We start from the raw sequence: 55,473 nt of genomic DNA, 5'->3' as shown, positions 1-55,473 counted from the left end.
ACGATCTGGATGAACTGCTGGGGCGTGATCTCTGAGCATTTTGAGGAGAGCGGCTTCAAGCAGAGCGGCGTCGGCGTGCTGTGTGGCCCTCGCGCCATCGAGCAGTTCCAGGAGATCAAGGTGTACGCGTCTGTTGATGCGCCACTGGCTTGATCCCGGTCGGATCGCCTCAAAGGTCTGGGGCGGCAGGCTGAGCCACCCGCATTGAACGACCTCCGCTGCCCTGTCGGCGGAGGTCGCCGACCGTTCGGACACGGAGGTTGGCAGATTGATGCGCTGCTGTTTCTGGGACAGGTGTCAATGAGTTCGAAACATCGACCAAGGGAATGGCCCATCATGGCCCGATCCTTAGCTGAGAATGCCGACCAGGGAATCACGATCCACCGCCAATCACGAGGACCTTTTCAACGAAATCTGCCAGAAGCCGACCCTCGTGAGGATCCGCTCGATTGAAAGCACGTGTCATGCATCGGATCGGAGGTAGGTTTTCTTGCTTCGTTGTCCCTAATGAAGATCCTCGTGGCTAGGCGCGTCGGAGCGCGCATAGTGCGAGGGCGGCAGTCCGACATGGCGGGTGAAGGCGACGCTAAACGTGCTGGCAGACCCGTACCCAACACGCTCGGCGACCTGTGCGATGCCGCCTTCACCCCGGCGCAGCATATTCTTGGCCAGTGCCATGCGCCAACCAAGCAAATACTCCATGGGAGCGACACCCACTGCGCGACCGAACCGATCGAAGAACACGGAGCGGGACAGACCTGCCTCCTTGGCTAACCGACCGACCGTCCACGGCAGGGTTGGATGGGCGTGCATCTGCCTGAGAGCCTTGGCCAGGCACTCATCGCTGAGCCCTCGCACTAGACCCGGTGATATCGCACCACCCGTCGTCGATCGGAGCGCCTCGATCAGCATGACCTCCAAAAGACGGGCCAGAATGACGTCACGTCCCGGTCGGTGCTCACGTGCTTCGTCGCCGACGAGTTGCACGAGCGAAGTCAGCCTTTCCTCCCCACGAACATGAAGCAGTTGAGGCAGGAGCGAGACCAGCAAGGTCTTATCACCCGATCCGAAGGTGCAATACCCGATGAGCATCCTAAGATCGGAAGGCCCATCCTGGCGGCCGACCCTGAACTCTCCGGGTCGCAGTTGAACGGGCTCGTCGACCATGCCGCCAGGAGGCGGCTCAAGGCTGGAAGTGGCAAAATCAAAAGCCGAAGGGATGAGAACGAAATCGTCCTTCTCCAGGATCATGGGCTCATGGCCCCGAGCCTCCAGAAGGCAGGATCCCTCCAGGATCGCGCAGTAGAAGGGACGCCCGGCTTCAGCGCGCCGGACCCGCCAAGACCCTGCCGCCGAAACCACCTTCGAGTAAGAGGCACGAGGTTGAAGAAGGCTGACGACCTCAGCTAAAGGATCCCCCAAATTCGGACTCCTGCAAATGAACAACGGACTCCGGACTGTAGCGCGTCCTACTTTGCTCGGCTAGTTGTGACCGTCCTACAACAGGAGGCTTCATGAAAACTGTCCTGATCACTGGATGCTCGTCGGGGTTTGGCTTGGAGACGGCGCGAATTTTTCTCGACCGCGGCTGGTCCGTCATCGCAACGATGCGAACGCCTCGAGAGGATGTCCTGCCTGCGTCTGACCACCTGCGGATTCTCCCGCTTGATGTAACCAACCAATCTAGCATCGAGCGAGTGGTCGATGCAGCCGGGCCGATTGATGTCTTGGTGAACAATGCCGGGATCGGTTGGCTGAATGCCCTTGAGGGCACACCGATGGATGTCATCCGCGAGACGTTCGAGACGAACACCTTTGGCACGATGGCTATGACCCAAGCGATATTGCCACATCTCCGAGAGCAAGGGTCAGGAACCATCGTGAACGTCACATCGAGTGTGACTTTGAAGCCGTTGCACCTTCTCTCGGCCTACACTGCCAGCAAGGCTGCCGTAAACGCCTTCACAGAAGTGTTGGCCCTGGAACTTGAGCCGTTCAACGTGCATGTGCGTATCGTCCTCCCGGGACGGGCGCCGGATACATCCTTCGGACAAAATGCAAGGGCTCGGCTCCAGAGCGGCATCCCTGATGCCTATGCGGAGCTGGCGCAACGCGTCTTCACGTCGTGGCAGCAGGATGCAGGAGCGGTCACTCACGCGAGGGATGTTGCCGAAGCGGTTTGGCGGGCCGCGACGGATCCGACCTGCCCGATGCGTCTGCCTGCTGGCGCGGACGCTGTAGCGCTCATGACAAACCGGTAGGCTCACATTGGCGCGGGCGCAGGGCTCAAACCGGGAAAAGACCGATAACAGCGCCCGCGCTATGAGAATGTGTCCCCGTCGGAAGGGCTACTTTCAGACAGCCGAGAACAGCGAACACCCGAGGTCTGAGCAGTCGCGGGCGATCACCGGAGGCGCTAGGGTCGGCTTCGGATCAGGACCCGGGGTTCCCTGCGCTTTCGGAACGCCCGGTTCGATGAGGCCTGCAGCCTTGGAGCTAAGGTCTCAGGCGTGCCAGGAAGCGACCTCCCAATGGTGCTGCCGGTGCCCCAATCGGCACCGGCAGCACCAATCCAGGACGTTTAGGCGATTGGTAGGTTCGTCAGCACGTTGTTGAGCGAACGTACGCGTGCCACACGCGGTAAGATCTTCTCGACCGAGAAGCGGTGCATATCGTCAGCAAGGCTCGAGCAAAGGTCTTCGACCACGATGGTGCTGTAGTTGTGCTGCCAGGCATCTCGCGCTGTCGACTCGACTCCAAAGTTCGTCATCACACCCCCGATCAGCACCGTCGCGATGTTGCGCCGTCTCAGCTGCAGGTCCAGTTCGGTGCCATAAAAGGCGCTCCATTGGCGCTTGGTAATCGCCACATCGTAGCCAGCTGTCTCGATCTCATCATCGAACGCGAGCGATGCTGCCGGGATTCCACCTTCAGGCACTCTCAGCTCGACATCCACGGGCGTGCGGAGCATATCCGCATAGCCGCCTGAGAACGCAGCCCGCGTCAGGATGACAGTGCCGCCGGCACTTCGTAGAGCCTCTATTAGCGCAGCTGCCCGCTGAACGAGCTCGTGACGCGGGTGCGGCTGGATCGGCATGCCAAGGGTCCAGTTTTGCGGATCAATCAGCAGGAGAGCAGTGGCTTGGGGATCGAGGCCAAGTGTCATCGGATCAGCCCTTTCGAGGCTTGCGGTTGGCGATGAAGCTAATGAATATGAGGAAACATTCACATTATGAATATGAGGATACCCTCACATATGTCAACAGGACCGAAAGCCGATGAGGGGCGCACACCCCGCTTCGCCCGTGGCAAGGCCCGTGCTGCTGCCCTGCGAGCAGCGGCTGGACAGGTGATTGCTGAGCGCGGCTATGAGGCTGCTACGATGACGGAGATAGCTACACGGGCCGGTGCCTCGATCGGCTCGCTGTACCAGTACTATCCAACCAAGGAATTGATCGCGGCCGAGGTTCATGCCGAGTACCTGGAGGAACTGGATCAAGCCTTGGCTGGCCTGGGTACGGAATCTCTCACTCCGGCTGCCATGTCGGATGCTCTGTTTGACACGCTGACGGCTTTTCTCGCCCGTTACCCTGCGTTTCCCACGCTTGCCGCCAGACGTGACATTGAGACATCTCGCAAGCTCGCTTCACGTGCCAGGCTGGAGGAGAGCCTTGAGCAGTCGCTTGCATCGACGAGGCCGCGGTTGCCGCCAGCAGTGATGCCTGGGCTGGCTGTGATGGTGCTGCAACAGATCAAGATGGTGGTTGCACTCGAAGCGAGTGGGCGCGAGGAGGACCGACACGCAATTGATCATATCCGCACGATGGTGCGACGATACTTGGTGCCGGATTAGCACAATGCGGGATCATGAAGTGCTTCGGTACCGCAGAGAGCCAGTTGCTATCGCGCACCGGCTCTCCCATGCTGGCCTTTAAGCTGCCAAACTATCGTACCTCATCGCATCAAGATCAGCGATCAGTCCCGGACCTGTCGGGTTCCACCCGAGGGCTCGGCGTGTCTTTGCGCTGGACGCGGGAAAATCCAGCCCTGCGAACCTCGCCATACAACCAAAATGCTCAGCAGCCTCCTCTGGCGCGATCGACTTGACTGGCAGCTTCAGGCCTCGGCCAAGCGCTTCTGCGATCTCGCGGGTCTCGATGCCTTCCTCGCCAACAGCGTGATAGCGCGCGCCGGGTTTGGCTCTTTCGACCGCAAGCCGGTAGAGCAGCGCCACATCCCGCAAATGACCCGCAGGAAACCGGTTTCGCCCCTCGCCCACATACGCGCAGACGCCCTTTTCCCGGGCAATCGCAATCAGAGGTGAGATGAGACCCTGCTTGATCGCGTTATGAACCTGGGGAAGTCGTACAACGGAGATGTTGACACCGACTTCGAGCAGCGCGTTCCCGGCTATTTCGGACGCGACGCGCGGATTGGGATGCCCGGTATTGCAGACGTCCTCCGTGGCCAGCATTCCGAGTTCAGCGTTGCCCAGTCCGGTGCCCGAGGTAATCACCAGCGGGCGGTTCGATCCCTTGAGGGCTTCGCCAAGGGCTTGGATCACGCGGCTGTCCTTTTGGCAGTTCTCGACAAAGCGAGAGAAGTCATGGTCGAAAGCCGTGTGGATGACCGCGTCCGAATTTGCCGCGCCCAGACGCAGGCTCTCTGGCTCTTCCAGCGCTCCCCGATAAACTTCAACGCCCGTCGCTTCAAGCGCCTGTGCGCCAGCATCAGAGCGGGTCAGACCAATGACATGGTGACCAGCCTTCAGGAGCTCCGGCACAATGGCCGATCCGATGAAGCCGGTCGCGCCGGTCAGAAAGATACGCATCTTGAGGTCTCCGTGTTGCTCGGGACCTGACTATTGCGCTACCCTCTATGCGGTTAAAGTAGTGAGCTTATCCTATTATAATGGCCAACAGGGAAGCCATGACCACACCGACCAATGCTTTGGGCCATTTCCTCCGCGCCCGCCGCACACGCCTTGATCCGGCGGCGTTCGGCTTTTACGGGCGCAGACGTACTCCGGCCTGCGGCGCGAAGAGGTGGCCCAGCGCGCCAACATCAGCCCCACTTGGTACACTTGGCTGGAACAGGGACGCGGCGGGGCACCGTCAGCGGACGTTCTGAACCGGATCGCCCATGGCCTGATGCTCACTGAGCCCGAGCGCGAACATCTCTTTATACTCGGTCTCGGCCGGCCGCCCGAGGTCCGCTTCCGCTCCGTGGAAGGGGTCAGTCCGCGCCTGCAACGTCTCATAGATACTCTTGACGCGAGCCCCGCTCTGGTGCGCACGGCCACTTGGGACATTGTCGCCTGGAACCGAGCTGCCTTGGTAGTCATGACCAACTACGGCAATCTTGCCCCGGGTGATCGGAACATTCTGCGCCTTTTGTTCTGCAATCCAGCGATCCGGACCGTCCAGCATGACTGGGACACCATTGCCCGATTTGTCGTCGGTGCATTCCGTGCGGACGCGGCGCGCGCCGGAGCAACGTCGGAGGTTGCGGCACTGGTTGACGAACTCTGTCGGGCAAGCCCGGAATTCGATGCGCTTTGGCGGGAGAACGAAGTGATTTCTCATAGCGAGGGAACCAAGCGACTGAAGCATCCAATTTTGGGTGATATCGAGCTCGAATACTCTGGATTTGCGGTCGACGGCCGACCGGACCTGAACCTGGTTGTCTATAACCCAATCGATCCAGCCGTGGCCGAACGCATTCGGATGTCGGTTGCAAAGAGTGGCGAGAGCGATCTTCCATAGATTTCACTCGACGTAACCACGCCCTGGGACCCTCACGAGCAGACCTGAACAGGGCCTGCAATTTCCGATCTGGGTCAAACCGAGCCGTTGAGCGCGGCCCTTTGAAGGTCAGCTTACTCTATGACTGCGGAAATGCAGCCAAGGTCAGCCTCGTGCCAGGAGCTGACCATTCCGAGTCCCGCTTGATCCAGCATTCGCTGGCAAAGGCCACCCACAGTCGCTTTACCTCCCTCACGTCGTGCAATCGAGTTCCTCGACCACAGCCGAGAAACCGCGAGGACTCTCCTGCGGCCAAAGATGGCCGACACCCGGTACTTCCACGTGCCGGGCATGACGGATGCACCGTGCGGCAGCGAGGGAGGGGATGGCGAAGACGGGTCTCGTCAGACCACCGTGGGCAATCGAGACCGGCATCCGCAATGTCGCGAGATCCTCACAGGTGATCTTCGGTGGCGGCTGCTGAGCCATCAGACGCGGCAGTGAGTGAAGGTTGTCGCGGATGATGGTTCGGTATTCGGGACATTGACGGTCCAAATAGCCATCTCCACCGGAGCCGTCGATCATCAGGCGAGCGGCTTCTTCCAGATCGCCAGTGTTTACGGCAGTAGCAATCGGTCCGTAGATGGCTTGGGCATCCCGCCCGAAGGCGGCCAGTTCCTCTGGATCGGTGACATAGCTCGGCACGCCCGGCTCGTAGACCATCACACGTCGGAACAGGTCCGGGCGCCGCAGCGCCGCGTGAAAGGCGACATGACCGGAGTAGGACCAAGCAACGAGGTACACAGGGGCAAGCCCAAGAGCCTCCACGAGTGCAATGAGGTCCTCGGCATGCGTGGCGATACCGAACGGGGGACCGTCATCGCGCCAAGAGGCGCGACCGAAGTACCGCTGGGTATAGCCGACGCAGCGGTAGCGGTCTGACAATGTCTCGCGATGTCCTTGCCAGGTCCTGAGGTCACCGAGCGCTCCGTGCAGGAGCAGAAGGGGCATACCATCGCCGACATCGGAGTATTCGAAGACATCGCCGTTCAGGGTAGCGCGACGGAGTTCACTCATGGCCGTTCCCTATGGGTTCCTGTCTGACTGCTCCAGCTTCACTCGCGAGGTCCGAGGGATGGCACTCTAAGACCTCATAGCACGATGCCAAGCTATCCGAATTTCGTTCGTGAAGGGAAATATACAACCTACCCCTACAAGGCCGAGATGAATTGGTGACCTTTGCTTCCGTGTGCCGGGGTGACCCCGCAAAGGGATGCTCTCAGCAGCCGTGTCGTCTAAAGCAGTGCCTCGCCCCGGAACATCGGCGTGCAACTCCCGCCGACGCGCGACCGATAGCCGTCCTCCGCGCGCCAGGACGTCACCTTGAGCACGCTCGGCCGACCCATCTCGACGCCCTGAGTGATGGTGAAGGCGGCCTTGTCGCCGCCATCAAGTGAGAGCAGCAGTGCGCCCAGCGTGGCACTGGCACTGCCTGTCGCCGGGTCCTCCCAGGTGCCCGCGAGCGGTGCGAACATCCGTGCTCGGATCGTGTTGCCGTCACGCGCATAGAGGAACAGCGACAAGCGTCCGGCCAAATCGCCATGCAGCCGCACGAGCTTGCGAAAAGCGGTGAGATCGGGTGTCGCTCCGGCAAGAGCTTCCGGCGCGACCTGCGTCAGCACGAACTTGACGCCGACCGAGGCCTGCACTGGTTTGTGGGCGGCTATAGCGATATCGTCACTTGAAAGCCCGACGCAGGTGGCGATCTCGTCAATCGGCAACTCCATGCCGAGGGACAGGGCCTGCGGCGCGGCAATAACCGCTCCTGTCACCACTCCAGCCGCATCGCGCTCCACGGCGATCTCGACGAGGCCAGCCTTCTGCTCGAACCGCAGCACGCCGTCGCGGTCCTGGCCATGGCGCGCCAGCACATAAGCCGTGCCGACATTGGGATGGCCGGCAAAGGGCATCTCAGCCGTGCGATGGAAGATGCGCACACGGGCATCATTGGCCGGATCGTCGGCTGGCAGGACGAACGTTGTCTCGCTGTAGTTCATCTCCGCCGCGAGCGCCTGCATCTGTGCGTCGGAGAGTCCGCGCGCATCGGTAAAGACAGCAAGCGGATTTCCGCCGAAGGGGCGATCGGTGAAGACGTCTACAGTCTCATACGGAATGCGGGGCATGGCAGGCTCCAAAGACCGAGCGGATTCAACCATGTCCTACCAGCCAAGCCGGCTGAAAACCAATTCAGCGACGGAATGGGACTGATCACCTTTCCTGATTGTCGGAGCTGGCCTGAACGGCTTTCTGTCTTTGACATTGCGACGCCGAGAGCCACCGGACGTTCGCCCCGAGAGTCTGCGCTGGGTCAAACTAAGCCGTTGAGCGTAGCCGTGTGAAGGTCCGCCTACCCTGTGACTGCGGAAGTTGGGCTTTCGTCTGTCTCATGCCAGAAGCGGCAGCTGCCAGTGCGAATGACGAATTGCTAGCCTTGCAGGCTGATGTCTTGAATGCTCATCGGGACACAGCCACGGGAGCGCGAATGGTGCAGCGGTCACGCACATGAAAAGAAACGAGCCACAACCCGACAGGCTCAGTCGTCGAATCGGGTCGTCAGCGTTCCCGACCAGGAGCCTTACGGTTTAACGAGCGTCATACGTGCGGGCGCAGTCTCGACCCGATTCCGTCCCTCCTGCTTGGCCTTGTAGAGAGCAGCATCCGCCATCGTTAAGAGATCTGCAGGACTAGCCGAGGTCTGCGGGATCGACGCCACACCAAGGGATGCGCTCACCGCGACTCCTTCGACCGGCGAGACGTCCGCGATGCGGTTGCGGATTTCCTCCGCCTTTGTGCGCGCAGTGACAAGATCACTGTCCGGCAACAGGACGATCAACTCCTCGCCGCCGTAGCGGCATGCAATGTCGCTCTTGCGCAACTCGGACATTATGGCAGCGGCGACATCACGCAGCACAGCATCGCCCACGGCATGACCATGCTGATCATTCAGCTTCTTAAAATGGTCGAGGTCGATCATGATCGCCGACATCGGCGCGTTCCGCCTCTCAGCCTGGAGCACGAAGCTCTCGAGCACCTCCTCCATGAAGCGGCGGTTGTAGAGCCCGGTGAGAGGATCGCGCAGAGCCTGATTGCGGAGACGCTCCCGCAGCGCAATGCTCGACAAAGCCAACGACATGCTGTCGGCCAGGGCAATCGCCAGCGGCTTGATGGTTTCCAAATCCGCCCCGGTCGGGTCATCACTGAAGATCTGCAGGAGGCCATAAACCTCGCCGCGCGCTAGCATCGGGATTTCAAGCGCGCTCTGCCCATCGAGTGTATGGCTGCAGCGGAGCGCTCCGTAGATTGCACAATTGGTGTGGGGTTTGCCCCGCTTCAGCGCCCAACACTGCGATGGCGAGATGACCTGAGGGTGGGACATCTCGGCACCATCGACATTCCACGCTGTGGAGAGGTCGAGCCGGTCACGCGAGTTGTTGAAGATGTAGAGTGCACCGCCAAAACCGGACAGCAGGCGTCCGGCGGTCGCCCGCAACACTGCATTGGCGTCCTCGTACCCCATGGCGCTCTGTAACATGTCGGCCATCGAGAGCAGATGCCCGATCTGATCCCGGTTCTGGACCGCTTCGCCCATGGCAGCCGCCCGCGCTCGCGATTGGCTGACCACGCCGCGGAAGGCTAGGAACAGCGCCGTTAGGATCGCAACTCCGCTGATGATTTGAAGCGCCAGAAGGAGCCTCTGCAGCACAGCGACATTGTCTTCCGCCCTGGTGGCCTCGCCTGCCCTGGCAGCCAGGAACTGGCCGATGATCTGGCGCAGCGTGTCCATGGTCGCTTTGGTACGGTCGAGGTGGGCGAGCTGCTCGGTGCCACTGGCGCTTCCACGTTGCGCCGCACTAATCAATTTAGACAGCTCGGACCGGAGATGGGCGATGAGAGAAGACACGGTCTGGGTGCCCAGGGCACTGCCGGACAGCTCGGCCGTGAACCGATCAAGCTTGCCCAGCGTCGCCCGGTTGTCATCGAGAGCCTGCGATCCAACGCTATAGGGCTGAAGATAATCGGGCCGCGAGGACAGGGTATAGCCTCGTGCACCACTCTCGATGTCGAGCAGGGCCAACTGGACGCTTCGGACGTCACGGCTTTCCGTCCGGAGAGCCAGAAGATCCTGCTGAGCCCGATATGTGTAGACGAATGCGCCGAGAGTGGCGCTGACCGTGAGAACAACGACACAGGCCACAAGCAGCGACAGGATCATGGCTGCGGGGACGCGTTCGTTCTCCGGCAGGCCAAGGCTTCGCAAGAGCCACGTCCTGATGCCGGTGGCGAGGAATTTCGGTCGCTTGCGTATCATTGATCGGAGTATCCAAGGAAAACTGCTCGGTCGGTCGGCTGAGCCGTTGCATGATGAGCGAAAGCCTGTGACAGATTTATAAGTCTGAGCCAGCTTAAACCGTGACTGCTCAGACCAACTGCATCATAAAGTGAAACTTAGCTGCGCCATGATCAACCGGCGTGACTTCCCGCTGCCGCTGTATCAGTGCTAAGCCGCCTCGGCCAAGCCTCGAAGGCCCCAGTTAGCAAAACTGCTGTGATTAGCACTATGGGCAGCCAAGGTCGGCACCGGGTCAAACTGAGCCGTTTGGCATGGCCTTACGATGGTCAGCTTGCCCGATGTCTGCGGAAGTTCGGCTTTCGTCAGCCTCGTGCCAGGAGCGGTCGTTCGCCTTAGCTCGCCAGTGGAGCATTGACTGAGCATACGACCCCCGTCTCAGAAAACTCGATCCGCACCTCACCCGCGAGTTCTTGAGCCAGGCTGCGCTCGATGAGGCGCGTGCCGAAGCCCCGGCGAACGGGCCTCTGGACAGGTGGCCCCTCCATCTCCCGCCACATCAGATGCAGGCGCGGGGGAGTGGTCATGCCATTCAGCGTCCAGTGCACCCGGATCTGCCCCGTTCCGTTGGACAAGGCACCGTATTTCACGGCATTCGTCACCAGTTCCTGGAGCGCCATCGCAAGCGGTAGCGCCATGCGCGGCGGGACCTGTACATTCGTACCCTGTACGTGGATCCGGTTCTCCCCGAGGCTGCGGTACGGCTCGACGGCCTGCGCGACAATGTCGTGAAGAGCCACATGCGCCCAGCTCCGGTCGGTCAGCACATTGTGAACCTGCGACAGCGCGATGAGACGGCTCTCGATGGCGTTCGACGCGTGGTCAAGCGAGGGCGCGTTCCGCAGTGTCTGCGAGGCGATGGACTGCACCGTCGTCAGAGTGTTCTTCACCCGGTGATTGAGCTCCCCGATCAGAAGATCCTTCTCCCTCACGGCCGCCCGCAGCTCGTCCACGACCCGCAGGCGCTCGATGGCGGCGCCAAGAAGATTGGCGTAGCTGCGGAGGAACTCGATGTCCGATTGCGTGAAGTCCCGGGGTTCGCGGCTGTCCACCTGAAGGACGCCAAAGGGTGGACGCCCGCTGCTGCTCAGCACGAGCACGTTCACGAACGCCTTGACCCCGTGCTCCTTCATGAAGTCGTGGTACTCGAAGCGATCCTCCTCATCTGAGTTCTTTGAGATGACCGCCCCCTCCTTGAGGGTCAGCCCCTCCGGTGAGTTCTTGGCCGCCGTGACAGTGACCTCTCCGATGACCCTTGGTCTCCACCCGACGCCCGCACGGACCAAGAAGGTCCGACCGTCAGGCAGGAGTTCCATGAGCTTGGCCAGATCGGTTTCGAGGGCGCGGCTGATGAGTTCACAGGCCCTGTTCAGGATGTCATCGATGGTCTCGGTCTTGAGCGCGAAGTCCCCGAACTCTGCCAAGGCCCGCTGCTGCTCCAGCAACTCCTCTTGGTCGGTATCGTCTTGGTTGGCCATCTAATCGAGCTTCGCCGTGGTAAGAGGGTGTTCAATTCTCCAAACGTTCCAGAGTTCCGGATGCCTAACGTGGTCCACGGAAGCACTACATCGCCGTTACCGAGAGGAAGGCTCCCTGGGACTGCAGACGGTTCTCAGCAAATTGCCTTTATGGAGCCCAACACGCTTGTTGAGGAGATTTGGTAGTCCATGGAGGCCCTCTATGCGCCAGGAGGACCATGAAAATGCGGGGGGAGGATCATGAAGATTCCAGTCGTAGAAGATGATGTCTTCGTCCGCGAGGTAGCCGTGGCGGGGCTCAAAGAGGTCGGTGTGAGGTCACAGAAGCGGCTAGCGGAGGGCGGGTCCTTAGCTTCCTGCAAGCCGGGATTGCTGTCGATGCACTATGGACCGACGTTCGCAGTCGGAGGCTCCGACCGAGGAGGTGGCGAGGGCTTATCACGAGCGTTGGCCTGCCCATAGTTATGTGAAAGGTCCTGCGGAGCTGATGCAGCCTTGCCCTGGAGGGACATTCTCACGAAACCCTCTAAGCTCTCTCAGGTGATCGGCTTCGTGAACGCATTATCGGCCAGAGGTGGGTGCCAGCTGAACGCGGCGTAACGATACTAAGTAATGAATCTATTCAGTCACCTTCAGCGAAGCAGCAAGGGCACAGGTCCTGCTGCGAGCAAGCCCGCGGCGGTGGCTTGCCTGTTGAAGCATGTCAGAGACTCGGGTCAGCTCTGCCGACCCCGCTCCTCAGCCACCATAGCCAAATGAGAAGCTGTCTGCGTCCTGGTCCAGAATGGCCTCTACCTCCCTGACCAAGCCAATGTGCGGTGTTTGCTAGCGTGTTCGTCCTTGGGCTACCCTCCGGCATGCTACAAAAAGGAAGACGCCTTTGCGACGGCTCGTTGTGATCTCCAATCGCGTGGCTATTCCGGACGCTACTGGGAAAACCGCTGCAGGAGGCTTAGCCGTGGCCCTGCACGAGGCCTTTCAGGCTTACAAGGGCTTGTGGTTCGGCTGGAGCGGCAAGGTCTCAGCCCATCCGGCGGCCCAGCCCAAAATCATCGATAAGGGACAGGTGCAGTATGCCGTCATGGACCTGACGTCGCTCGACCGGCAGGAATACTATAACGGCTTCGCCAACCGGGCGCTCTGGCCCATCATGCACTATCGGATTGGTTTGTCCGAGTTCTCACGGGCTGATTACGCAGGGTACCTGCGGGTCAATCGGAGCTTCGCCAGTGCACTGGCTCATCTGATCCAGCCTGACGACCTTGTCTGGGTTCACGACTATCACCTCATCCCTCTTGCAAGCGAACTGCGGGCGGTCGGGATCACCAACCCCATCGGGTACTTTCATCATATTCCCTGGCCCGCTCCCGAAGTGCTTGGAGCTCTTCCAGGCAGCACAGAGCTCCTGCGCGTCATCCCGGACTATGATCTTGTGGGTGTGCAGACAGAGCGGGATGCCGACAACCTCAGACGCAGCCTCGTCCAGGAGGTTGGCGCTGTCCACCGCGGGGCGGATCTTCTCGACGTCGGAAGCCGCCATGTCCGCATCAAGAGCGCTCCAATCGGCATTGACGTCCATGGGTTCCAGCAAGCCGCCCAACGCTCTGGCTCAAGCCGGCTTCTGAAGCAGACGATTGCCGGTCTGGGGTCGCGCAAGCTGATCATCGGGGTTGATCGGCTGGATTACTCAAAGGGCATTCCTGAGCGCATGGAGGCTTTCGAGCGCTTCCTCGTCAGCCATCCGGATCAGCGGGGACGGGTGACCTATCTGCAGATCGCCCCAACCAGCCGCAGCGAAGTGCCCGAGTACGCGACCCTCAGCCGAGTTGTGAATGAGACGCTGGGGCGGATCAACGGCTCCTTGGGTGAGCCAGGCTGGGTGCCGATCCACTATGTAACCAGCACCTATTCTCGTGCAGTCCTTGCACGCCTCTATCGACTGTCTCGGGTCGGCCTCGTTACCCCTATTCGGGACGGGATGAACCTGGTGGCTAAAGAATACGTGGCCGCGCAGGACCCGCAGGATCCCGGTGTGCTCATCCTGTCGAAATTTGCCGGAGCTGCTGAGGAGCTCACCAATGCCCTCATTGTCAACCCGAACGACAAGGTCGAAGTAGCCGAGGCGATTCAGCAAGCGCTGCACATGAGCCGTGAGGAGCGGGTCGCACGCTGGCAGGCGATGTTGAACGTTCTATGGGCTTCCGATGTTTCACAGTGGGCGGCGTCATTCATCAAGGATCTGGCCGGCCACAAGACAAGCCGAGCCCGCAGCAAGATTGCTCTAGCCAAGAAAGAGAATGAACATCGCTAGTGGATGGAAACGACACTTGGTTCCGCAAGAAGCTGAACGTTACCGCGTCGTGGGACGTTGGTGCGGTGCCATGAACCCCATTGTCGTGATTGCCGCCTCTGCTGGTGGTCTTGAGCCGCTCAAGCAAATCGTTGCGGCCCTGCCAGACCCGTGCGCGGCATCCGTCTTCATTGTTTGGCACACCGGCCCTCTTCCCAGTCTGCTCCCGCAAATCCTGAGCACGGTTGGCAGGCTTCCCGTCTCGCATCCTGACGACGGCACCCTGATCCAGACCGGCCATGTCTATGTCGCGCCGCCTGACCATCACATGACATTGGAGTTGGGCCGCATCCGTTTGGATCAGGGACCGAAGGTCAATCATGTCCGCCCCGCCGCCGACCCTTTGTTCCTCTCGGCGGCTGAAATCTACCGCGAGCATGTCATCGGGATTGTTCTCAGTGGCGGAGACGGGGATGGAGCGGCCGGACTACGCGCAATCAAAGGGCATGGTGGCATCGCTTTTGTCCAGAAGCCGGAGGAGGCTGAGAATCCCAGCATGCCATATGCAGCGATAATGGCGGACCATCCTGATGCCTGCCTGCCAGTCGCGGGAATTGCCGAGCGCATCGCTGCCCTCTGCCCCGATAGTTTGCCGCCCGGACGACCATCGGACGAGCCCAAGTGACGGATTGTACTCAAATGTTAGATTTGCACCACTAGGAGCCGCGTAAGGAGCACCGTGGGATCCGTTGCGACTCTGTCTTTCCCACCCCGGGACTACGGCCTGTGCATGCGGATCCATCGTTGAACGGGTTGTGATGGTGGACGTCCCCAACAGCCTCGCATGAGAGGGTTTGGGTCAATAGTTCATGCCTAGCCCTTCCCGGCGAACTCTTCTGCGGTTTCGGTAGAAACCTGATTGTGTCCTTGGATCCGCGGCTCAAGCCGATTTACATCACGTGCCTCCGTTGCTTCATCGCTCAATACGACTGCACCACAATCCCTCCTGCACGAGGGTACGGGGCTTCGGAAGAGTGGAACCATCCCTTGGAATGGCGGCATGTTTCAGCTCTGGCCATTGGCGGTCCGCTCGCCCCGGATCCCACGATGCTGATTGGTCAAAGGGAGGAGATGGCGCAACGGTCACTAAGACGGGATCAGGACAACCAGCTTTGCGACAGGTGCCGTGAGCACGTGGTTGTGTATTGGACCCGATCTGCGAACTCCCGTCCGGGGCCCGGCAAACTGGTCGATGGGAAGCGCGACATTTTGAAGATTTCGACCCTCCCTGGGGAGGGTCGGTGCCACGGAGATTACCTTTGCGCAGCGTCGCTCGGACTGACTTTACCGTCGGTCCCGGCCGCCGAAGAACAGGCGTTCAAGCTCGGCTTGCCCTTTCTCGCGGGCTTGAGGCTCGGATGGATGCAGCCGGTCGGATCGTTGGATCAGCCTGCCCCGCTCTCGAATAGCCCACTGAAAGTGTCCTGCCGGTTTCTCGCAGGGAAAGACCTCTAGTGAATAAGGGTACATGGGTTCGGTGTTCATGGAGAACTTATGGCACGCGCGGGCTTCTCTGGCCAGTGCAGTGATGGCTCGATGATTACCTAGCCATAAAGGACGTGTCGTACGCTGAGACCTTGAGCGGATCGGGTACGTTGTTCCGCCTGCCACCTCGCACGTCGGTTGGTTGCGTCGCGAGCTTAGAGTACCGGCGAATATGCCGGAAAATCCGCAATGCGTGGCATTTTCCCAACGCGCGGGCCCTTTGTTTGGGTTTAACGGGGGCATCGCTGGTCGCGGAAAACTGGGTCTAATTTGTCCGCAAGATGCGCTAGTTCTCTCTTCAGATTTCATCTTCTGCTAGCGGGATCGGCCCATATTCAAAGTAAAAACAGGCAACACTTGCAATTCTCATAGAAAAGACCCATATAGTGATTATCGGATTTTGGCCGGACAATCGGGTCGTTTCGCTTTTGACACTGTCAGGCGCACGTTCGGACTTTCTTACCATTACATCGACGAACCGGGTTGAGGCCGCGCTTTGGCGTGCCTTCGCCCACGTGCATCTGCGACAATCGCGAAAGGCTACCCCTATGATTACGGGCACAGTAAAATTCTACAACGAGATGAAGGGCTTCGGTTTCATCCAGCCGAACGACGGCAGCAAGGACGTGTTCGTCCACGCCACCGCTCTTGAGCGTGCCGGCATGCGCAACCTCGTCGAAGGCCAGAAGGTGGCCTTCGACACCGCGGAAGACCGCCGCTCCGGCAAAGTCGCCGTCAATAACATCGAGAACGCATAAAACCAGTCACTTCGGTGTAGGCTTACCTGCACTGAGCCATCGAGGCCGCTCCCCCGTGGGAGCGGCTTTTTGTTTGCAGTCGTGGCACTGTCACAATGCACTTCCACACTGGAGAACGAACATGCTTCATAAATTCAAGATCCGACAGATGGTGCGCCTCGTGCGTGCGCCGATTTCGGACAGCCGCACCAGTGGCAGCGGCATCTACGAGGTTGTACGGCTCATGCCGGCCGATGAGACCGGCGAAGTCTCGTACCGGATCAAATCGGGCATCACAGAGCGTGCTGTCCGAGAGAGCGAGATCAGAGCATGAGTGGTTTCCGGGACAAGGGCTTTGGAGACCGGCTGAGCACCGCTGCGAACGCTCGCAAGGCCATGCTGGAGCGCGTCCGGGCAAAGCCGGGACCCGACGATCCGGCTGTGGCCGAGCGCAGAGCAGCTCGCCAAGCCGTCAGCGCCGCCCGTGAGGCGCGGCTTGCCGAACGCGAGGCCGCCAAGATCGCCGAGCAGGCCCGCGAGACCGCGAAGCAGGAGGCTCGCCAAGCGGCCGAACATGAGCAGCGCATTGCTCAGGAGGCAAACGAGGCTTTAGAGAGAGTGGAGGCGGCTCAGCGTCAGCTTGCTCTGGAAGCAGAGAAAAAGGCAGCCCGCGATGCCCGGTACGCCGCCCGAAAGGCACGCAAGTGAGTTGAACCGGGTTATCGAGCAAACACCCAAGACTCTGTCATCGGCCCCACGGCACACCGGATTAGCCATGAACAAGTCCTAGGAGGACAAGGCAGGCGCCGCTGAATGGCTTCTTTGAACGCCACTCCTCGTTATTCGCCGAGCTGACATCCTCGCCGATGACCGAACGATTTATGCAGCAAAAGCTTGTCGATATCGGTCTCCAAGCCTGTTGTTGATCGGCTGAAGCAGCAAAGTCTTACAAAATTTGTCTCATCACCGTTTTACTTCCGACGGCGTTTTGCCTGGTGCGAGTGAAATGCCCTGGCTGACTAACGTTAGTGACAAAGGAAGCAATCCCCTTATGGCGACAATAAAAAAGGCCGATCTCGCATTCAAGGCCGACGAGACAGTTGTGTACGCATCTCACGGTGTGGGCCGGATTACTGCAATTGAGGAGCAGGAGGTTGCCGGCTTCAAGCTTCAGGTATTCGTCATCTTCTTCGAGAAGGACAAAATGACGGTGCGCGTTCCCATTGCCAAGGCAGCGGGCAGTGGCCTGCGCAAGATCGTGGAACCGGCCGTCGTCGAGAAGGTGCTTGAGGTCCTTAGCGAACATGCACGGGCCAAGCGTGGCTTGTGGGCCCGGAGAGGCCAGGAGTACGAGGCCAAGATTAATTCGGGTGACCTGATGATGCTCGCAGAAGTCTTGCGCGATCTCTACCGCTCTCCTGAGCAGACGGAGCCATCGTACAGCGAGCGTCAGCTCTATGAGTCAGCTCTTGAGACACTCGCTCGCGAAATCTCCGTTGTTTATGGCATTTCACAAACTGAGGCGCAGATGTTGATTGGCCAGAGCCTGGCCAAGTCGCCGCGCGCGTCGAAGGGTGACCCGTCCCCAGCCGCGACGGACGGTCAAGACAATGAGGATGAAGCGGCTTGAGACTGGGATCCGAGATTTCCGATAGATCCGCCATGTGCGCGGCCTGAACTAAGCTCGACATCGTGACGATCCAGGTTTTCTCCCCGCGAGATGCCGTGAAACCGCACTACCTGGAGGGGCTGCGCACCCTCGGGGTGGTTGGATGGTGACACCCTCGTCGGCATCGTTTATATGTTCTCCATGGCTGCGAAATACTCTCACCATGTCGCCTTGACGGCCCCGCTTGCGCAGTACGTGGCAAGCCAAGTTGCCAAGGGTGACTATGCCTCGGTGAGTGAGGTCGTCCGAGCGGGCTTGCGCCTGCTGATCGAGCAGGACGAGGACAGGGCCAGAGCTAGGGCTGAGCGCGGGACGCTATCGGTGACCCCCGCTGTGCCGGATCATGAACGTGACTCATGAACGTGCCTGAAACCGCTTCAACCTTCGGACGCCGCGATGGTGCGGACCGAGCGAGGATGCTGATCGAGCGCGAGCGGTACGTTCTCGGCCAGATCGCCGCCGGGGTCCCGCTCACTCAAGTTCTCGAAGATCTACTCCGCGCGGTCGAGGCTCAGGCCTCCGGACAGATGCTGACCTCGATTCTATTCCTGAGCGAGGATGGTCGGCACCTGCGCCATGGCGCTGCCCCGAGTCTGCCGGTCGCGTACAACGAGGCCATCGACGGCATCACGATCGGTGAGGGGGTTGGCTCCTGCGGCACCGCCGCCACTCGCGGCTCCGCCGTCTACGTGAGCGACATCAACACTGATCCGTTGTGGAAGGATTTTCGCGACCTCGCGCTGGACCATGGCCTGCGGGCCTGCTGGTCGACGCCGATCAAGGCTGCTGATGGCAGTGTGTTGGGCACTTTTGCCATCTACTACAGCGAGCCTCGCACCCCAACCACCGCCGACCTCGATGCCATCGCCTTTGTCACCCAGACGGCCGCCCTCGCCATCGAGCGGCACCGCTCGGACCTCAAACTCCGGCGCAGCCAAGACGAACTGCGGGCGCTGAATGCTGAACTGGAAGAACAGGTTGCGAAGCGCACGGCCGAGCGCAACGTGCTCGCCACGATGATCGAGAGCACTGACATCATGGTGATGGCGGTCGGCCTCGACTACACCATCCTGGCGATCAACAATGCCAACGCTGACGAGTTCGAGCGGATCTATGGCGTGCGGCCGAGGGCCGGCGACAACATGCTCGAGCTCCTCGCCGGACAACCAGACCAGCAGGCTCAAGTGCGGGCCGCATGGGGTCGCGGGCTTGCGGGCGAAGAGGTCACGGTCATCGAGGAGTACGGCGATCCTGATCGAGTTCAGCCTTACTACGAGATCAAGTTCCGCACGCTGCGCAACGAATGCGGCGAACGCATTGGTTGCTACCATTTCGTGACCGATGTGACCGAGCGGCTGCGTGAGCAGGCTGCATTGGCCCAGGCGCAAGAGGCTCTGCGCCAGTCCCAGAAGATGGAGGCGGTGGGCCAGCTCACGGGGGGCGTGGCGCACGACTTCAACAACCTGCTCACGGTCATCAAATCGTCGACCGACCTCCTTAAGCGACCGAACCTGCCGGAGGAGCGGCGGGCCCGCTATGTCGCTGCGATCTCCGATACCGTGGACCGAGCCGCCAAGCTCACGAGCCAGCTGCTCGCCTTTGCCCGCCGCCAGGCCCTCAAACCTGAGACGTTCGACGCTGGGCAGGCAGTTCATGTGCTCAGCGATATGGTCCGTACGCTGACTGGGACACGGATCGAGATCATCACATACCTGCCCGATGAGCCGTGTTTCATCAGCGCCGATCCGAGCCAATTCGACACGGCGCTGATTAACATTGTGGTCAACGCGCGTGACGCGATGGACGGTGAGGGCCAGATCACGATCACCGTAGAGCCGACCGAGACAATGCCCGCTGTCCGCAGACACGCGGCGATCAAGGCCCCTTACGTGGCCATTTCGATCGCCGATACTGGCTCAGGCATCCCTTCGGATCAGATAGATCAGATCTTCGAGCCGTTTTTCACCACGAAGGGCGTCGGCCACGGCACCGGCCTCGGATTGTCCCAGGTGTTCGGGTTCGTCAAGCAGTCCGGCGGACAGGTGATTGTCGAGAGCGAGGTTGGCCAGGGTACTACATTCACGCTGTACCTGCCCCGGGTCATAGCCGCTCCTGGAGTGGCCGCTCCAGAGGAGGAGACCACCGAAGACGGGTACGGGACCTGCGTGCTCGTGGTCGAGGACAACCGCGACGTCGGCACCTTCGTGACGCAGACGCTGGAAGAGTTGGGCTATCGCACGACGTGGGTCGAGAATGCGCAAGCGGCGCTCGACAAGTTGGCGGCGTCTCCGGGTGCCCATGACATCGTGTTCTCGGACGTGGTGATGCCGGGCATGAACGGTGTGGAGTTGGCGCGCCACGTGCAACGGCTCTACCCTGATCTGCCGCTGATACTGACGAGCGGCTACAGCCACGTGCTAGCTGAGGGAGGGCACGGGTTCGAGCTGTTGCAGAAGCCCTATTCCGTTGAGGCCCTGTCTCGCGTGCTTCGCAAGGCATCCCGCAAGCTGCGCAAGCGGGCACAGGCCAAATAGCAAAGGATACGTGGCACTGCCTCTCCAGGTTTGGGCCTGCGACGCAGGTTAGCCAGCCGGTTTGGTCGCAATCCAGATCGTGTGTCTTGCGCCCCTACGTGTTCCGTGGGCGCGAGCGTTGACCTCATCCACACCAAATCCCGCCCTACGGAGGCGCTGGGTGAAGGCTCTATTCGGCGCCGATGACCAGACGGCAAAGACGCCACCGGGAGTCAGTGCTGTCCGAGCGGAGCTTAGCCCCAACAAGTCGTAGAGGCTGTCATTGGCCGTGCGTGTCAGTCCCTCGGGCCCGTTGTCGACATCCAGCACAATTGCATCGTAAGTGGACCGGCTCGATCTGATCAGGCCGCCGACATCCCCTTCGACGATGCTGACGCGGGGATCGGAAAGGCTATCGCCGAATACTTCGGCCATGGGACCGCGGGCCCAGGCCACGACGGCGGGCACCAGTTCGGCCACAGTGACCTGAGCATCTGGGCCGAGTTCAGCGAGCGCAGCACGAAGCGTAAAGCCCATCCCCAACCCACCGATCAGGATTTTTGGACGCTCGCGGCCCCGAAGTTTCAGGCAGGCCAGTCTGGCGAGCGCCTCCTCGGAACCACTGAGGCGGCTGTTCATCAGCTCGTTGCTGCCCAGCATGATGGAGAACTCGGCCCCACGCCTCTTTAGGCGCAAGTCGCCCCGGTCGCCCGGAATGTTTGCCGTTTCGAGTAAGACCCAAGGAATCATGAAACGCGTTTGTCAGTCAGTTCGCGGGTGAAATTGTCTCACTCGCGTGTCGGGTTGTCGAGCAAATGGTCGAAGTCGGCCAGCACGCGGTCGATCAGCTTGCGGCGGCGCTGATCGCTTGCATCCAAGCTCTGTGCGAAGAGGCCCAGCAGATAGCGCGCCTTCTCGACCGCCTCGTGCCAATCGGTGGCGGGTGCGGCTGCCAGCAGATCCTCAAGGGCAGCTTGTCTGGTACGCAGCGCTTCCTGATCGGCTTCGACTTCTGCCCGGAGGCGTCGAAGGTCGGTTGCCTTCTGGGCCGCCATGCCGCGATGAGCATCGAGATTGGTCGGTTGATCAGCCATCGTCTGGTTCCTCCGTCCTGTTACCTGTTCATCCACTGGTAGCTCAATCACCTAAGCACGTTCAATCAGCAGGCGGGCCAGCGTCTTGGCTAACCGCTCATTCTGTCCAACGGATCCAGGCACCACGTCGTGCCATTCATGGGCTCGAAGCGCCCAGGCGATGTCTGAGAGGCTGCCGAGGGGCTCATGCGGCCATGCGGGTTCCCCCGTGGGTGTGAGGATCATAAACTGTCGTGAAGCCTTCATGCCAACACGAGCAATGTACAAGACCTCATCGTCTCGTCGAAGCAGCGCGACAGGATCGTAGATCTGGGATCCGTGGAAGAAGGCCTCGCCGCTGTTCAAATCTCGGAGGCCCTTGCAGTGATCTCGCTCTCGCGCACGGCGCGCTCGCCGAAGCCGGCCGATTTGATGCGGTAAGAAACTTCACCAGTCTGATCGGCCGGCATGAGGCGGGTCACCTCGTAGATGCCACTTGAGCTGGCACGCTTATCTGAGAAGTTCGGATGGGTGATGCGGACCAACTGATGAACTTTATACTTGTGAGACATTCTTTTCTCCTGAAGATGGGCCGTGACGCGTATGCGAGCGCGACGGGTGTCGGGTGGCACAAACGAAAAAGCCGCCCCACGCGGGAGCGGCTTCAAGGCTTAGCGGCACAGACAATGTTCTGAGCCTATCATCGAGGATCACGCATTCTCGATGTTATTGACGGCGACTTTGCCGGAGCGGCGGTCCTCGGCGGTGTCGAAGGAGACCTTCTGGCCTTCGACGAGATTGCGCATGCCAGCACGCTCAAGAGCGGTCGCATGGACGAACACGTCCTTGCTGCCGTCGTTCGGCTGGATGAAACCGAAGCCCTTCATCTCGTTGTAGAATTTTACTGTGCCCGTAATCATGGGGGTAGCCTTTCGCGATTGTCGCAGATGCACGTGGGCGAAGGCCCGCCAAAGCGCGGCCTCAACCCGGTTCGTCGATGTAATGGTAAGAAAGTCCGAACGTGCGCCTGACAGTGTCAAAAGCGAAACGACCCGATTGTCCGGCCAAAATCCGATGAGTTGAATATAGAGCTTCTATGCCGGATTGCAAGGTTGGATGGGAACGGTACCGCCAGGGAGATAAAATCGATCAGTGCGGTGAGACGGCTCATGCAACTGGCTCCGATGGCGAAGTACAGGAGCCGTCTCTTCGGCAAATGGTTAGGCTTGGCCGTCAGGTAGGCCTTCTGCAGGCGCCTGTTCCGGCTTCGAAGCCGGAACAGGCCTTATCAGGAGTGGGTCTCGAGGAGGAGTCGGTGGAAGTCGTGCGGGGGATGCTGCCGCCCGTCCGCATCAGTGATGAGGACGTCGAGCGCTCCGTCAGTAATAAAAGCACGGGCCTTCTCGACCGCTGCGGCAGCCGTCTCGCAGGTCACCGCGAGAGGCCCATTCAGCCCTTGTCCCGTCACAACGAAGAACATGCACACTCCCCTTGGTTGATCATGGCGGCATGAGATACGATTTATGATCCGATGGCCAACCCTTTCTGATGAGCCGGCCCACATCAAATCAGAGCCCACGGTCCTCGTTGTAGCCTAATGGGCTCCCTGTGTTTCGCGGGAAGCTATCTGTTTGCATGCCGTTCTGTCTGAGGGGCGCGAGGCCGTCGAACGCGACCGGCGGGAGTAATGTCAGTGCCTCCTTGCCCTGGCCTCACACCTTCTGCCATTGTGCTTTGCACAAATTTGTCGCTATCATCCCGGCTCGGAAGCGCCACCATAGGTGTGAGCCTCGTCAATCAGCAGTAATCGCCGGAAAGAAGGAGCCACATGAGCCAGAGGGTCTGTCCACAGTGTTCCTGCGATGCAGCATCCATCCTGAGCTTCATTACGGATGATGGTGGCTTCGCCGCCGCTGTTCAGTGCCATGTCTGCGGCTTTGAGAAGCCCACTGATCGTGGCTTCGAGGATGAGCAGACCGCCCGTGAGGCCGCAACCCATGCTTGGTTCGAGGGCGCGGAGCTTCCCTCACCGCCTCGCGCTTGATTTCAGCGCTTATCTCCCACCATGAGGATGCTGATGTGCAGCTTCCAGAGCTCGCGCTTGAGAGCCACCAGCCGGTCCGACGGCAGCTCTGGCCCGAACATCTGGTCGAACTCATCCCTGGTGAGATAGCCGCGATTTTGTCAGACATTCGCATTCCGACGGCTAAATGAACGTCGGCTCTCGAACGCCGAAGCAGACCAAGCTCTTACGTCTCAGGGGTGCCATTTCCAGACCTTCGGAAATTACCGACGTTCAATCCTGGACAAGATGAGGCCGCCTTCTTCGTGAAACGCGAAGCGGTCCTGCCCGGCGCGCCATCCGATGCATCCTGGCGCGGAACGGCAACTTCCGATAACGTGCACGGCCTAGAGTCCCGTGCTGCGGTTGCCGGCATTGGATATGCCGCTGGCGACGATGGGCCGAGTTCGCCTCCAGCCTATTTGACGGGACAACACCATGAATGTTCTCGATGATGCGCCGTGGGGCAGCGACTGGGCCTGGAGCCTCCCGCTGATTCTGCTGAACGTGATCATCCACGTCTTCGGCCTTGCCTTCATCTACGACGGCTTCACGGTGCTGCTTCGAGAGGTGAGCCGCAAGCGGACTTTCATGGTCCGGTTCGCTGTGGTGATGAACGCAGCGGTGTTCCTGATCGTGGTGCTGCATGGGATCGAGGCGATCACATGGGCCCTGGCCTACCTCGCGCTCGGCGCCCTCCCGACCGCGAAATCCGCAATGCTCTATTCGCTGGGCGCCATGACAGGGTTCGGCAGCGGCAGCGTCGCGCTGGCGCCTCATTGGCAGATGATGGGTGTCCTGCAATCGCTTGCCGGGGTGTTGCTGTTCGGCCTGACCACCGCATTCATGTTCGCAATGTTCCAGGCTGTGGGGCCATCGCAACGGCCGCCAGATGACAGGTCGACCTCCAACGGATGAAGCGATGGATCCGGTGCGAGCCGGATCCATCCCCTCCGATTTGGTTTGCATCAGGCTAGAGGCCGCCTACTCGGGTTCGCCAATGTCACCTGGCAGATCCGGCATCGCGACCATCGATCCGCGCCGGATCGGGTTGTCGGTGAGCTCGGACTCGACATAGTTGGGTGGCTGGCCGCCTGATGGACCCGACACGCAACCGGCGACCAGGACCGACAGGATCAGGAAGAGTGGCAGTCTGACGAGCATTGACGTCTCCTTTGCAGATTCACGATGGAACGGGTGATCGCGTGCCAAGGCGATCGGTGTCGGGGAAGAGTGGGCCTGATGACGTCAGCCATGGGTGCCCCCGCCTTCTGCCCCAGACCTTGGCTCATGCGGGCTGGCGGTGACCAGGTCAGAGGGAGTGAGCATCCGCACCGCCCCTGATCGGCCCCTCGGAGCCTCACGGCCGACCTCCTGCCAGCCGCCGGCCTCGCCGGCCCGGACGACCGTGGCCCCGCTGGCCACTAGGGACGTGCCGAACCGCTTCGTCATCTGCTCGATGCGGGCGGCCACGTTCACCACGTCGCCTAGGACCGTGAACTCCAGCCGTTCCTGTGCTCCCAGCACCCCGCAGAACGCCTCGCCGGTGTGCAGGCCGATGCCGACCCGCACCGGCGGATCGAAGCGACGCTTGGCATTCCAGCGCGCGACGAGCCGGAGGATCTCCCGGGCGCACAGGATCGCGCGCCGGGCATCCTCCGGTTCCGACTGCGGGACGCCGAAGATCAGGAGCGCTCCGTCCCCCATGAACTTGTCGACCACACCGCCATGGGTCTGCGCCGCCTGCATCACCCGACGACGGAAGGATGAGATGAAGACCGACAGCCGCGCCGGGTCCATGTACTCGGCCAGGGCGGTCGAGCCGCGAAGGTCGACGAATAGGGCGGTGATCTCTTGGCGGCGTCCCCGCCGCCAAACTTCAAGGTTGCCCCCCTCCATAAGGGGCGCGATCTCGGCGGGAAGGAAACGTGCGAGGCTTGCCCGCTCGCTGGCCTCCGTCACGGCGCGATGAAGCAGGCGGCGGGCCCGCAGCATGACCAGGGCCGTCGTCGCGCCCGCGAGCGCCAGCATGACGGCGCGGACCAGGTTGAACGGCAGCGACAGGAGGTCCGTGGCCGCGGGGTTCGCCGCGAATGCGGCGGCATCGGCGGGCGGCAGGAAGATGCTGCGATGGGACGCGACCGCGACGAGGCCCAGCCCGGCGATCATGATGCCCGTGGCCCAGAGCTGGATGCCCGGTCGATACCGCAGCGCCCCGACGGCCAACAGCAGCGGGGCTGCCCACAGGGCCGGAGCGATGGCAATCCAATTCCCGCGAAGTTCGGTATCCCGGAGCGCTGCGGCGACGGCCAGCACGACGATGATCGCGTCGCCGGCGGTCAGGGCGAACGCCGTCCAGGGTGCATACGCCCCAGTCCGCACGAGAACGAGCGACACGATACCGTGTGCCAGGAAAGCGGCGACGGCAACGGCCCCGAACCCGAGCCGTGCCCAAATGTCCTCGTAGCCGGCAATGGCCGCGATCCGGCCGGACACCAGCAGGCTCGCGGCCAGGACTGCTGCGAGCACGATCCGGACCCATCCCGCCGTGCGCTCCGCTTCGAGTTCCGCCTCCTTCAGGAGCGGGATGACCGCGCTCGTGCCGATACGCTCCCAGTCACGCCATCCTGGCTTCGGCGAAAGGGTGGCTCGGGTATCCCACCAAGATGCGAGCCCCGTCCGGTTCGTGGCGTGTCCTCTCATGGAGACTCCTGGCCGTTGGCGTTCCGGTCGAGCGTCGTCTCGAGTTCGGCGACGAGATCCCTCACCAGTTCCCGGTACTCGGAGCAGCGCGCCGTCCCCACCGGAGCATCCGAGCGCTCCCAGCGCATGAGGGCCGCCTGCGCCTCGGCGAGATCCTCGCACAGCGACAGGAAGCCTTCGTCGGCCTTTGCCAATTCCTCGATGGCATGCCCCCGGTCCGGGAGGTGGGCGATGGCGGCCTGGACGGCGTGATGCATGGAGCAACCCCGTGGCTGGGTTCGGAAGCGCAGGTGCCCCGCCCGGCAACGGTCATCATCGATGGGGGGGAGCCGGAACGGAAGTAACTTACTGTAGGTGCGGGCGGGTCAGCCCTGCGGGGACATCGTCCGGATGCCATTGATTCCGGTGCTTGCTGCGATCGCCACTCCGTAACCTACACGATGCTACAGGCGTGCCAGCGCCCTCGCTTGCTAACGTCACTCCCGGACACGCCCCGTTGTCACGGAGGGACCACCATGAAGAGAGCATCATCGAAGGCGATTCAGTTGGCTGCCGTTCTGACCTTCCTTTGCGCCGGCGCGCAGGCCCAGGACGCCATCCGGCAGCCGGGTCAGAAGCAGATTGGCAAGGTGAAGCCAGAGGTCGAGCCGGCCCTGATCGTCATGAATTCCGCAGGAGCGAGGCTCGAGGGGAACAAGCTCGTTCTCACGGGCATCGCTCCCAACTCCATCATCTTCGCCGACCGTCCCGTGCGCGCGGCCGGTCATGCCCTAACGGCGCATCTCCTCGAGGAGTGGGCCGTCGGTTCCGACAGCTTCGCCAAGGACCCGCCGAACGCGACCGTGTCGGTGTTCGAGAAGGCCGGGACCACGGTGAAGGACGCGGTCGTCACCCTGAAGAACCCGAAGATGGAAGGCAGCCAGCTCACCTTCGACGTCGCAGTGCTGGAGGGCGACCTCGGCAATGCCGATGGACCCGCCTCGGTGTTCATTGACATCATCGGCCTGCCGTTCACGCCGCTGTCGTTCGCCGGCATGGCGCGCCGCACCGCGTATCGGGGTGCGTTCTACGCCGGGGCCGCCGCTGCCACGGCCGGGGCCTACGGCTACTACCATCCGTACGCGCCTCCCTACCCCTACGCGCCCTACCCGTACCGCCCCTACTAGAGGCCGTAAGGCGTCGGCCCCTGTGCGGCCGACGCCGAAAAACCCGGTCCGGGTTCATCTTCCGCCCGTATCCGAAGTCCAGGCATTTGGCTGCGCCGTTCTTGTGAACCGTACAATCTCACTCGAAGGCCCGCGAGGGGTGATCGTAATGAACGACATCATGCTCCCGTCTGCGAGTGCCGTCGTACTGCGTACTCTATTCCGATCAGGAGCCAGCTCGGCGTTGCAGCCCGGTTACATCCACCTGGGGGTCTCGAAAGAGATCGTCCCAACCCTGCGTGAGTTCGGGCTCGACCCTGACCCGTTCATCCACAGGGTGGGGCTCGATCCCGCACTCTTCGAGAATAGCACAACGGTTGTTCCGTTCGCCACTCTGGCCCGTCTATACAGCCTGTGCGTGGCGCGCACGCGCTGCTCGCATTTCGGGCTGCTGGTCGGCCAGCGTGCCACGATCCTTTCCATGGATCTGGTCGGGCGTCTGATGCAGCACTCGGACACCGTCGGCGCCGCCTTGGAAGGGTTCGTCTCCAACCTGAGCGTCCAGAATCGCGCCGTGGGTGCCTCGCTGACGGTCAGCGACGGCATGGCCTTGCTCACCTATGCCGTCTATCAGCCGCAGATGGAGAGTGCGGAGCAGGTCACCGATGCGGCCCTGGCTGTTACGGGGAACGTGCTACGGGCCTTATGCGGCGCTGACTGGCATCCTGCCGAGGTACTCGTGCCCCGCGTGACGCCGGTTGATCCGGAACCTTACCGACGTCATTTCCAGGCTCCGGTCCGGTTCAACCAGGAGAATGCCACCCTCGTCTTCCCGTCAAAAGATCTGAAGCGCAGGGTGGCGGGTGCCGATCCTCTGCTGCGGATGATGCTGGAAGACCGCCTGCGACAGTTGAGGGCCGACGCGGGGACCGATTTCTCGGACGACATCCGGCGGCTGCTGCGCATGCGCCTGACCAGCACCCGCTGTTCGGCGGAGGACATCGCCCATCTGCTGTCGATGCACCGCCGCACCCTGAGCCGCCGCCTGAAGGGCAGCGGCATGGGCTACCGGGCAATCGCGAACGAGCTGCGGTTCGAGATCGCCCGGCAGTTGCTCGAGGATACCGAAGTGCCGCTCGGCGAGATCGCGGCAGCACTGGGGTACTCGGAAGCCAGCGCCTTCACCCGCGCCTTCCGGCGCTGGTCGGGCCGGACACCGACCGCGTGGCGGTCCCGCAGCGTCGCAACCGATGGGCGCTCGGCTTGACCTTACCCCCACCAAGGCAGCCCCAGGCCAATCACAGGAGTACCGGTCCCGGTCAGGTTCTTGGCTGCTATCGTCCTGTCCAGGGCAAGGCCGTCTACGTGTTGCGATCCAACTCGGCCGCGATCTCGGCCGCGAGATCCCGCACCAGCTCCCTGTACTCGGCGCAGCGTGCCGTCTGCACCGGAGAGCCCGAGCGCTCCCAGTGCACGAGGGCTGCCTGCGCCGCGGCGAAATCCTCGCAGAGAGACATGAAGCTGTCGTCGATCCGGGATAATTCCTCGATGGCATGGCCCCGGTCCGGAAAGCGGGCGATGGCGGCCTGGACGGCAGGGTGCATGGCGTAACCCCGTTGCAGGGCTCGGACGGCGCGGATGCGCCGTCCCACACCTGCCAGCATCGCCCCATACCGCACGCACGGGGAGTATGTTACGGTAGGTTACGGGAAGAGGCGTCTCGTGCGCCCGCGGACAACGGACCGATCCATGCTCGATGCAAGCGACGGCACTGTTGGTGCCTCGCCGCAGGCGCAGTCGTCGCCTGCGGCGGATGACGTGCGTGTCCAGCTCGAAACCCTCCTCGCTAGCCCTGACCTCGACGCGACAGCGCGGGCGCGCCGGTTCCTGCGCTACGTCGTCGAGGAGACGCTCGCCGGGCGCGCCGAGCGCATCAAGGCCTACGCCATCGGCACCGAGGTGTTTGAGCGTAACGCGGATTTCGATGCCCAGGGCGACCCGGTCGTGCGCATCGAGGCCGGACGGCTGCGCCGGGCGCTCGAGCGCTACTATCTTTCCGATGGCCTGTCGGATCCGGTGGTCATCACCATCCCCAAGGGAGGGTACGTCCCCCACTTCGCTTGGCGTGCGCTGCCCGCCGAGGAGGCCGATCCTGTCCCTGTCACCGTAGCGCCCGCACCTCCGGCCGATGCGCCGCCACCACGGCGCCGTACACCCTGGCCCGTCGCAATTCCTATGACGGTTGCCGTCCTTGCCCTCCTTGGTGGGCTCCTCCTGTGGAGGCCGTGGCGCGATGATGCTTCCGGCATACCCCCGGCTCCGACCCACTTGGCTCACGGCGGGCCGACCCTCCTCGTGATGCCGTTCGAGGCCCTGGGCGAACCGTCGGCGAAAACCTATGCGGACGGCCTGACCGAGGAGATCCTGAGCCAGTTCGCCCGCTTCAAGGAAATCACCGTCCTCGGACGGGAGACGGCACGCGCCATCGCACCGGGAACCGATATTGCCCGCATCCGCCGTGACCTGGGCGTCCGCTACGTGCTCGAGGGCAGTGTCCGGACCGCGGCGCACCGCCTGCGCATCACCGGCCGGCTCCTCGATGCACAGACCGGCGCCGTGCTGTGGTCGCAGAGCTACAGTGAGGACTCGCAGGCCCGGGATCTCTTCACGATCCAGGACGATGTCGCGCGTAAGGTGGCTACCGCCGTGGCGCAGCCCTACGGCATCATCCAGCGAGCCGACCAGACCCGGACGGGCGCTAGTCCACCCGACGACCTGGCGGCCTACGGATGCACGCTCCGGTTCTACGATTACCGGGCCGCCTTGACGGAAGAGAGCCATGCCGCGATCCGGGCGTGCCTCGAGCGGGCGGTTGCGGCCCATCCGGATTATGCGACCGCTTGGGCGATGCTGTCCGTCCTGTATCTCGACGAGGACCGCTTCGGGTTCAACGCGAGGGCCGAGGCAGGCGCCCCAATCCAGCGTTCGCTCGAAGCCGCGCGCCGCGCGATCCGCCTCGATCCGGAGAACGTGCGGGCACTGCAATCCCTGATGATGGCCCTGTTCTTCGCCCGGCAGCCTGCCGAGGCGCTGGAGGTCGGCGAGCGGGCGGTGGTGCTGAACCCGAACGACACCGAGCTGCTCGGCGAGTTCGGGACCTGTCTCGGCCAGGCAGGCGCCTGGCAGCGCGGCGCCGAGCTGATCGAGCAGGCGCTTGCCCGCAACCCGGGCCATTCCGGCTACTACAGCGGGGTCCTCGCGGTCTACGCTTACATGCGGCATGACTACGAGCGTGCCGAGACCCTGATCCGGCAAGCGGCGCTGGAGAAGTTCCCGCTCTACCATTTCGTCGCCGCCGTCATCTACGCCCAGCTCGGCAAGGCGTCGCAAGCCGCCGAGGCGCGCGACACGTTCCTGCGCATGCGTCCGACCATCTTCGAGCACTGGGACGACGAGATGGCCAAGCGGAACTACCAGCCGCAGGACGCAGCCCACTTCGCCGAGGGAGCGCGCAAGGCCGGCTTCCCCGTGCCCGCCCGTACGGCTGCGGAAACGGCCCTCGAGGCATCGGCATCCCCGCACTGACCCTCACCACCACGTAACCTACACGACGCTACAGGCGCCACCGCAGCGCGGTCGCCAGCGTCCGGCCTCGTGACGGCGGGGCACGACATGACCGGCTCGGAAGCCAATTCCGCCCCAGCGCCGACATCACTCCTCCACGTAACCTACACGATGCTACAGGCGCGAACGCCCCGCCGTTGCTAGCGTCCGGACAGTGGCATGGCGATTCCGAGAAGTTCGCCCACGGGCCCCGCCAAGCGGGGAGCCGCGGGGCAGGACCGTCCGCCGTGCCGGGTAAGTGTCGCGCAGTTCCCAGAACCCACACGCAACGGAGACTTGTCATGACGATGAAGCTGACCCGCCGCCAGGCGGCCATCGGTGCCTTGAGCCTGCTCGCCGGCACCACCATGAGCACCGTCAGCGAGGCCCATCTGGGCGAGCTGCTGGGCCTCGACGAAGGGCTTGAGGACTTCTGGCTGGCAACGGACGCCTACATCTACGGCTACCCGCTGGTCACCATGGAGATGACCCGGCGGGTCATCACCAACGTGGCTGCCCCCGAGGGCACCCGGGCGCCGATGGGCCAGGTCATCAAGCTGCGGCATTATCCGGACGCCACCTTCCGCGACGTAACCGCCCCCAACGCCGACACGCTCTACACCACCGCGTTCTTCGATGTGGGCAAGGAGCCATGGGTTCTCAGCCTGCCGGACATGAAGGACCGCTACTTCCTCATGCCGATGCTGGACGGCTGGACGACGGTGTTCCAGGTACCCGGCAAGCGCACTACGGGCACCGGGGCGCAGACCTATGCCATCACCGGCCCCGGCTGGAGCGGCACGCTGCCGGCGGGCGTCAAGGAATACAAGTCGCCGACCAATATCGTCTGGCTGCTCGGCCGCATCTACTGCACCGGCACGCCGGAGGATTACGCCGAGGTGCACGCGCTCCAGGACCAGGTCAAGCTGGTGCCGCTCAGCGCCTACGGCAAGCCGTATACGCCGCCCGCCGGCAAGGTCGACCCCTCGATCGACATGAAGACCGCCGTGCGCGACCAGGTGAACCGCATGGACGCGGTGGCATACTTCACTCTGCTGGCGGAGTTGATGAAGACGAATCCACCGTCGGCGGCAGATGCCCCGGCGCTTGCGAAGTTTGCCAAGATCGGGCTCCTGCCCGGCCAGGACTTCGACGCGAGCAAGCTGCGGGCCGACTTCGCCCGGCGCATTCCGGAGATCGCCAACGACCGGATCATGATCCAGTTCAAGATCAACAAGGACGTGCACGACATCGACGGCTGGGGCTTCACGACGAAAACCGGCATCTACGGCACCGACTACCTGATGCGGGCTCTCGTCACGGCGATCGGCCTCGGGGCCAACCGCCCGCAGGACGCAGTCTACCCGACCTCCCAGAAGGATGGCGAGGGACAGACCTATGACGGGGCGAACAAGTACGTGATGCGCTTCGCCAAGGGCCAGTTGCCGCCGGTGGAGGGCTTCTGGTCGCTGACGATGTATGACGGCGCCTACTTCTTCGTGCCCAACCCGATCAACCGCTACTCGATCAGCGCGCGCCAGGATTTGAAGGCCAATCCGGACGGCTCGGTCGACCTCTACATCCAGAAGGACTCGCCCGGAGCGGACAAGGAATCGAACTGGCTGCCCGCGCCGGCCGGCAAGTTCATCCTGATGCTGCGGATGTACTGGCCGAACGAGAGCAACCCTTCGATCATCGACGGCACGTGGACGATCCCGCCGGTCAGGCAGGTGAGCGATCGGGCCTAGCCGGGTAACGGGACCCACGCTTCAAACCCACAGGAGGGACCGATGTCGAGACGCCTGCTCGCCATCTCTGCTCTCGCCCTGACGGCAACGGCAGCCGCAGCGCAGGTTGGACCGCCGACGTCGCAGCGGACCTGCTCGGCCAACCGCCAGCTCGTGCTGAAGGACGGTGCGGTGGTGCTCGACACCAGTCCCTCCACCTACGCCCGCTTCGTCCGGAGCAGCGCGGAATGTCTCGTCGACCAGTTTCCTGAACCAGCGTGGGTTCCAAGCTCCAACAATCCGCAATGCTTCATCGGCTATCAGTGCAAGGACGGGTCGGACGATTTCTGATGGCCCCGCATCATAGCATCCTCAGGATCGCGGGTGTTCCACACCTGCGATCCTGAGGATGCTGTCAAACCACAGGCCTACAAGGACGACCATGCAGACTGCTGCCGTTAGATTTCGACGTGCGATGCTCGCGTCGGTTGGCGTGACGCTCGTGGCGGCGGGAACCGCATGGGCCGCGGACTTGAGCGCACCTCCCCCCGCATCCGTGCTTGAGGCCCCCGCCGTGCCCTCGTGGACCTACCGTTTCACGCCCTATGGCTGGCTGACGGCGCTTAACGGCACCCAGACCGTGCGCGGGCGCTCCGTGAAGGTCGATGCCAGCTTCGTCGACATCGTCGAGAACACCGATACGCTCGTGGGCCTGATGGGCGACTTCGAGGCGCGCAACGGCCCGTTCGCCCTGCTAGCCAACGTCGCCTGGACCAAGATCGGCGTCGATCGCGGCAACGTCAGGAGCCGTGCCCGGGCCCCGGGCGTGACGGGAAGCCTCGGTACGTCCCTTGGGCTCGACATCGAGATGGCGATCGCGGAGGTTGGGATAGCCTACGAGGTCGCCCGCTTCGGCGCGCTCGCCTTCGACATTCTCGGCGGAGCCCGGTACTGGCACCAGGAGGCGGATCTTTCGCTCGATGTGACGGCCGCGGTTAGCATCGGCGACCTCGAGGTGGCCGGTGCCCGGGCCTTCGCCCGCTCCGGCTCCGTCGACTGGGTCGATCCCATGGTCGGCGCAAGGCTGCGCTATACGGTGGCGCCGGGGCACGAGCTGTGGCTGCGCGGCGACATCGGCGGGTTCGGGGTCGGCAGCGATTTCTCCTGGCAGGCCATCGGCACCTATGGCTTCGAGCTCGGCACCTATCAGGGCATCACCTTCTCGGGCGTGATCGGCTACCGGGTGTTGTATGTCGACTATGTCCAGGGCGAGAGTCGGCAGCGCTACGGGTTCGACATGCTCCAGCACGGCCCCGTGCTCGGCGTCAGCGCGAGGTTCTGAACATCGATCGATCCGCGTTGGCTGATCCCGACTGAGAGACGCAAGAGATCCTGCCGCGCCAGATACAGATACAAGGGGCACTCCGATGGGGACTGGACGAGCCGCAATCCGAGCTGAAGGGATGACCGTCGCCGTGGCAGCCTCTGCACTGTTGTGAATATGGCTCTCCTGGTGCAATCCGCGGATGCACGATCGGAGGACGGCGGAAGCAGCGATCTCGCCAAGCAGGCGCAGAACCCGGTCGCCGACCTGATCAGCGTGCCGTTCCAGAACAACCTCAACTTCCGTGTCGGCCCACATGAGCAGCAGCAGAACATCCTCAACATCCAGCCGGTGATCCCGATCAATCTGAACGAGGACTGGAATCTGATCACCCGCTGGGTCCTGCCGGTCATCTCCCAGCCGCCGCTCACCGTCACCGGCGACCGGGAGTTCGGCCTCGGCGATCTGAACCCCACACTCTTCCTCTCGCCCTCAAAGCCGACCCACGGGATCATCTGGGGCATCGGCCCGACATTCCTCGTGCCGACCGCCACCGATGACGCCCTCGGCGCCCGGAAGTGGGGAGCCGGTCCCGCAGCGGTAATCCTGACAACCCAAGGCCCATGGGTGTGAATCAGCACCGAACACTGATCCTTGAGCTGACTGTCATCAGGTGCACGGTTTCGCTGCCGAATTCATAGCGTCAGCGGGGTCATTATCGGCGTCGATCGTAACCCCGCCGGATTTCCGGGTTGGGTCGCTAAACCAAGGCCTTGCGCTTCCCCAAGCAGGGGTCAAAGCTTCGGCGCCGATTCACACTGTGGGCGCGCATACCGCGTGCGCCGCAACTCCCAGCCGTGTTCTGGTCGGCTATCGGGCGGGAAATGCGGCGGACCAAAGCCGGCGGGATCGACCTTCTCTCGAAAGTTGCTGTCGTTGGTTAATTATGCCGGCGCTCAATCAGGAACATGTGTAGACGCCCCGCGTGACGCAAGAAGAATCTTCGGGTTGGTGCAACGCGCAGGTCAGATACGGACATGTGTGCGGCCTCAACTGCGGCCGTTCCCATGCCGCGGGCCCGGATGGGAGTTCGCGGATCAGGTCCCAATCAAATCTACGCGCTCGAAGCGCCTGTTCCTGAACTGGTTTGTCTGATCCCGTCTCAGTGACCGTTGCGCCATACCTCTCCTTCGCTCTTCCTGCGCCCCAACAGCCTCGCGGCCGCGAGTGCCTACGCACCCACAGCCGGAGCCCGATGCACCTCACCTCGCGCCAGCAGCGCCCAGACGATGCGGGCCATCTTGTTGGCGAGTGCCACCCGCACCAGCATCGGTGGCTTGCGCGCCATCATCCGTGCAAGCCACGAGCTAGCCGGCACCCCGTTGCGGGCAGCCCGGATCAAGATCGTGTTCGCCCCAATAATCAGCAGGCGGCGTAGCGTGCGTTCGCCCATTTTCGAGGTGGCACCCAGCTTCTGCTTGCCGCCGGTGGAGCGCTGCAACGGCGTAAGCCCGACCCAGGCAGCAAAGTCGCGCCCGCGCCTGAACGTTTCGGCTGGTGGGGCCAGTGCGGCCAGAGCCACTGCAATCACCGGACCAACCCCGGGAATGGTCATCAGCCGACGCGCCGTCTCATCCTCCTTGGCCCGCTGGGCGATCTCACCATCCAGACGGGCGACCTGCTCGTCCAGGCCTCGGAGAGTCTCGATCAGCATCTGGAGGATGGGTCGGGCGAGCTCCGGGATTGGCTCCTCCGGATCCGCGACAGCCCGCACGAGTTGCGGAACACGAGCTGGGCCTTTGGCCACCACAATCCCGAACTCCGCCAAGTGCCCGCGCAGGGCGTTGATGATCTGGGTCCGCTGTTTCACCAGGAGATCACGGGCTCTGAACACAACCGCCGCCGCTTGAGCCTGCTCACTCTTCGGAGCCACGAAGCGCATGGTCGGGCGCTGGGCCGCCTCGCAGATCGCCTCGGCGTCGGCCGCATCGTTCTTTTGCCGCTTCACAAACGGTTTCACGTAAGCCGGTGAGATCAGGCGGACGCTATGACCGAGTTTTGCGATCTCACGTGCCCAGTAATGCGAGCTGCTGCAGGCCTCCATCGCCACCGTGCAGGGCTTCTGGCCGGCAAAGAAGGTGAGAAGCTGGTGCCGCCGCAGCTTCTTGCGGAACAGCACCGCTCCCGATGCATCAGCCCCATGAGCCTGAAAGACATTCTTCGCCAGATCCAACCCGATTGTGCTAACCTCTCCCATGGACGCCTCCCTCAAGTGGTGCTCATCAACACCTCCACTGTGGCACACCGAGGCCGTTGGGGGGCGTCTACCCCATCAAATCTTGCATCGCCCCCAATTGCACCTTACAGTTGGTACTGATTTGCGTCTCCTAGAAACGTCGCATCCAGTGAGTCAGCCCCTGCTTCCTATCCAAAGCTGGACTTTGTGAAAAACGGCGCGCATGGCCTCGGCCTGCGCGGCGTGGCCGGTGTCTCTGAGCTTCTGCGCGGCGTCGTCTAAAATCGAGGGAAGGACGCTCAAAGACGCGTGGCGGACCGCCACGCGGCCCACCGTGCCGGCCTTTGCTCGATTGTACCGCTGCGGTGATTGATTGCGCTCGAGAGCGGTTTCGATGGCAGCACGGAGCGAAAGCGTCGTGCGGATCGTCATATGAAACGCGGTGAGGGTCGTCGCGAGGGTCGGCAGGGCGATTGCCTCTGCCTCTTCTAGCTCCTGGGCCGCGTGTTGCAGGTCCAGGATAAATGAGCCGAGTCCAAACAGGACCGCGCGCCACTCGACCGGCAACAGTCGCATCTCGACGGCGACTGTTCGGGGCGTGCTGCGCGGGACTTCGGCGGTTTGGCTCGACATAGGAGCGTCCATTCAGGGGGTGAAAAGAGCGGGGGCGGGATGCCCCCGCTCTTTGAGGGCGTTAGCCCTCTTCGCGGTTGCTGGAAGCTCGGGACAGGCGGGAGAAGTCGTCGCAGATCAGATCGACGGTATAGACGGTCTCGCCGTTCTTCTCGAAGCTTCCCTGGCGAAGGCGGCCCTCGGCCTGGACCAGATCGCCGGTCCCGATATGGTCCGCGATGTACTTCTGCGTCCGCTCATTGAAGATCGTCACGGTGTTGTAGTGCGGATCATCCTTCCACTCGTTGCCATCCTTCACTTGGTAGTTGGCGGCGATGGTGACTTTCAGGGCCTTGCCGACTTGGTTGGTGCGGACAACCTGACCGCGGATCTCAAACTTTGCGACGTTTCTCATGGTCTTTTTCCTTTAAGGTGGGGCTGAGACCCCGTTGCGATGAAACCCGGCCATGACGGCGCGGGCGGGCCTGAACCCCGTTCAAGGGGGCGGAGCGAAGCGGTGCACCTGAGCAAAAGGGAAATTTGCAAGGCGGAGCCTGATGGCGAGGAATGCCCGAAGGGCAGGGGAAATTTCCCGGCCGCGATGGTTTCGGGACCGAAGGTGCCGGCATAGGGATTCACAAGAGCAAGAGGGGTTGGCCGCCACTCTGGCGAAAGGCCGGAACCCACTTCCTGGGTTGGTCCGAGACACCACTTCTGCCGCGTAGGTCGGTTTCGTGAAAGTCGCGTTTCCAACGCGCCAGGTGCAGTAAGGTCTGAATCTGGATGTTCAGCTACAACCGCGTCTTCAATCGTCACGGATGCGGCGCGCATGGATCTTGCCACGTGTCTGACGAGAGGGGTGGCCAAGACGTGTAGGAAGAACGAGGCAGGGATGAAGAGCACCGACAACGACATTCACCTGACCTGTGGATGGGAACCGGCCAGCGGCCGGGTAGGTGCTCCCCGGCACCTGTACACTCTCTGCGAGGTAAAATTGCTGTTCTGTCTAGGTCACACACTTCCCGGACAACTTTCACAGTTGCTGCCGGTAACTAGACGCATAAGGGAAATAAAGAAAGCGCCAAGGTGACCATGTTTAACAGCAAATTTTAGCGCCTAGCGCATCACCTCGGATCCCGGTCGAGAGGGCGTTTGATGAGTAAAGATCTAGACCGCAGTGCCATATTCGCGCAGACACATATCAGCGCGGTTGTTCCGGCCTTCATTTCTTGGCTCGGTCTTTGACGGTGATGCTGGCGGTCCATCGAGGCGATGAGAGGCCTATACGCGCTTGCTCAAAGTCTAGAGCGGTGGAAGTGGCGTTCCCGCAGCGAGGATCCCCTTCACGGCTTCGCCTATAAGATCGTCGGGCAATGCCGGATGATACTCCCACGCACGGCCTCGGCCGTGGCTCGCAGTGACGAGTCTGCGTTTGATCAAGCCAAGACTCTCTAGGCGCTCCGCAATCCTGATGATCGCAGTTGAGGTCATCTGGGTTAGTGACTTCAATCTCGCAGTGGTAATCGGATCTTGTGAATCCGAGTACTCATAAATTATCCACAGAATTCCCACGTGCTGCACCGCCATGGCCCCAGACTCTTCTCTAAGGAGGTCTGCCAACACGATGCGAATGATGGCCTTACGGACGAGGGAAAGGGATTCGCCCTTGAATTGCGATCTGGGCCCTTGCACCACCTCTTAATTCCCTCTAGAGCGACGTTAAGGTTTGCTAACGGTTCACGTCGATACGAATCCATAGACGCTCTACATAAGTTGAGCGCGGAAGTAGTAGCGCATTGATTTCCCCCTGTCTTTAGGGGCGAATGCCTATCGTCCTGAGAACGCAAGCCTTTCACAGTTCAATCGTTTTCAGGCGACGTAAGATCATGAATGGCCAGGCACAGCGCCTCGCGATAGTACGAGCGGATTCCGCTCTCGCAGAGGATCAATTCACCAAGGCGAGCATGACGGGCTCGGCCCTTTCCAAATCGACCGGCTCTGACGCCCTGAGTGCTTTCAGTAGATTGCTGTGGGCTCTCGGCTCGGGCTCTTCCTTCCATGAGGTTGAGCAAATCGCGGAGCAGTGGGTCGAAACGGTCGAGAGAGCCGGGGCTGTCTCTGATCCAGACGAACCCAAGAGCATTGTCGAGAACCTGCTGATCGGCGCGCAAGCCTGCATGTGGCAGGACAGCCGCCATCCTGCACGGCGGCATTGAGCCGCCCGACACCCCCTCCAAGACTACGAGTTGCGTAAAGCTATCTGTGAATAGCTCCCTCCCTCAAAGCGATCCCTCTCTCATGGCGGTCTAGCCTCATGTCCCTGCACTCTCCCCCTCGTTTCATCGCGGCCCTCGTTGCGGCCGCGATTGCCGTTTCTGGTGTTAGCCCTGGCGCTCTCGCGCAAACCGCCCCCAAGGTACAGGGTTCAGCCGGCTGTATCGTCAAATACGATATCTCCGCAGGTCAATCGGCGAACTGCCTTCCCTCGGCGTCTACGCCCAACCTTGAGTATGGCGTTTGGGCCGGCGCAGCTGAGGTCAACAACGCGCTCTCCAACCTGCAGAACCAGATCAACAACATCCGTAACGGTAGCGGTGGAGCAGAACCCGATCTACCTGTAACGGACGGCTCAACGATCCTCGGCAACGGCACGGCTGGAAGCCCGATCCGGCTCAACCCCGCGATCACGAACCAGATCAACAATCATGAGGCTCGGCTCGGCTCGGTGGAGGCGGTCAACGCCGCTCAGAACCAAACCATCGTCAACCACGAGGGCCGGATCGACGCAGCCGAGCAGAAGAACAGGGAGCAAGATAACCGCATATCCGAGGTCGAATATAAGAACGATGCTCAGGACAGCCGCCTTGCCGTGGTCGAACAGAAGAACGTTCAGCAAGACAACCGCCTAACCAATGTAGAGAACAAGAACGCCGTTCAAGATGCCCGCCTTGATGGGGTCGAACAGAAGAACGTTCAGCAGGATAACCGCCTGAACTCTGTCGAAGCGGTCAATGATGCTCAGAACCAGACGCTCGCCAACCATGAGACCCGGATCGGCGGACTGGAGACAACGGTTGCCTCTCATGGGACGCGCCTGGATGCGGCCGAAACGGTTCTGGCGGATCATACCGCGTTGCTGGCGGATCACTCCTCGCGGCTTGGGACTGTCGAGACGAAGGTTTCCAGTATCATAACCACGGTCGATCAGCATTCGACCTGGATCAACAATGTGAATGCCGGTAAGGGCATCACCAACTTCCGCACCAACAGCAACGGCCCGGACGCGCAAGCGACCGGCGACAAAACGGTGTCCGTGGGTGCCGGTTCGGTGGCCTCGCACAACAACTCGGTCGCCCTCGGGGACGGCTCCAAGACAGATCGGGATAATTCCGTTTCGGTCGGTGCGGCCGGCGCCGAGCGGCAGATTACCAATGTGGCGGCTGGCACGGAAAACACCGACGCCGCGAACGTGGCGCAGCTTCGCGCCCTGGCGGCTGCTCTCGGTGGCGGAGCTGCTGTCGGTCCTGGCAACGGACAGACGATCAACGGCAGATCGGCGGTCGCCTCCGTCGCGGGGGCAACCGACCCTGGCGCGGTCCTGATGCCGACCTATCAGGTGCAGGATCGCGAGTACCGGAACGTGGGCGGCGCGATTGCCGCCCTCGATGACGCCACGATCAAGTATGACCGCAATGAGGACGGCTCGAAAGGAAACCGGGTCACTCTGCGCGGCGGCGACAAGAGCAAGCCGGTCCAGATCAGCAATGTGGCGGACGGTCAACAGGACTTTGACGCGGTGAACCTGCGTCAGCTTCGGGCGGCGGCCGGGGGCGGGAAGACCTATACCGACAACCGCATGAGCGTGATGCAGGAGTATGTGGATCGTCGTTTCAGTGCGCTCTCCGGCGAAGTCGCGGAGGTCCGCAAAGAGGCAAGGGCGGCGGCGGCGGTCGGCCTTGCTACGGGGTCTCTCCGATACGATCCGCGTCCCGGCAAGGCCAGCGTCGCGGCTGGTGCCGGTCACTGGCGCGGCTCGTCGGCCATGGCGATCGGCGTCGGCTGGAACAGCGACGACGGCGTTGCACGCTACAACATTTCCGCAAGCACGACTGACGGGGAATGGGGCGTGGCGGGCGGAATGTCCTTCACGCTGAACTAAGGGGCTGACGATGAAAGATTACTCGAAGATCCAGTTTGCCGGGCTCCTGGCGCTGACGGCGGTGAGCGCCATAACCCTGATCGGATCGGCGGCCCTGGCACAACAGCCGCTCGTTCCCTCAGATGCGAAGGCGGAAGCGCCCCAGGCGCAAGCCCCGGCTCCGGCCGCGCCTGCGCAACCGGCGTCTCCGGCTCCCGCTCCTCAAGCCGCCGCGCCTGCACTGGCGCGGCTGGCGCTGGCGAGCGCCATTGTTCCCGGTGAGCCGGTGAGTGATGGTGATTATGTGTCGTCGTCACGCTTCTATGGCGATTGGCGGCTGGCCTGTGACGAAATCGAGTCCCGCAACCGCCGCGTCTGCCGTCTTGAGCAAGAGCTAGGGCTTGGCGGCAAGTGGGCGCTGACGTGGAAGCTGGTCGAGTCCTCACAGAAGAAGCCGTTCTTTCTCGTCTCGTTCCCGGCTGCGGCCAATCCGGCCAACAAGGTCCAACTGGCGATCGGTGGCTTCATCCGTGAGTTCGGCAAGGAGGAATGGGCCTGCTCCGGTTCGACCTGTGAATTCTACATTCCGGCCGACACGACCGCGCAACAGTTGATCCTGGGTGCGAGCAACATCCGCTTCCGCTATGCACTCGGCTCTGAGACGATTGAGCTTGCAGCCTCGATGAAAGGCTTCATGACGGCTCTCGATACGCTGGTGGATGAGCCTTCCGCCGTCCAAACGGCTTCGACACATGCGGCGGCTGCAAAGCCGAACAAGCCGGAGCGGAAAAGGGTGGCAAGCCGTCAATTCGAGACCATCCGGCGCACGAACGATCCCATGCCGGACGCTCTGAAAAAGATCTATGGGGTCAACTGACCGGCAAGCGTTCTAGCAATAGAACGCCTGCTATACTAGGCTGAATGTAAGGGGCAAGATCGTGGCAACACCTAAGCGCAACACCGTTCCGGCGACCTTTTATGGCGATGCGTTTCCTGCGATTGGCAAAGCCAAAACACTTCTCAATGGCGTTAAGTGGGGCGGCGATGTCGGCAAGGGCGTGACATTGACGTGGAGCGTGGCACGTCCAGAGGTGTCCAAGTACGTTTACACGAAGCGTGCAGTCGAGACCTACAACGAAACGGAAGTCGCCGGGATCAAGAATGCCCTCAAGCAGTGGTCTGACGTCTCGGGGCTCAAGTTCTCCCAAGTCACCGAAACCAGCAGTAAGGTCGGCGAGCTCCGGTTTGTGAAAAGCCCGGACATCTCAGGCGGCTATGGCTACTATCCTTCATCCAACCCAAGCGGCGGGGATGTCTGGATATCGTCAACCTCAGACGTGAGCGCAGCGGCGGGCATTCACGGCGCCAAGCTCATCATGCACGAAATCGGTCATGCTCTCGGCCTCAAACATCCTACCGACAAAGGCGGCGGTGGGAAGAGCGGTCTGCAACACGACAGCCTGCTCTACACGGTGATGGCATACAATGCTGTTGGAACGGGGGAATCCAACCGACCAGACTTCTACCCGACCACCCCCATGTATAATGACCTTCTGGCGATCCAGGCGCTCTACGGACGCAACGCGAAACATAATGCGGGCAACACCACGTATGTCTTCGAGGAGGGGCAGAAGTATTGGCAGACAATTGATGACGCCGGCGGCAACGATACGATCAAATACGTCGGGACCGTGGGTGTCACCATTGACCTGCGCGAAGGCAAGTTCAGCAGCTTGAGCGCCCCGATTGAGTGGGCCATGGGCCAATATCTCACGGCCACGGTCTCAATCGGTCCTAAGACCGTGATCGAGAAAGCCATTGGCGGCGACGGCAATGATGTGTTGATCGGCAACAGCGCCAAGAACACCCTCTACGGCGGCCTTGGCGACGATACCCTCAACGGCGGGGCCGGGGACGATAAGCTCTATGGCGGGTGGGGCTCGGACGTTCTGACGGGCGGCGCTGGCAAGGATGCGTTCGTGTTCGACACGGACCCCACGAACGGCGACATCGACCGGATCACGGATTTCAACGTGAAGGATGACACGATCTGGCTGAGCCGGACCGTCTTCACGGCCCTGACGAAAAAGGGCGATCTGGCAAAGAGCTTCTTCAAGGTGGGATCGGCGGCCGCGGACGGCAACGATTTCATCATCTACGACAAGAAGACCGGCTTGGTGTCGTATGATCCTGACGGCTCGGGACCGGGCGAAGCCTTCGCCTTCGCGCAACTCAAGAAGGGCCTGGCACTCACGCACAAAGACTTTCTGGTGATCTGACAGGGAAAAGGCCGGTCTGTGATACGGACCGGCCTTTCTCGTTTTAGGCTGTGTCGGCTGCGGGGCCGCTAGGGGAGACCTTACCGGCCCATCTTCTTGAGTTCCTTGATCCCCTCGATCGGCTCGCCGGTCTCGGCAATGTGGGCGTCGTTCAGGTTCTTGAGCGCGTCTTTCGCGATCATCAAGAGCTTGACGTTCTTCGCGCCCTTATGGCCGGTCGCGTGCTTACGGGTGATGATCCCGCGCCCCATGAGCAACTTTGCCATAAGATCCATCTGCGACCGGAATCCGCCTGTCAGGTTCGCAAGCTCGGTCGAGGACAGCCCCTCGCCTCGGGCGTTGTGCTCGGCCAGGATCTGCACGAAAGCGAACTGGCGCAGCCGCGCCGCTCCGGTGTCAGTCGGGAACCGGCTGGCGAGGATGGCCTTCAACAGCGCCTCGGCCGGGACCTCGAGAGTGGCCGAAACAATCGGCTCGGGCTTTAGCTCCTCGGGCTCCTTCTGGTGAATGACGCTGAGGGCGAAATCCAGAACCCGCCCGATTGTCAGCGGCAGGCGTTCGTTGCGGCTCTGCGCTAGCTCAACGAGCTGGTCATAGGTCTCAGAGCTCACGAACGCCTTGGTCTCCCTCATATCGGGCAAGAGCGCCTTCTGAGCCTTTTTCCATTCGCTGATGTATTTGCTACGTGAACTCATCGCTGATTGCCGACAGTCTTGAACAAGAGGGCGTTGGGGTGGGGCAGGTCGGACGCGGCCCAAAGGCCGCGCTTCGCCTGCTTAGCCGTTAACTCTGCCACGAGATAGGGCATGTAAACAGGCTTCGCGTCGTTTGAGAATGAGGCAAACGCGAAACCCTGGGAAACCAGGATGGTCCCGAGGTCGAGGGTCTGCCCTCCGACCTGGGCCGTGCAAACGACAATGATTGTCGCCGGCGCCCCGGCGATCTGCGCGACCGGGACACAGGAGGGGGAGGTGTCACGGATCACAGCGGCAAGGTAGGACAAGGACGCCTCGCCGCAATCGACCGTTCCTCCAGCCGGGTTTGTGAATGTTGTCCCTCGGATGCAGGCTTGGACCCCATAGAGCCGCATCCTCTGGCCGTTCTGCTGCCAGGTGTCGCCGGTCTCGAAGGTCACGCCGTCCTTGGGAATGCCGAAGGCCGGTTGCGCCTGGGCCGAAGCTTGCGCGGCGGCCGGGCTCAAGGTGGCGGCCAAGAGGGCTCCTGCGAAACCCAAGGCTCGGCAGGCCGTCCGGCTCGCGCCACGCACAGGGGCGAATGCCTCACTCATTGAGCATCCTCAAGGGGCCGCAATCGCTGTCCATGGCGAAGGCGGATGCGCTGAAATATGGGCCTGAGAGAGAGCAGGGGGCCTTGAGTTCCTTGTGCCCGGCACAGGCCGACAGGCCGAGAACGGCGACGCCGAGTGCGGCGGCGGTGACCAAACGGGAGAGAAATCGTGTCATGTCAGGGGGCAACCAACCGGGCTTTCGAGCGGTCATAGGTAAGCACTTTCGCGGCGTGAGCCTGCCCGGCAAGCTCCTGCATCTGCTGTGCGTTCAGGGCGCCATTGGCGGCATTCATGACGCCGATAAGTTCGTTGACCGTCAGGCCGGTTTGCACCTGCAACTGGCTGTTCTGGTCGATGGACCCTTTGATGTCCCGCGCGGTCCCGATCTGACCGCCTGCCGCCTGGAATGCACTGGTGCGGGTGGAGGCGGCGGACTGCGTTCCGGCAACCATCCCTTGCAAGGCCGTCGCGGTGTTCACGGCTCCCTGATAGGCTTTATCGGTGCCGGAGACATTCGAGCCGCTGATCCCTGTCAGGGTATTCACCAGCTTGAGGCCGTTGATGATGCCGGCCGCAACCTGCCCGAACTCTCCGAGATTGCCCCAAGCCATCTGGCCGCCGCCAAGGATTGAGGAGAGGGAAGGGGCACCCGACATATTGAAGCCGGACCCAAGGGCTGCGCTGGCGATGGAGCCGGTCTGCCGGTTGCCGGTGACGGCCTTCAACGTCTCCTGCACGGTCTGCATGATCTGTCGGTTGCTCTGCATGATCGCCGCCGTGTTCGAGGCAGTTTGCGTCGCCTGCGAGAGCGTGGCGGAGTCGATCACCGGCACCTGCGCACTGACAGGTACGGCCAGGGCCAGAAGGCCGTAGGATAGGGTCAGGGCGACCGCGAAACGGCGGGTCATTTCGGCACCTCAACGGGGTTGGTTTCAACGCCGGAATAGGTCTCTGTGAAAATCTTCGAGTAGTCGGCGGACAGGACTGCCGTTCCGCCCTCGGCCAAGACGCCTCCCGCGACCTTTGCCGCTTTTCCATTCGACCGCTTGAGAATGAGCCGGAACGGGCAATCGCTCTGCATGCTGCACCCGCCGAGGATCTGTGAAAGGATCCACTCGCCTGCGGGAGTTGAGACACGGGCAATTGCGATGTCGGGGTGCTGCGCAGGGCTTCCAACGGGAACAAGGTCGTTCGCAGACCAGATTCCATCCGGGTCTTGCGCAACGTTCTTATACATCAGCGTCGGATTGAGCGTGTAGCCGGGGGGAAGCTTCTGCTGCTGTGCCAGAACCGGAGAGGTCCAGGCAACGGCAAGCGCCACAATCATGGTGATCTGTTTCAGACGCATTCTAGTACCCCTGCCTGATGGATCGAACGAACCGCCAAACGCGGCGGAGAAGCCAATAGACGCCCCCAAGGAGCGCAACGCATGTGAGACCGGCCACAACGATAGTGTAGGTCGAGCTATCCCCTTGCCATTCCACAACCCCACGCGGATTGCCTAACTGCAAGAGAAAATCGCCAATGTACGCGAGCGTATAAAAGACCGGCGCAACATAGGACCAGAAGAACAACGCTGCGAAGCCTCCGACCCAAAGGATCGGCCATCCCGTTCCGCCCGATACCTTCGGGTAGACAGGCGGGTCGTCATAGTAGGGTGAGTTCGGATCATAGATCGAGTAGGGATTATACTTGGACATGACCGGGTTCCTCATGATGCGGGTTTACGCCCGAGCGCCCCTAGTCTGCGCCGTTCAGGCTGAACCAAAACCGTTTCGTCTGCCCGCCATATGCCAGATCGACATAGTAGGGCTTCTCTCTGCCGATCCGCCGCTCAAGCGCATTGGGATCAATGCAGGCATGACCGGCTTCACAGTTGAGTTCCTTAAAGCGGGGATCGTTGTCGGCAACAAGGGCTGTGCATTGTCCCCCTTGCTCATCGGTTATGAAGTGGCCTTCGTCGTTCTGGCGAACGCTGACCTTTCCAGGCGCACAAGGTTCATAAGGCTCATAGCCGGGCGCGCTCGCATTCCCCTCTGAACAGACCGGCCACGGCTTTCCCATGGCAAGCTGCTTGAACAACTGCTGCATGACCGGAACGCAGTAGGGAATGCCGGTCCATGACGGCGTAGAGGCCGCCGCGCAAAGCAAAACCTTGCATCCGAACGACGCATCCTGAGCCGCTGCGGGCGTGGCTGCGAGCGCCAAAAGCGCCACTGTCATTTGTGCTGAACTTCGCATTTTTGCTCGTACATTCTGCTTGCTCATTTGGTGATACCGCAATATTTAGTGACAGACAAGGAGATACACATGCGCCCGGCTCTTGTACTCACTCTTTTGCTGGCTGCCGGATCGGCTCACGCGACCACGACCGGAACGCCCGACGTGGCTCCGCTCTGCGAGCCCGTCGAGGCTGGCCTTGTGCGCAAGTTGGTCGAAGAAGAGGCCACAAAGCAGGGCGTCGATGCAAAGCTCGCTCTCGCCATTGTCGATCAGGAATCCGCCAATGGCGCGCGGGTCAACTCGGACAAGAACGCGCGCGGTCCGATGCAACTGATCCCCGGCACGGCGGCCATGTATAAGGTCAAGGACATCTGCGACCCGGCCGAGAACATTCGCGGCGGCGTAGCCTTCCTCAAGGATCTCGCCGCTGAGTTCGGCGGCAACATCTTCCTGATCCTGTCGGCCTACAACGCCGGCCCTGGGCGCGTGTACGACGCCAAAGGCGTCCCCCCAATTTCCGAGACTGTGCGCTACGTCGCGACGGTCGCCAACTCCTACTACGGTTTCGACAACTCCTTGAAGGGCGGTAGCCGCTCGGGAGCCAGTCGGAAAAAAGCGACGGCTGCACAAGAGCCTGACGCATCACGCACTGACGCCTCCGGCCAAAAGTGGATCGGCGGCTCGGTTCTTTATGTGGACTGAGGACGATACCCTTATGAACAATCTTCGAGCCTACCTGTCTAATCCTACCACCCTGGCGCTGATCGCCGGGATTGCTCTCATTGCCGCTGTCGTGAGCGCGGATCCCGCTTACGCCCAATTGGGCGGCGGGAGCGGGGCCTTCCAGCCTATCGAGAACGCATTCTCGAAGGTCCTGGCCTTCCTGACCGGAACCTTCGCCACCACAGCCGCCACGATTGCCGTCAGCGTGTGCGGCTACCTCGCCCTGACCTCCCGCATTCCGTGGATGATGTGCTTCTCCATCGTCGTTGGGGTCGCCTTTATCTTCGGTGGGGCGCAGATCGTCCAAACTCTCTCGGGCGGCGGTGGTCTCTAGTGTCCGAGGAAGCGCCTCACATTGATCCTCTGGTTGGCGGCCTCACGAGGCCGCCCATGATGCTTGGCATTCCATACGTTTTGTTCGTTTTGGAGTTCTGCCTTGTCGTCCTGATCTTCATCAACTCCAAGAACCTCCTCATGTTCTTGCTGGTGATCCCGGTGCACGCAATCGCCTACATCCTGACCGTTCGGGATGCGCGCTTCATGGACATTGTTCTCGTGCGCTTCGGGCGCTGCCCCTTCACCCGCAACCGCCGCTTTTGGGGCGGTGACTCCTACTCGCCTTAAAATGAGACCCGGCATGAGCCAAGTGAACAAGGCCGTTCGTCCTCTCCTGTCCTTCGGAGCGGTTGCTTCTCGCGAGAAGAAAATCGCCGATATGCTGCCGTACCTGCGGCATGTGGATGACCAGACCATTCGCACGAAGGACGGCATGCTCATGTCCTTTGTGAAGTTCGACGGCTTCTGCTTTCAGACGGCGGACCAGGCCGACATCAACTTGAAGCTGGAAGGCCGGAACACGTTTGTTCGTGCCCTGAACGACAGCCGCTTTGCGGTCTATTCCCATATCATCCGGCGCGAAATTCGGCCGACGCTCGATGGCAAATTCGCGAACCCCTTCTGTGACCTTCTGAATGAGCGGTACTCCGCAAGCATCCGCGATCAGCGCATGTTTGTGAATGACCTCTACCTGACCGTGATCCGCAAGGGCTTCACCGGCAAGGTCGGCATGGCCGATAGGGTCATGAAGGGTTTCCGCAAGGCGGCAGGTGTCTCGGCGTCCGAACTGGACAAGGAAGCACGCAAGGAACTGGCCGAGGCCGTCAACAACCTGACCCAACAATTCGCCGGCTATGGCGCTCGGGTCCTGTCCCTGGTGGCGCGCAACGGCTCGGTCTATTCGGAGCCCTGCGAGTTCCTGGGCCAACTCCTGAACGGCGGCGTCGAGATCCCCATGCTTCTGCCGCGCATGGGCCTGGACACCTATCTCCCCACGCGTCGGATCACCTTCGGCAAGCGTGCCCTCGAACTGCGCGGTCCTGTGACCGGTGATAACCGCTATGGCGGCATGGTCTCGATCCGTGAATATCCCGCCTATACCGGGCCGGGGATGCTTGACGGGCTCCTCAAGATCAAGGGCGAGTTCATTGTTTCACAATCGTTCGCCATTCAAGACCGCGCTCCGGTCCTGGCACAGATCGGCAAGGTTCAGCGCCAGATTGCGGCCTCGGACGAAGGCGGAACGGAAGTCGAGGCGATTATCTCTGTCGCTCGGGATGAACTGACGACGGGCCGCGCCGTCTTCGGGGAACATCACCTGACGGTCATGTGCCTCGGCAACACGCTGGCCGATATGGAGCGGTGTGTTCAGGACACGACAAACGAGCTGCAACAGCTCGGGATGACGGTCGTTCGGGAGGACATGAACGCGGAGCCCTGCTTTTGGGCTCAGATGCCGGGCAACTTCCCCTATATCGCGCGCCGGGCTCTCATCACCTCGCGCAACTTTACGGCCTTTAGCTCGCTTCATAACTTCGCCCCGGGTCGCCGTGACGGCAACCATTGGGGTCCGGCCATCTCCCTGCTGCAAACGACCAGCAGCACGCCCTATTATTTCAATTTCCACCGTCGCCAGGTCGGCAACTTTACCGTCGTGGGTCCAACCGGCTCCGGCAAGACCGTGGCGCTCTCCTTCCTCATGGCCCAAGCCATGCGGGTGCAGCCGCAACCCCGTTGCGCCTATTTCGACAAGGACCAGGGCGCGGAAGTCTTCATTCGCGCCGTGGGCGGCAGCTATGAGACCCTGGAACCCGGCACTCCGACCGGCTTCAACCCGCTTCAGCAAGCCGACACGCCTCGGAACCGGGAGTTTGTGAAAAACCTCCTGCGCTTCATGGTCCGTCCCGCCGACAACCGCGAGCTCTCGGCTGAACAAGAGAAGATCATCGAGGGAGCCGTCGATCAGATTTTTGAAGTGCCGGCTGCGGATCGGCGGTTATCAGATGTGACCATGCTTCTGCGGGGCCGGGAGAGGGCAGGGCACGACGACCTGGCCTCGCGCTTCGAGGTCTGGCTGAACGCGCGGGGCTGGCTGTTCAACAACCCGGTGGATTCATGGTCGGCCGGGAACGGGATCTTCGGCTTCGACATGACCAAGATCCTCGATGACGACGATCTGCGCACGGCGGCTCTCGGCTACATCTTCCACCGCATCGAAGGGCTTATGGATGGCACGCCCTTGATGCTGTTCATTGACGAAGGCTGGAAGATCCTGCGCGATCAAAAGTTCTCGGGCTTCCTCAACGATAAGCTCAAGACGATCCGTAAGCTCAACGGCTGCGTCGGCTTCGGGACGCAATCGGCCAAGGACATCGTATCGGCGGAAATCGCCCATACCCTGCTTGAGCAGACCCCAACCAACCTGTTCTTTCCGAACCCAAAGGCCGATGAAGCAAGCTACCTGGGCGGCTTCAAGCTGTCACGGCGCGAATTTGAGTGGGTCCGAACGACGGAGCCGGAGGCGCGTCAGTTCCTCATCAAGCATGATTTGGACTCGGTGATTGCGCGCCTCGATTTGTCGGACATGCGCGATCTTGTGGAAGTCCTCTCCGGCAACAGGGACACGGTTGAGGAGTGCGCGGCCCTGCGGAGGCAGTATGGCGACGATCCGGCCGCGTGGCTTCCCCACTTCTGCGGATGGAAGGTCAGCCCATGAACAGGATTGCTCTCGTCCTACTGGGCGCGCTCGTCACGACGGGCGCTCTCGCGCAAGTGCCGACCAATGATGCGGCTCGCCTCAAGGAAGAGGACAAGACGGCGCGCTGCATGTTGCGGTCGCGCACCTACAAGGCGAACACGGTCAAGCCGACTGAGGGGGTCAAAGAAAGTGTCGCTGCCCCGAAATCCGGTGGCGGCTCGATGAACGCCGGAACCTCCTACGTCATTGGGCCGGGTCAAGCCTCGAGCGTCGTGAACGGGATCGATGTCGCGGCGCTGGTCGGTGGCACGCTTGGCGTGATCAATGCTGTCCAGGGCAAGAACTACGCCGCCATGGCGCAGTCGATCGGCGCCCTGGCCGCCGTGATCCAGGCCAATATGCAGGGCCTTAACCAAGGCAAGGCGCAGATCGGCGGCGTGCAGTCGCTCCAGGGCGCTTGGGACCAGAACTCGCAAGCTCGGATCGGCACAGTTGGCGTGTGGGGGCAGGCGATCCAGGCCGGTTCGATCCGCCTCCAGTATGAGAACGACAAGCTGCTGCGGCAGATCGAAGAGGCCAGCAGCCGCCAAAAGATGCTGACCTATGACCGCGCCAAGGCGCGTCTGGTCGAAGACTCCCCCTCCACAGGTCAGTAGCGCCCCCCGATGTACCGTTCGCGTCCGATCCTAGCCGCCGTGGCCTGCCTTTTTGCGACCGTCGCCCTCGCGGGCGAGAACGCCGTAAGCCTGATGAACGCGGGGATGTCTGCCGATTGTGCCGATTACGCTGCGAACGTGAGCGCGAGCGAAGGTAGTTTCGGCTCAACGTCTCCGGTCGTGAACGGCTATGCATGCTATGGCGCGTTTCAGTTCTGTTCGGCCAAGAACAGCCGCACAGGGGGAACCGTCAGCCAGTACTACAAAGGTACGCCGGAGCAGTTTCTCAGCGATCCACAAGCGCAGGTCTCCGCTTGGATGCGATACCAAAAGGACGAATGGGCGAAAGCGCAAAGCAACGGCCTGACATCCGCGGTGGGACAGCGGGTTTGCTACAAGGGGGAGTGCGCAACCCTGACACAATCCTCGATCCTCAAAGCCTGCCAGTTTGGTTGCGGCTCGGAAGGCAAGCTCGCAAACTTTGTGAAGTCTGGCTTTGACTGCAATACAGCCGGGACGAAGGACGGCGCGGGAACAAGCGTCTGCAAGTATCTGGTCTCAGGCTCCGGCTACAACGTCGCCTGCATCACCAACAACAATGATGGCTACGATTGCTGATCAGAGGTGATCTGTGAACGACATTATCGGCACCCTCTTCAATAAGGTCGATTCCCTGGGAGCCTCAGCCATCCAGGCGATCTACACGCAGCTTGCGGGTCAGCTCCAGCCGGTCTTTCTGGCGGCCATGGCAATCTATTTGGCGTTTTGGGGCTATGAGTTGCTGATCGGCCGGGTGGGCGTCTCGGCCCCTGTGTTTCTGTGGCGCGTCGGTCGCATGATGCTGATTTACACGCTCGCCTTCTCCTGGGGCGATTTCCAGGTCCTGATTGTCGAAGTCCTGACCAAAGCTCCTGAAGGTTTCGGGCAAATCGTCTGTCAGGCGGTGGGAGGAGGGGCCGATTGCACGGCAGGCGTCAGCGGGATCTCCAACAGTTTGAGCGAGGTGTGGACGGCGGCCAGTGAGGCGCAACAGAAGATCAGCGCGGCCAGTGGTATCGCAGGCTTCGGTATGCAGATCCTCGCCTATATCGTCCTGATCGTGGCCGGTGTGTTCGTCGCGGCGGCGGTCTTCCTCGTCATTCTCGGCAAGATCGCATTGTTCGTCCTGCTCGGGCTGGCTCCGATCTTTATTGCGTTCGCCCTGTTTCAGATCTCCCTCCCGATGTTCGACGGCTGGATGCGCTCGTGCATGCAATATGCGGTCATTCCCTTAATCGTCTATGGCATCCTCGGCTTCTACATTGTCCTGCTCAAGACGACGCTCGATGATATGTCCAACTCGATCAAAGACCTCTCGACGGCCCTGACCGTCGTTGGTCCATTTCTCCTCATGTGCGCGGTGGGCTACTTCCTGACCTATCAGAGCCTTGCCATCGCTCAGGGCATTGCTGGCGGCTCGCGCCTGACCACTGAGGGGCGCGACCGCAAGCTTGTGAACGCGCCGCGCAAGATTGCCATGTGGAGCTACCGGAAACTGAGGGGCAGATCTGGCGGTGGTGGCTCGAACGCGGTCACATCCAGCGCCCCGGATGGTCAGCAAGCCTCAATCGCTCCCAGCCCTGCAGAACAGAAGCAACAGCTTCTCATCACTCACCTCAAAAACAATCGTTCGTAAGCGAGAACCCCCATGTCCGATCTGGCTAGCAATAGCGCCTCTCCGGCCCTCGTTGACCCGAGCTACTATGATGAAGGCGTGCGGTGGGAGCAGTCCGTGTATCAGCGGACGCTGAACTCGCTTCGCGTGTGGCGGGGCGTCGCCCTGATCCTCGGCCTCTGCCTCCTGGCGGCCCTGGGAAGCCTGCTGCTCCTTCTGCCGCTCAAGACCTTCGAGGTGGTCACGCTCACGGTCGATAAGACGACCGGCTTTGTCGAAGTGGCGCGGCCGCTCGAACAGGGCGGAACGGTCTCGGAGCAAGAGGCCGTGACGCGCGGCAATATCGTGCGCTTCATCCGCGCTCGCGAGACCTACGATCCGAAGGGCCTGCGCGACAATTACGAGATGGCGCTGCTGTACTCGACCGGGACGGCCAGCCGGGATCTCCAGAACGAGTTTGACAACTCGAACCTCAAGAACCCGATGCGCCGCTATGGAGCGGACACGACGATTTCGGTCATGGTCAAGTCTGTGATCTTCCTCAATGAGCGCACGGCGGCGGTGCGCTTCCAGACGACCCGGCGCAACGACCGGGAGAGTGTCACGGAGCATTGGGTGGCGAATGTCCGCTTCCGGTACACCTCGGAACCCATGCGGAACGACTACCGCTTTGACAACCCACTCGGCTTCCAAGTGACCGAGTACCGCAAGGATCAAGAGACCGTGGACGTTACGGCGGAGGCCGGAAAGTGAAACAGCTTCTTTTGACCCTGGCCGCCCTGGTGGCCCTGTCCTCTGGCGCCTCGGCCGAACTCGTGCCTGCGGCGGTCAAGGCCGATCAGCGCATTCGGACCGTGACCTATCACAAGGACAACGTTGTGTCGCTCGCCGGAACCCTCGGCGTCTCGACCATGATTGTCTTTGGCAAGGATGAACAGATTGCGACGGTCGCCATGGGCGATAGCGTCTCCTGGCAGGCGGTGCCCGACAAGAGCAAGGCATTCCTGTTCATCAAGCCGCTGGAACGCGATGCGGTGACGAACATGAACATTGTCACCAACAAGCGGATCTACAACTTCCTGCTCAAAGCTGGCTCGCCCAACAACAAGGATATGACGTTCAAGCTGCGGTTCGATTACCCGGATGAAATCGTGGATGCCCGGATGCTCGAACAGGCCAAGCGCATGGCCGCGATGCCGAATTTCCAGCAACTCAAGCAGAACGCGGCGAATGCCAATCTGGATTATGGGTTCAAGGGCTCCAGCCTGAACGCGCCACAGAACATCTTTGATGATGGCGTGAAGACCTACTTCAAGTTTGCCGGCGACGTGCCGGGGATCTTCCTCGTCAATCCGGACGGAACCGAAAGCCTCATCAATCACAGACGCGAGGGTGAGGTGATCGTGGTCGATAAGGTGGCGGCGCAATGGACCTTGCGCGGCAACAATGAAGCGACCTGCGTTTTCAATCTCCGCGCTCAACCGGCTGAGTCTCCGAAGTCGATCATGACCCCGATCCAGCCCGAAATTCAGATGGTGGGCGAACCGGTCCCGGCTCCGGCTCCCGTAATCAAGGCAAAGGGCTGATCCTCGATGTCACGCATTGACTTTGAAACCGAAGAGGCCGGGTCCGGTCTGCCGGTGAAGCATACCGGCCGGGCGAACGGCTTTGCCCTGTTCGTCCTCGTGGCCGCGACCCTCGGCGTTCTGGCCTGGATTTGGAGTTCCAGCCAGAAAAGCGCCAACCCTGTGAAAGAGGAAAAGCCGGAAACCTTCAACACGGCGCAAGCCCGGAATGTGAACTGGGACTTCCATGAGCCGCCGCCGAAAAAGGACAACCGGATGGTGATCGAACCGCCTCCGGTCGTCGCGGCTCCTCCGCCGCCTCCGGCTCCGGCAGCGGTGGCCGTGCTCCAGCCTGCGCCGGTCCTTGACGATAGCGAGGCGCGGCGGCTGGCCGAAGAGGAGAAGCGGCGGCGCGAGGAAGAGGCGCGCCGGCTGGCGGCGCTCCGCTCCGGTATGCTGATCTTCGACGGCGGCAGCCAAGGCGAGGGCTCCCTTGCTGGCGGCTCCGAGCGGGGAGGGGCCTTGCGTGTGGATGGGCCTGAGACGGACTCGAACCGCGCCTTCATGGCTCGGGCGTCGTCGCAGGATGTCGAGACGGCGCGCGCGACCAAGAACAACCGCATTGATGCCCTGATCCCGCAAGGAACCATGATCCGGGGCACGCTTGAGACCGCCATTCAATCGGACCTGCCCGGCATGGTGCGGGCGATAACCTCCGAGGATGTCTATTCCTTCGACGGGCGGCGGGTGCTGATCCCCAAGGGCACGATGCTGACCGGCGAGTACAAGTCCGGCCTCTCGCGCGGCCAGACGCGGGTTCTGGTGGCCTGGACCCGCATGTTGCGCGCCGACGGCGTGTCCGTGTCCCCCGGCTCCTACGGGACGGATGGGCTTGGACGTTCCGGCCTCGCGGGTGACGTGGACAACCATTACCCCGAGCGGTTCGGCTCCGCGATCCTGCTCAGCGTCGTCGGCGGTGTGAGCTCCTTCATTGCTGGCCTGAACAGCGACGGCCAATCGGCTGTTGCCGGGGGCGGCTCCTAC

At 61.8% G+C, this 55,473-nt stretch carries 60 protein-coding genes and 1 pseudogene (2 of these 61 only partly in view); 34 read left to right on the top strand and 27 right to left on the bottom strand.

The window, feature by feature from the left end; genetic code table 11:
* On the top strand, positions 1-153 hold the 3' portion of the coding sequence (locus tag U0023_RS33700) for an aldehyde dehydrogenase family protein (RefSeq protein ID WP_009762628.1). It extends 1,335 nt beyond the left edge of the window; only the last 153 of its 1,488 coding nucleotides appear in the window; its start codon lies off the left edge, out of view; its stop codon occupies positions 151-153.
* Positions 154-504: 351 nt separating this feature from the next.
* On the opposite strand, the gene U0023_RS33695 is transcribed toward U0023_RS33700, so the two are convergent.
* Entirely contained in the window at positions 505-1,422 is a 918-nt protein-coding gene (locus U0023_RS33695) for an AraC family transcriptional regulator (protein WP_009762627.1), read from the bottom strand.
* A 92-nt stretch (positions 1,423-1,514) separates the two neighbouring features.
* Between U0023_RS33695 and U0023_RS33690 the strand changes: the two genes are divergently transcribed.
* Positions 1,515-2,261, top strand: a complete 747-nt coding sequence (locus tag U0023_RS33690) for an SDR family oxidoreductase (RefSeq protein ID WP_009762626.1) — start codon at positions 1,515-1,517, stop codon at positions 2,259-2,261.
* 320 nt (positions 2,262-2,581) lie between these two features.
* Here the strand turns inward: U0023_RS33690 and U0023_RS33685 are convergent, their stop codons facing one another.
* Positions 2,582-3,166: an isochorismatase family protein gene (locus U0023_RS33685; protein WP_009762625.1), complete on the bottom strand. Its 585-nt coding sequence runs from the start codon at positions 3,164-3,166 to the stop codon at positions 2,582-2,584.
* 66 nt (positions 3,167-3,232) lie between these two features.
* On the opposite strand from U0023_RS33685, the gene U0023_RS33680 reads away from it, so the two are divergent.
* A complete protein-coding gene (locus tag U0023_RS33680; protein WP_083861416.1) occupies positions 3,233-3,853 on the top strand; it encodes a TetR/AcrR family transcriptional regulator in 621 nt (206 codons plus the stop codon).
* Positions 3,854-3,931: 78 nt separating this feature from the next.
* Here the strand turns inward: U0023_RS33680 and U0023_RS33675 are convergent, their stop codons facing one another.
* Positions 3,932-4,831: an SDR family oxidoreductase gene (locus tag U0023_RS33675; RefSeq protein WP_009762623.1), complete on the bottom strand. Its 900-nt coding sequence runs from the start codon at positions 4,829-4,831 to the stop codon at positions 3,932-3,934.
* A 98-nt stretch (positions 4,832-4,929) separates the two neighbouring features.
* Between U0023_RS33675 and U0023_RS33670 the strand changes: the two are divergent.
* Positions 4,930-5,765 (top strand): annotated as a pseudogene (locus tag U0023_RS33670) (helix-turn-helix transcriptional regulator).
* A gap of 231 nt (positions 5,766-5,996) precedes the next feature.
* Here the strand turns inward: U0023_RS33670 and U0023_RS33665 are convergent.
* The 4 genes from U0023_RS33665 to U0023_RS33650 all read right to left on the bottom strand — a co-directional run bounded on the left by U0023_RS33665 (position 5,997) and on the right by U0023_RS33650 (position 11,630).
* Positions 5,997-6,821, bottom strand: a complete 825-nt coding sequence (locus U0023_RS33665; protein WP_009762621.1) for an alpha/beta fold hydrolase — start codon at positions 6,819-6,821, stop codon at positions 5,997-5,999.
* A gap of 218 nt (positions 6,822-7,039) precedes the next feature.
* Entirely contained in the window at positions 7,040-7,927 is an 888-nt protein-coding gene (locus U0023_RS33660; RefSeq protein ID WP_009762620.1) for a PhzF family phenazine biosynthesis protein, read from the bottom strand.
* A 452-nt stretch (positions 7,928-8,379) separates the two neighbouring features.
* A complete protein-coding gene (locus U0023_RS33655; protein WP_009762619.1) occupies positions 8,380-10,113 on the bottom strand; it encodes a diguanylate cyclase in 1,734 nt (577 codons plus the stop codon).
* 374 nt (positions 10,114-10,487) lie between these two features.
* Positions 10,488-11,630, bottom strand: a complete 1,143-nt coding sequence (locus U0023_RS33650; protein ID WP_009762618.1) for a sensor histidine kinase — start codon at positions 11,628-11,630, stop codon at positions 10,488-10,490.
* Between the two features lie 880 nt (positions 11,631-12,510).
* Here U0023_RS33650 and U0023_RS33645 point away from each other — a divergent pair.
* The 8 genes from U0023_RS33645 (at position 12,511) to U0023_RS33610 (ending at position 20,405) form a co-directional block, all read left to right on the top strand.
* On the top strand, positions 12,511-13,941 hold the full coding sequence (locus U0023_RS33645) for an alpha,alpha-trehalose-phosphate synthase (UDP-forming) (protein WP_052600559.1): 1,431 nt from the start codon (positions 12,511-12,513) through the stop codon (positions 13,939-13,941).
* A 70-nt stretch (positions 13,942-14,011) separates the two neighbouring features.
* A complete protein-coding gene (locus U0023_RS33640; RefSeq protein ID WP_009762615.1) occupies positions 14,012-14,605 on the top strand; it encodes a chemotaxis protein CheB in 594 nt (197 codons plus the stop codon).
* Between the two features lie 1,408 nt (positions 14,606-16,013).
* Entirely contained in the window at positions 16,014-16,223 is a 210-nt protein-coding gene (locus tag U0023_RS33635; protein ID WP_009762614.1) for a cold-shock protein, read from the top strand.
* A 121-nt stretch (positions 16,224-16,344) separates the two neighbouring features.
* Positions 16,345-16,536, top strand: a complete 192-nt coding sequence (locus tag U0023_RS33630) for a hypothetical protein (protein WP_009762613.1) — start codon at positions 16,345-16,347, stop codon at positions 16,534-16,536.
* Complete coding sequence (locus tag U0023_RS33625) at positions 16,533-16,910, top strand: DUF6481 family protein (RefSeq protein WP_009762612.1); 378 nt, start codon at positions 16,533-16,535, stop codon at positions 16,908-16,910. The genes U0023_RS33630 and U0023_RS33625 overlap by 4 nt, the downstream gene beginning before the upstream one ends.
* A gap of 343 nt (positions 16,911-17,253) precedes the next feature.
* A complete protein-coding gene (locus U0023_RS33620) occupies positions 17,254-17,832 on the top strand; it encodes a CarD family transcriptional regulator (RefSeq protein WP_040638598.1) in 579 nt (192 codons plus the stop codon).
* A gap of 171 nt (positions 17,833-18,003) precedes the next feature.
* Complete coding sequence (locus U0023_RS33615; RefSeq protein WP_322883914.1) at positions 18,004-18,231, top strand: type II toxin-antitoxin system ParD family antitoxin; 228 nt, start codon at positions 18,004-18,006, stop codon at positions 18,229-18,231.
* Positions 18,228-20,405 (top strand): GAF domain-containing hybrid sensor histidine kinase/response regulator, encoded by a 2,178-nt coding sequence (locus tag U0023_RS33610; RefSeq protein WP_154661081.1) that lies wholly within the window; start codon positions 18,228-18,230, stop codon positions 20,403-20,405. The genes U0023_RS33615 and U0023_RS33610 overlap by 4 nt, the downstream gene beginning before the upstream one ends.
* A 48-nt stretch (positions 20,406-20,453) precedes the next feature.
* On the opposite strand, the gene U0023_RS33605 is transcribed toward U0023_RS33610, so the two are convergent.
* From U0023_RS33605 to U0023_RS33580, 6 genes are all read right to left on the bottom strand, one after another.
* Positions 20,454-21,134: a spermine/spermidine synthase domain-containing protein gene (locus tag U0023_RS33605; protein ID WP_009762609.1), complete on the bottom strand. Its 681-nt coding sequence runs from the start codon at positions 21,132-21,134 to the stop codon at positions 20,454-20,456.
* A gap of 38 nt (positions 21,135-21,172) precedes the next feature.
* Positions 21,173-21,478 carry a hypothetical protein gene (locus U0023_RS33600; protein ID WP_009762608.1) on the bottom strand — a complete coding sequence of 102 codons (306 nt, stop codon included), beginning with the start codon at positions 21,476-21,478 and terminating at the stop codon, positions 21,173-21,175.
* Positions 21,479-21,819: 341 nt separating this feature from the next.
* Positions 21,820-22,029 (bottom strand): hypothetical protein, encoded by a 210-nt coding sequence (locus U0023_RS33595; RefSeq protein WP_009762607.1) that lies wholly within the window; start codon positions 22,027-22,029, stop codon positions 21,820-21,822.
* Between the two features lie 138 nt (positions 22,030-22,167).
* Entirely contained in the window at positions 22,168-22,377 is a 210-nt protein-coding gene (locus tag U0023_RS33590; RefSeq protein ID WP_009762606.1) for a cold-shock protein, read from the bottom strand.
* Positions 22,378-22,745: 368 nt separating this feature from the next.
* Positions 22,746-22,937 carry a hypothetical protein gene (locus U0023_RS33585; protein WP_009762605.1) on the bottom strand — a complete coding sequence of 64 codons (192 nt, stop codon included), beginning with the start codon at positions 22,935-22,937 and terminating at the stop codon, positions 22,746-22,748.
* Between the two features lie 273 nt (positions 22,938-23,210).
* Complete coding sequence (locus tag U0023_RS33580; protein ID WP_040638596.1) at positions 23,211-23,456, bottom strand: hypothetical protein; 246 nt, start codon at positions 23,454-23,456, stop codon at positions 23,211-23,213.
* A gap of 501 nt (positions 23,457-23,957) precedes the next feature.
* On the opposite strand from U0023_RS33580, the gene U0023_RS33575 reads away from it, so the two are divergent.
* Positions 23,958-24,437 carry a hypothetical protein gene (locus U0023_RS33575; protein WP_009762602.1) on the top strand — a complete coding sequence of 160 codons (480 nt, stop codon included), beginning with the start codon at positions 23,958-23,960 and terminating at the stop codon, positions 24,435-24,437.
* Positions 24,438-24,503: 66 nt separating this feature from the next.
* On the opposite strand, the gene U0023_RS33570 is transcribed toward U0023_RS33575, so the two are convergent.
* From U0023_RS33570 to U0023_RS33560, 3 genes are all read right to left on the bottom strand, one after another.
* Positions 24,504-24,683, bottom strand: a complete 180-nt coding sequence (locus U0023_RS33570) for a hypothetical protein (protein ID WP_009762601.1) — start codon at positions 24,681-24,683, stop codon at positions 24,504-24,506.
* An 84-nt stretch (positions 24,684-24,767) separates the two neighbouring features.
* Positions 24,768-26,222 carry an adenylate/guanylate cyclase domain-containing protein gene (locus U0023_RS33565; protein WP_009762600.1) on the bottom strand — a complete coding sequence of 485 codons (1,455 nt, stop codon included), beginning with the start codon at positions 26,220-26,222 and terminating at the stop codon, positions 24,768-24,770.
* Positions 26,219-26,479 (bottom strand): hypothetical protein, encoded by a 261-nt coding sequence (locus tag U0023_RS33560; protein ID WP_009762599.1) that lies wholly within the window; start codon positions 26,477-26,479, stop codon positions 26,219-26,221. Before U0023_RS33560 ends, U0023_RS33565 begins: the two co-directional genes overlap by 4 nt.
* 258 nt (positions 26,480-26,737) lie before the next feature.
* Here U0023_RS33560 and U0023_RS33555 point away from each other — a divergent pair, with 258 nt between their 5' ends.
* Complete coding sequence (locus U0023_RS33555; protein ID WP_009762598.1) at positions 26,738-27,388, top strand: hypothetical protein; 651 nt, start codon at positions 26,738-26,740, stop codon at positions 27,386-27,388.
* A 223-nt stretch (positions 27,389-27,611) separates the two neighbouring features.
* Positions 27,612-28,634 (top strand): AraC family transcriptional regulator, encoded by a 1,023-nt coding sequence (locus tag U0023_RS33550; protein WP_245272963.1) that lies wholly within the window; start codon positions 27,612-27,614, stop codon positions 28,632-28,634.
* Between the two features lie 94 nt (positions 28,635-28,728).
* Here U0023_RS33550 and U0023_RS33545 read toward each other — a convergent pair whose 3' ends face one another.
* Complete coding sequence (locus tag U0023_RS33545) at positions 28,729-29,031, bottom strand: hypothetical protein (RefSeq protein WP_009762596.1); 303 nt, start codon at positions 29,029-29,031, stop codon at positions 28,729-28,731.
* A gap of 85 nt (positions 29,032-29,116) precedes the next feature.
* Between U0023_RS33545 and U0023_RS33540 the strand changes: the two genes are divergently transcribed.
* The 5 genes from U0023_RS33540 to U0023_RS33520 all read left to right on the top strand — a co-directional run bounded on the left by U0023_RS33540 (position 29,117) and on the right by U0023_RS33520 (position 34,654).
* Positions 29,117-30,952: a hypothetical protein gene (locus U0023_RS33540; protein ID WP_009762595.1), complete on the top strand. Its 1,836-nt coding sequence runs from the start codon at positions 29,117-29,119 to the stop codon at positions 30,950-30,952.
* A gap of 326 nt (positions 30,953-31,278) precedes the next feature.
* Entirely contained in the window at positions 31,279-32,718 is a 1,440-nt protein-coding gene (locus U0023_RS33535) for a DUF1254 domain-containing protein (protein WP_040638856.1), read from the top strand.
* Positions 32,719-32,760: 42 nt separating this feature from the next.
* Positions 32,761-33,048 carry a hypothetical protein gene (locus tag U0023_RS33530; RefSeq protein WP_009762593.1) on the top strand — a complete coding sequence of 96 codons (288 nt, stop codon included), beginning with the start codon at positions 32,761-32,763 and terminating at the stop codon, positions 33,046-33,048.
* A 124-nt stretch (positions 33,049-33,172) separates the two neighbouring features.
* Entirely contained in the window at positions 33,173-34,039 is an 867-nt protein-coding gene (locus U0023_RS33525) for a hypothetical protein (protein WP_040638595.1), read from the top strand.
* A 159-nt stretch (positions 34,040-34,198) separates the two neighbouring features.
* Complete coding sequence (locus tag U0023_RS33520) at positions 34,199-34,654, top strand: hypothetical protein (protein WP_009762591.1); 456 nt, start codon at positions 34,199-34,201, stop codon at positions 34,652-34,654.
* 598 nt (positions 34,655-35,252) lie between these two features.
* Here U0023_RS33520 and U0023_RS33515 read toward each other — a convergent pair.
* The 3 genes from U0023_RS33515 to U0023_RS33505 form a co-directional block, all read right to left on the bottom strand.
* Positions 35,253-36,278: an IS110 family RNA-guided transposase gene (locus U0023_RS33515; RefSeq protein WP_009762590.1), complete on the bottom strand. Its 1,026-nt coding sequence runs from the start codon at positions 36,276-36,278 to the stop codon at positions 35,253-35,255.
* A 153-nt stretch (positions 36,279-36,431) separates the two neighbouring features.
* Entirely contained in the window at positions 36,432-36,890 is a 459-nt protein-coding gene (locus U0023_RS33510) for a hypothetical protein (RefSeq protein ID WP_009762589.1), read from the bottom strand.
* 61 nt (positions 36,891-36,951) lie between these two features.
* Positions 36,952-37,284, bottom strand: a complete 333-nt coding sequence (locus U0023_RS33505; protein ID WP_009762588.1) for a single-stranded DNA-binding protein — start codon at positions 37,282-37,284, stop codon at positions 36,952-36,954.
* A gap of 1,408 nt (positions 37,285-38,692) precedes the next feature.
* Here U0023_RS33505 and U0023_RS33500 point away from each other — a divergent pair.
* From U0023_RS33500 to U0023_RS33485, 4 genes are all read left to right on the top strand, one after another.
* On the top strand, positions 38,693-39,085 hold the full coding sequence (locus U0023_RS33500; protein ID WP_040638594.1) for a hypothetical protein: 393 nt from the start codon (positions 38,693-38,695) through the stop codon (positions 39,083-39,085).
* 98 nt (positions 39,086-39,183) lie between these two features.
* The gene (locus U0023_RS33495; protein ID WP_009762585.1) at positions 39,184-41,028 is read left to right on the top strand and encodes a YadA-like family protein; all 1,845 of its coding nucleotides are present in this window, start codon (positions 39,184-39,186) and stop codon (positions 41,026-41,028) included.
* A gap of 10 nt (positions 41,029-41,038) precedes the next feature.
* Positions 41,039-41,884 carry an invasion associated locus B family protein gene (locus U0023_RS33490; RefSeq protein WP_009762584.1) on the top strand — a complete coding sequence of 282 codons (846 nt, stop codon included), beginning with the start codon at positions 41,039-41,041 and terminating at the stop codon, positions 41,882-41,884.
* Between the two features lie 61 nt (positions 41,885-41,945).
* On the top strand, positions 41,946-43,286 hold the full coding sequence (locus U0023_RS33485; RefSeq protein ID WP_009762583.1) for a M10 family metallopeptidase: 1,341 nt from the start codon (positions 41,946-41,948) through the stop codon (positions 43,284-43,286).
* 80 nt (positions 43,287-43,366) lie between these two features.
* Here the strand turns inward: U0023_RS33485 and U0023_RS33480 are convergent, their stop codons facing one another.
* Genes U0023_RS33480 through U0023_RS33450 form a run of 7 tightly spaced genes read right to left on the bottom strand, consistent with a single transcriptional unit; the run spans position 43,367 to position 46,842 of the window.
* Positions 43,367-43,927, bottom strand: coding sequence for a hypothetical protein (locus U0023_RS33480; RefSeq protein WP_154661080.1), 561 nt, complete (start codon positions 43,925-43,927; stop codon positions 43,367-43,369).
* 50 nt (positions 43,928-43,977) lie between these two features.
* Positions 43,978-44,574: a thermonuclease family protein gene (locus tag U0023_RS33475; RefSeq protein ID WP_009762581.1), complete on the bottom strand. Its 597-nt coding sequence runs from the start codon at positions 44,572-44,574 to the stop codon at positions 43,978-43,980.
* Complete coding sequence (locus U0023_RS33470) at positions 44,567-44,749, bottom strand: hypothetical protein (protein ID WP_009762580.1); 183 nt, start codon at positions 44,747-44,749, stop codon at positions 44,567-44,569. The genes U0023_RS33475 and U0023_RS33470 overlap by 8 nt, the downstream gene beginning before the upstream one ends.
* A gap of 1 nt (position 44,750) precedes the next feature.
* Complete coding sequence (locus tag U0023_RS33465) at positions 44,751-45,482, bottom strand: type IV secretion system protein (protein WP_009762579.1); 732 nt, start codon at positions 45,480-45,482, stop codon at positions 44,751-44,753.
* On the bottom strand, positions 45,479-45,922 hold the full coding sequence (locus U0023_RS33460) for a hypothetical protein (protein ID WP_009762578.1): 444 nt from the start codon (positions 45,920-45,922) through the stop codon (positions 45,479-45,481). The genes U0023_RS33465 and U0023_RS33460 overlap by 4 nt, the downstream gene beginning before the upstream one ends.
* Before the next feature lies 1 nt (position 45,923).
* On the bottom strand, positions 45,924-46,274 hold the full coding sequence (locus U0023_RS33455) for an LPXTG cell wall anchor domain-containing protein (protein ID WP_009762577.1): 351 nt from the start codon (positions 46,272-46,274) through the stop codon (positions 45,924-45,926).
* Positions 46,275-46,314: 40 nt separating this feature from the next.
* Complete coding sequence (locus tag U0023_RS33450) at positions 46,315-46,842, bottom strand: hypothetical protein (RefSeq protein ID WP_245272962.1); 528 nt, start codon at positions 46,840-46,842, stop codon at positions 46,315-46,317.
* 42 nt (positions 46,843-46,884) lie between these two features.
* Between U0023_RS33450 and U0023_RS33445 the strand changes: the two genes are divergently transcribed.
* The 10 genes from U0023_RS33445 to virB10 form a co-directional block, all read left to right on the top strand.
* The gene (locus U0023_RS33445) at positions 46,885-47,499 is read left to right on the top strand and encodes a lytic transglycosylase domain-containing protein (RefSeq protein ID WP_009762575.1); all 615 of its coding nucleotides are present in this window, start codon (positions 46,885-46,887) and stop codon (positions 47,497-47,499) included.
* 13 nt (positions 47,500-47,512) lie between these two features.
* Positions 47,513-47,854, top strand: a complete 342-nt coding sequence (locus tag U0023_RS33440; protein ID WP_009762574.1) for a TrbC/VirB2 family protein — start codon at positions 47,513-47,515, stop codon at positions 47,852-47,854.
* Positions 47,761-48,144, top strand: a complete 384-nt coding sequence (locus tag U0023_RS33435; RefSeq protein ID WP_407667450.1) for a type IV secretion system protein VirB3 — start codon at positions 47,761-47,763, stop codon at positions 48,142-48,144. Before U0023_RS33440 ends, U0023_RS33435 begins: the two co-directional genes overlap by 94 nt.
* A 13-nt stretch (positions 48,145-48,157) precedes the next feature.
* On the top strand, positions 48,158-50,572 hold the full coding sequence (locus tag U0023_RS33430; RefSeq protein WP_009762572.1) for a VirB4 family type IV secretion/conjugal transfer ATPase: 2,415 nt from the start codon (positions 48,158-48,160) through the stop codon (positions 50,570-50,572).
* Complete coding sequence (locus U0023_RS33425; protein WP_009762571.1) at positions 50,569-51,210, top strand: hypothetical protein; 642 nt, start codon at positions 50,569-50,571, stop codon at positions 51,208-51,210. The genes U0023_RS33430 and U0023_RS33425 overlap by 4 nt, the downstream gene beginning before the upstream one ends.
* A 9-nt stretch (positions 51,211-51,219) precedes the next feature.
* Positions 51,220-51,828, top strand: coding sequence for a hypothetical protein (locus U0023_RS33420; RefSeq protein ID WP_009762570.1), 609 nt, complete (start codon positions 51,220-51,222; stop codon positions 51,826-51,828).
* A 139-nt stretch (positions 51,829-51,967) separates the two neighbouring features.
* On the top strand, positions 51,968-52,885 hold the full coding sequence (locus tag U0023_RS33415) for a type IV secretion system protein (RefSeq protein ID WP_322883875.1): 918 nt from the start codon (positions 51,968-51,970) through the stop codon (positions 52,883-52,885).
* Between the two features lie 12 nt (positions 52,886-52,897).
* On the top strand, positions 52,898-53,617 hold the full coding sequence (locus U0023_RS33410) for a virB8 family protein (protein ID WP_009762568.1): 720 nt from the start codon (positions 52,898-52,900) through the stop codon (positions 53,615-53,617).
* Positions 53,614-54,450, top strand: coding sequence for a P-type conjugative transfer protein VirB9 (virB9, locus tag U0023_RS33405; protein ID WP_009762567.1), 837 nt, complete (start codon positions 53,614-53,616; stop codon positions 54,448-54,450). Before U0023_RS33410 ends, virB9 begins: the two co-directional genes overlap by 4 nt.
* A 6-nt stretch (positions 54,451-54,456) precedes the next feature.
* Positions 54,457-55,473: the 5' portion of a type IV secretion system protein VirB10 gene (gene virB10 / locus U0023_RS33400; protein WP_009762566.1), read on the top strand. Its footprint extends 231 nt past the window's final position; only the first 1,017 of its 1,248 coding nucleotides appear in the window; its start codon is at positions 54,457-54,459; its stop codon lies off the right edge, out of view.

This window comes from Microvirga lotononidis, assembly GCF_034627025.1.
Classification (GTDB): Bacteria; Pseudomonadota; Alphaproteobacteria; order Rhizobiales; family Beijerinckiaceae; genus Microvirga; species Microvirga lotononidis.
Note: the sequence above shows the minus strand (reverse complement) of the source record. Positions and strands in the feature narration are given on the sequence as shown.

Excerpts from the sequence above, each read along its gene's own strand:
- U0023_RS33660 (WP_009762620.1), bottom strand. The coding sequence starts at position 7,927 with ATGCCCCGCATTCCGTATGAGACTGTAGACGTCTTCACCGATCGCCCC.
- U0023_RS33495 (WP_009762585.1), top strand. The coding sequence starts at position 39,184 with ATGTCCCTGCACTCTCCCCCTCGTTTCATCGCGGCCCTCGTTGCGGCC.
- U0023_RS33650 (WP_009762618.1), bottom strand. The coding sequence starts at position 11,630 with ATGGCCAACCAAGACGATACCGACCAAGAGGAGTTGCTGGAGCAGCAG.
- U0023_RS33430 (WP_009762572.1), top strand. The coding sequence starts at position 48,158 with ATGAGCCAAGTGAACAAGGCCGTTCGTCCTCTCCTGTCCTTCGGAGCG.
- U0023_RS33680 (WP_083861416.1), top strand. The coding sequence starts at position 3,233 with ATGAATATGAGGATACCCTCACATATGTCAACAGGACCGAAAGCCGAT.
- U0023_RS33510 (WP_009762589.1), bottom strand. The coding sequence starts at position 36,890 with ATGTCGAGCCAAACCGCCGAAGTCCCGCGCAGCACGCCCCGAACAGTC.
- U0023_RS33555 (WP_009762598.1), top strand. The coding sequence starts at position 26,738 with ATGAAGAGAGCATCATCGAAGGCGATTCAGTTGGCTGCCGTTCTGACC.
- U0023_RS33455 (WP_009762577.1), bottom strand. The coding sequence starts at position 46,274 with ATGTCCAAGTATAATCCCTACTCGATCTATGATCCGAACTCACCCTAC.
- U0023_RS33425 (WP_009762571.1), top strand. The coding sequence starts at position 50,569 with ATGAACAGGATTGCTCTCGTCCTACTGGGCGCGCTCGTCACGACGGGC.
- U0023_RS33570 (WP_009762601.1), bottom strand. The coding sequence starts at position 24,683 with ATGCTCGTCAGACTGCCACTCTTCCTGATCCTGTCGGTCCTGGTCGCC.
- U0023_RS33575 (WP_009762602.1), top strand. The coding sequence starts at position 23,958 with ATGAATGTTCTCGATGATGCGCCGTGGGGCAGCGACTGGGCCTGGAGC.
- U0023_RS33410 (WP_009762568.1), top strand. The coding sequence starts at position 52,898 with ATGTCCGATCTGGCTAGCAATAGCGCCTCTCCGGCCCTCGTTGACCCG.
- U0023_RS33620 (WP_040638598.1), top strand. The coding sequence starts at position 17,254 with ATGGCGACAATAAAAAAGGCCGATCTCGCATTCAAGGCCGACGAGACA.
- U0023_RS33590 (WP_009762606.1), bottom strand. The coding sequence starts at position 22,377 with ATGATTACGGGCACAGTAAAATTCTACAACGAGATGAAGGGCTTCGGT.
- U0023_RS33545 (WP_009762596.1), bottom strand. The coding sequence starts at position 29,031 with ATGCTGGCAGGTGTGGGACGGCGCATCCGCGCCGTCCGAGCCCTGCAA.
- U0023_RS33655 (WP_009762619.1), bottom strand. The coding sequence starts at position 10,113 with ATGATACGCAAGCGACCGAAATTCCTCGCCACCGGCATCAGGACGTGG.
- U0023_RS33640 (WP_009762615.1), top strand. The coding sequence starts at position 14,012 with ATGAACCCCATTGTCGTGATTGCCGCCTCTGCTGGTGGTCTTGAGCCG.
- U0023_RS33505 (WP_009762588.1), bottom strand. The coding sequence starts at position 37,284 with ATGAGAAACGTCGCAAAGTTTGAGATCCGCGGTCAGGTTGTCCGCACC.
- U0023_RS33515 (WP_009762590.1), bottom strand. The coding sequence starts at position 36,278 with ATGGGAGAGGTTAGCACAATCGGGTTGGATCTGGCGAAGAATGTCTTT.
- U0023_RS33595 (WP_009762607.1), bottom strand. The coding sequence starts at position 22,029 with ATGTCTCACAAGTATAAAGTTCATCAGTTGGTCCGCATCACCCATCCG.
- U0023_RS33440 (WP_009762574.1), top strand. The coding sequence starts at position 47,513 with ATGAACAATCTTCGAGCCTACCTGTCTAATCCTACCACCCTGGCGCTG.
- U0023_RS33600 (WP_009762608.1), bottom strand. The coding sequence starts at position 21,478 with ATGGCTGATCAACCGACCAATCTCGATGCTCATCGCGGCATGGCGGCC.
- U0023_RS33635 (WP_009762614.1), top strand. The coding sequence starts at position 16,014 with ATGATTACGGGCACAGTAAAATTCTACAACGAGATGAAGGGCTTCGGT.
- U0023_RS33580 (WP_040638596.1), bottom strand. The coding sequence starts at position 23,456 with ATGGGTTGCGGCCTCACGGGCGGTCTGCTCATCCTCGAAGCCACGATC.
- U0023_RS33470 (WP_009762580.1), bottom strand. The coding sequence starts at position 44,749 with ATGACACGATTTCTCTCCCGTTTGGTCACCGCCGCCGCACTCGGCGTC.
- U0023_RS33445 (WP_009762575.1), top strand. The coding sequence starts at position 46,885 with ATGCGCCCGGCTCTTGTACTCACTCTTTTGCTGGCTGCCGGATCGGCT.
- U0023_RS33475 (WP_009762581.1), bottom strand. The coding sequence starts at position 44,574 with ATGAGTGAGGCATTCGCCCCTGTGCGTGGCGCGAGCCGGACGGCCTGC.
- U0023_RS33630 (WP_009762613.1), top strand. The coding sequence starts at position 16,345 with ATGCTTCATAAATTCAAGATCCGACAGATGGTGCGCCTCGTGCGTGCG.
- U0023_RS33535 (WP_040638856.1), top strand. The coding sequence starts at position 31,279 with ATGAAGCTGACCCGCCGCCAGGCGGCCATCGGTGCCTTGAGCCTGCTC.
- U0023_RS33490 (WP_009762584.1), top strand. The coding sequence starts at position 41,039 with ATGAAAGATTACTCGAAGATCCAGTTTGCCGGGCTCCTGGCGCTGACG.
- U0023_RS33560 (WP_009762599.1), bottom strand. The coding sequence starts at position 26,479 with ATGCATCACGCCGTCCAGGCCGCCATCGCCCACCTCCCGGACCGGGGG.
- U0023_RS33610 (WP_154661081.1), top strand. The coding sequence starts at position 18,228 with ATGAACGTGCCTGAAACCGCTTCAACCTTCGGACGCCGCGATGGTGCG.
- U0023_RS33585 (WP_009762605.1), bottom strand. The coding sequence starts at position 22,937 with ATGTTCTTCGTTGTGACGGGACAAGGGCTGAATGGGCCTCTCGCGGTG.
- U0023_RS33420 (WP_009762570.1), top strand. The coding sequence starts at position 51,220 with ATGTACCGTTCGCGTCCGATCCTAGCCGCCGTGGCCTGCCTTTTTGCG.
- U0023_RS33605 (WP_009762609.1), bottom strand. The coding sequence starts at position 21,134 with ATGATTCCTTGGGTCTTACTCGAAACGGCAAACATTCCGGGCGACCGG.
- U0023_RS33690 (WP_009762626.1), top strand. The coding sequence starts at position 1,515 with ATGAAAACTGTCCTGATCACTGGATGCTCGTCGGGGTTTGGCTTGGAG.
- U0023_RS33525 (WP_040638595.1), top strand. The coding sequence starts at position 33,173 with ATGCTCGCGTCGGTTGGCGTGACGCTCGTGGCGGCGGGAACCGCATGG.
- U0023_RS33685 (WP_009762625.1), bottom strand. The coding sequence starts at position 3,166 with ATGACACTTGGCCTCGATCCCCAAGCCACTGCTCTCCTGCTGATTGAT.
- U0023_RS33465 (WP_009762579.1), bottom strand. The coding sequence starts at position 45,482 with ATGACCCGCCGTTTCGCGGTCGCCCTGACCCTATCCTACGGCCTTCTG.
- U0023_RS33675 (WP_009762623.1), bottom strand. The coding sequence starts at position 4,831 with ATGCGTATCTTTCTGACCGGCGCGACCGGCTTCATCGGATCGGCCATT.
- U0023_RS33665 (WP_009762621.1), bottom strand. The coding sequence starts at position 6,821 with ATGAGTGAACTCCGTCGCGCTACCCTGAACGGCGATGTCTTCGAATAC.
- U0023_RS33615 (WP_322883914.1), top strand. The coding sequence starts at position 18,004 with ATGTTCTCCATGGCTGCGAAATACTCTCACCATGTCGCCTTGACGGCC.
- U0023_RS33450 (WP_245272962.1), bottom strand. The coding sequence starts at position 46,842 with ATGAGCAAGCAGAATGTACGAGCAAAAATGCGAAGTTCAGCACAAATG.
- U0023_RS33530 (WP_009762593.1), top strand. The coding sequence starts at position 32,761 with ATGTCGAGACGCCTGCTCGCCATCTCTGCTCTCGCCCTGACGGCAACG.
- U0023_RS33540 (WP_009762595.1), top strand. The coding sequence starts at position 29,117 with ATGCTCGATGCAAGCGACGGCACTGTTGGTGCCTCGCCGCAGGCGCAG.
- U0023_RS33625 (WP_009762612.1), top strand. The coding sequence starts at position 16,533 with ATGAGTGGTTTCCGGGACAAGGGCTTTGGAGACCGGCTGAGCACCGCT.
- U0023_RS33520 (WP_009762591.1), top strand. The coding sequence starts at position 34,199 with ATGGCTCTCCTGGTGCAATCCGCGGATGCACGATCGGAGGACGGCGGA.
- U0023_RS33500 (WP_040638594.1), top strand. The coding sequence starts at position 38,693 with ATGCCTATCGTCCTGAGAACGCAAGCCTTTCACAGTTCAATCGTTTTC.
- U0023_RS33460 (WP_009762578.1), bottom strand. The coding sequence starts at position 45,922 with ATGCGTCTGAAACAGATCACCATGATTGTGGCGCTTGCCGTTGCCTGG.
- U0023_RS33565 (WP_009762600.1), bottom strand. The coding sequence starts at position 26,222 with ATGAGAGGACACGCCACGAACCGGACGGGGCTCGCATCTTGGTGGGAT.